The sequence below is a fragment of the Viridibacillus sp. NPDC093762 genome, from assembly GCF_050279675.1.
Taxonomy (GTDB): Bacteria; Bacillota; Bacilli; order Bacillales_A; family Planococcaceae; genus Viridibacillus.
The window spans coordinates 115,343-159,407 of the sequence record NZ_JBNNUK010000009.1 but is presented as its reverse complement, the minus strand read 5'-3'; the positions used below and the strand labels follow the sequence as shown (position 1 = coordinate 159,407).

Genomic DNA, 44,065 nt, shown 5'->3' with positions numbered 1-44,065 from the left:
GAAAAATTAAAAGACCTAAGCCCGGTGGAATACCGAACTCAGGTCTTAGAAGCTGCTTAAATAAATATGTCTAACTTTCTTGGGTCAGTTCAATAGATTGCAGCCCTGCTTCTTTATTAGATAATATTTGTTTACTTTTAGGCAGATGTTTTCTAGTATACTAATCTTCATTATTAAATATCTTTCGCTTAAGCAATTCATCTAAAACTCTACTTTATATTTCGCTATTTGGCTACTTAATTCATCGAACCACTTTTTGTCATTAGTATCTAACGCTAATTCTTGAAGCGCTAGTAAATCATGAAGTTGCAATTTGTCTTCGTCATTTAGTATTAAATTTTCGAATTGAACAATGCGATCTTTTTGCTGAACACCATCAAAAAATTTAACAACTGCTGCTTTTCCCTCTACATCAATAGATAAAATATAACCATCAAGATTTTGAGAAATCACCCATTTACCAATATCCTTTTTCATTAATTCCATCTGGATCATTCCTTTCACTAGCTCGAATTTGTATAGATTCATTCGCTGGCTTCAAGAAAATAAAAAAATTCCGCTTGCTTGTACATGACTTCATATTCAGAATTTTTACCTTCTAAAATGATTTCAATAAGGCTAGCGGATAATTTTAGTTTTTAATGTTACTATATTTTATCACTTATTTTCTGAATAGTAAATCAATTGTAGGCAAATATAATTAATTTATATTTATGATGAAAAAGACGTAAATATACCATCATATCCCCTAAGCAATAGTAGCTTTGAAACAAAATTTAATCAAATTAATACAAGAACTCCTTATTATTTAAATTAGATTATTACACCTTGACCATTTTTGCGTTTCCTAATCAAATAAAGCACCATTTGTGGAGCTCAAATCTTAAAAATAATCAGCTATAAATATCATATGTTGTTCAACCAAGGAAGGAGTTCTTCATGTTTATAGTGATTCTCAGTTTCTGAAATAATTTGAGAAAGGAGAATATCAAGGGACTCCGTTAATGAGTTTAGAGTTTGTTGAACAGATCCATCCTCAAATTGATCTAGCGGCTCAGGTAACTCATCTTCATCTAAAATAAAGTAGTCTCCATTCGGAAGTACCAAAATATCAATAATCAAGTCCTCAAACGATACCAAATTATCAATCATATATGTATTTTTTACGATATTAAAATAGGAACCTATATAATTCCCTTTATTATCTCTCCAGAGATATAAATTATATGGACGATCTTTCCAGTAATACGCAATTGTATAACTACCTTTAGAAATGGTTTACTTTGTTTGACTTGCTACCATCGTAAAGGAATCCATTATTTCATGAAAAAGTACGACTTTTTGGTTTTGTGCTTTTAACACGATACAACTATATTCTATAACTGTGGAGTCATACCGTATTTTTCTTTCTATTATTTTATCCCCATGTTGAATATGTGATGTTCTTAAATTGACCATCATTTTAGTTTCCCCTCTCAATAAATATCTATTCCGCACCTACAGTCGTCGAAATTCGCTTAGTATGAACTTCTGATGCTTCGATTTGATCTCTCCCTTTTTGCTTTGCGATATACAAGTTTTGATCTGCTCGTTTCACCGCTTCTTGTAAAGTTATATCTTTCTTCAATTCGGCAATACCAATGGAGACTGTTACATAAGTTGTTAAATTCTCATCAATATAAAATGGGGTAGTTCGTATTTCTTGTTGAATTGCATCAATGTACCGAACAGCTTGCTCAAAATTAGTATGTCCTTGGTATATGATAAATTCCTCGCCACCATATCTCCCAACCTTTACATAATCATTTTCATAATTTTTAAATATGCTTCCAATTTCACTTAAAATTTGATCACCTGCTACATGGCCATATGTATCATTTAAATTCTTAAAATAATCAAGATCAACCATCGCTAAATAGTGATTTTCATTTGTTGCTTTTCTATTTTCCTCTACTATTTCAAAGAACTTATTTCGATTCAACAACTTCGTTAATGAGTCATGCCAAGCTATAAATTCTAGTTGATTATTCAAATTACATTGTTTTCGTTCCATCAAAACAAAATAATACAAAACAGATGCTGCTCCTATTAATGAGGTATATCGTAAAATAAATATACTTTTAAATATCGTTAGGCCGTTTGGGACAATAAAAACAATAGGAATATCTGAGATGAACCAACATGCCGTAAGAAGGACAATTTTATCTAAATAACTATTAGAAAATTTGTTGTTTTTATAGACAGCTAATGTTAATAAGGTAGGACAAATCATACCAAATAAGATACCAGGTGTAGTTCCCACTCCCCCTAACAAACCACGCCAAACGGATACAATCAATAAGACGGGAAGTGTCAATCTCCAATTACCAAAATAAGCTAAAAAAATTAACGGAATCATTCTTAAATCTACTCGATATCCTTCAAATTCGATTGGTAAATAAAACATTGAGATAACTGACGTTGAAAATGTTATCACGAGTAATAAAATATATAGCTTATTTGGTAAGCGTTTTTTGTAATTTTTTAGTGATTGGATGATTAAATGCGTTAATAAAATAATCGATAGATTCGATAAAATCGATTGAAGCATAATTCCTACCCCTTTTATAATAACTTCTAAAAAACGAATGAATCAGCATTGTATTTTAGCTAATTTAGATGTTTATTCGGTGAAAATATTCTGCATATTAAATATTAGTTCTTCTAGGACTAAGCAATATTATATATTCATTACGGTACGCTTTTTGAATGGCTTTACTACATTTTCATTTGGCTTTTTTAACTTTTTAATCAACGTTATTATGATACCATAAAACACCCCCTTGGCACACCATAAAAATAGTACTATTGAACTATATATAATCCAAGAAAAATTATCACCTGTTTAACCATAAATAAACTATAAACTTGTCTTCAATCTTTAATCGTAATAAAATTGAATATATAAGCACATTAGCTATCCAAGCTACAAAAATATTCTTTCGTATAGGAGATATAATTATGATTAACGTTTTATTTGTCTGCCTCGGGAACATTTGTCGCTCACCGATGGCCGAAGCATTATTCCGAGACTTATTAAAGAAAGAAAAGTTAGATGACAAAGTGACAGTTGATTCTGCGGCGACTGGATCATGGCATATTGGAGAACCTCCCCATGAAGGTACGCTTGCTATTTTAGAGATAAATAATATTTCTTCTGCTGGTATGTGTGGTCGTCAACTGAAAAAAGAAGATTTCGAGCAATTTGAATATATAGTAGGTATGGATAATAGTAATATCATGAATATTTACGAAATGACGGGTCAACCTAATCATCCGAAAATCATACGTCTACTCGATTTAACGGAACATAAAAAAGATGTCCCTGATCCATATTTTACTGGAGACTTCCAGGATACGTATGACCTTGTTACTGACGGTTGCCACGCATTACTTAAAAAAATTCGTAGTGAACACAAGTTAACTAATTCATAAGAATTTCCCGCCATTATATCATTTGGCGGGATTTCATTTTCATAGCAATTGAGAGAGAAAGATCAACCCATTTTTTTCTGTACTATTGCTGTTTTTTCAAAATCAATTGTTATAATAGATTTATATTTTTTCAACTTAGGAGGACCACAGATGGATTTTGTAGCCATTGATATTGAAACAGCCAACCAATGGCGAGATAGTATTTGTTCGATCGGATTAGTAAAAGTGGTGAATGGAGAAATCCAAGACACCCTATATACATATATCAATCCAGAACAACCATTTGATGAATATCATACACATCAACATGGCTTAACAGCAAAAATGGTACAACATGCGCCGACCTTTAAAGAATTCTATCCAACATTATGTCTTTGGCTAAACAATCAATTTGTTATTGCGCATTATGTCAAATATGATGAAAATGTCATTCAAGAATCATGCGAGAGTATTCAACAACTTCCCCCTTATTGCCGATACGGATGCTCATTCGAATTAGTTCAAAAAGCATTCCCAAAACTATTAAATTATAAATTAACCTCTGTTGCATCTAATTTATCAATCCCATTTTCTATGGAGAATGCTGACTTAATCGCTAGCATTGTACTTACAATTAGTAAGATGAAAAATATTCAACAGATAAATAGATTATTTGATGTTACTTTCGAGAATAGTCAAAATGTAACTTCTACTATGAATGCGCCTTTTTTCAAAGGAAAAACGGTTGTCTTCACTGGTGGCTTACAAGGTATGACTCGTTCCTCTGCTGCGCAAAAATTACGGCAAGCAGGAGGTATATTTAGCAATGTAGTATCTAAACAGACCGATTATTTAGTCATTAGTCGCAATAGTATAGAGCGCTCTGAGTCCGGCCATAAAAGTAGTAAATTTCTGAAAGCTGAACAACTAATTGCTACAGGACACTCGATTCAACTTATACACGAAGAACTCTTTATTGAAAAATTGAAATAGAGTTTGGAATAAGTACTACTGAGCAAATCTAATCTGATGAACGTGATATAAGTTATTTTCCAGATATAAAATAGCCAACATTAATATGCTGGCTATTAGCATTTTGATGTTGCAATATATTTCAAAAAAATCTCCAGAAGTAGAGGTCTTCCGTTTCCTTATAGATTTCTGCTCCTGATTTTTCTAACACCCTGTGCGATGCAATATTGGTTTTATCAGTATCTGCTATAACAAACCTAACCTCAGGCTGATTTAACAACCAACTTTTAAAATTATTTACGGCTTCAGTCATATAGCCTTTTCCCTGAAATTGAGAAAGAGTGTAATAACCAATTATTACTTCACCTTCTTCATTTGGGCGACCTTTTAACATGATGCCACCAACTGTACAGTTTTTATCTCTCGATACAAGTAGCCAATTGGTAGACCATAAATAATTTTGCTGATCTTCCATTACTTTTGATAGCCTAAATTTCATAGCTTTTTTAAGTTCTTCAGAAAGCAATTCCTCTGATTCATTTAAAGACAAACTTCTTTCCATTTCTTGTTGATTATTAATTAGTAATTTCAAGTTTTCTGAATTTAATGGGATTAGTTTTAGTTTTTCAGTATTTAATTCTACCATTCTTCCACTCCTATCATAATTTTCACGTCACTTATATGGACTCAAAAGCAAAATTACAAATAGGTATTTATTATTGGCAACAGCCCCCAGTATATTTAATTATTCATTCTATCATCGCAATAAGTATCTTACAATATTTTCAAACCCAAACCGTTTGACACATTGAACAGATGCCAGATACATATTGAATAAATATCATTTTTATAAGGACAACAGGGTCTATACTCGTGCGACCTAAGAACGAATATAAAGTTTTTTTCTCGTCATCATTTTCCATCATCACAAAAGATTTGTTTTTATTACTTGTGTAGTTGATTGGAGCGGAGGTGGCTACTCCTGCGGGAAAAGTTGGACAGTCCAAGACCCTGCAGGAGAGTAGCGCCGAAGCGACTTGGCGTCCATCATAGTGGAAATCAACTGTCTTGTCTATTTATATATTTAAAATTAAAAAAGCTGTAGATAAACCCAAATTTCTTCGAGTTTGTCTACAGTCTGAAGATCATGCGAACAAATTGTTTAAAGTTTTTTTTTTGATAGTCTACTCTACTTCAACAGCGATGTGCTTGAAATTCACAACATCAAATAATCCGGTATCTGTTAGTTTAATATCGGGGATAACAGGCAAGCTAGTGAACGATAGTGTCAGAAATAGATGGAAGTCTAAATTTGGGTTGAGCTGTAATAATGCTTCATGCAATTCAGATAGTTGTTGTTTTGCAATTGGAGCTGGTTGATTTGTCATTAGCCCTGCAACTGGCAAAGGGAGAGCGCTTAATATTTGTCCGTCTGCTACAACCACATAGCCCCCTTGCATATTCTGCAATGCTTCAGCAGCAAGTAACATGTCCTCATCGTTTGTTCCTAACACAAGTGCATTGTGGGAATCGTGAGCAACAGTTGTCGCAACAGCTCCCTTTTGAAGTCCAAAACCATGTGTGATACCAAGACCGATATTCCCAAGATGATGATGTCGTTCAATAACTGCCAATTTCAACAGATCATTTTCTACTGAGGGTATGAAAACGCCATCTTCAACAGTAACCTCTGCTACCCCCCTCGTTGTCATAATTTGATTCGGTTGAATCTCAATAACATTCGCTTTTGATCCTTTTGTAAAAGAAATCGCCAAATCTGATGCTGTTAGCGAAGGAATATTTACAGATTGCAGAATTGCAGTTGGAACATAACATTCTTTTTGCTTATTCTGTAGTATTTGACCATGTTCGGCAACCTTTACACCATTTTTCCATACAGTTTTTGGCTTACAATGATTGAGATCTTCCAGTAGTACGAAGTCTGCAATAAATCCTTCTGCTAGCGCACCCTTATGTAGTAATTGATAACAATTGGCTGCATTAAGTGTGGCTAATTGTATTGCTTGTAACGGCTCCATTCCCTCTTCAATTGCAAGTGCTATGTGATAATTTATACTACCTTCTTGCATGAGTTCGTCTAGATGTTTATCATCTGTACAAAATAGAAAGCGATGTGCATTTGTCGATGTTACTGCCGGTAGTAGCGCACGAAGGTTTTTAGCTGCCGAACCTTCACGAATGAGTACATACATACCTTGCTTTACACGACTTCTAGCTTCATCTGCCGTTACACATTCATGATCTGTTTGAATCCCTGCAGCACGATACCCTCGTATTTGCTGAGGGGATAGTCCTGCACCATGGCCATCAATAATTCTCCTAGTAGATTCAGTTTGTTCAATTTTCGCAAGCATTTTTTCATTACCTTCTAGTACAGCTGGAAAATCCATTACTTCAGCTAACCCAAGTACATCTGGATGAGTCAAGAATCGCGCTAAATCCTTAGCTTCTAACACCGCTCCAGCATTTTCGAATGACGTTGATGGGACACTCGATGGTAGCATTACATGAATATCCATCGCAGTATTTTCAGAATTATCTAGCATAAATTGAATTCCATTTATCCCAGAGACGTTTGCAATTTCATGTGGATCTGTAATCACCGTTGTAATACCATGTGGTAGTAAAATACGGCTAAATTCAGATGGCGTTAACATCGATGATTCAATATGGATATGACCGTCAATAAGGCCGGGAATAACAAATCTCCCTTGCGCATCTTCTTCATGCTCCGCTTCAAATTGACCATCTGGATCAATAGCCACAATATATCCTTCTGAGACAACAATATCAGCCATTCTCCATTGCAAGTTGAATACATCGGCTACCTGAGCATTGCGTAATATAAAATCAGCTTTTACTTTCTTCTGTGAACATAAAACTCTGCGTTGCCTACTTGTTATTTGGGGATTCATCAAGATGCCTCCTAATTGTTCTGTAGTAACCTTTTAATATTTATACCATAAATATACTTGCAACAATAATTATTAATGTTAAAAATGGCGTATTTTAGTAATCATTATGAAACCTTCTCTTTCTTCGCTCGTAAACAAATAAAGGGGGTTATCACATGTTCAATCAACCTAAGTTAGTTATTCCCCGTTCTGCTGTGAGAACGACATTTGATATTTTAGCAATCGGGGTATTTGTAGTAGCAATTATTTATGGAATTACACAGTGGTCTAGTCTGCCTTCTGAAGTTCCAACACATTATAATGCATTGGGTGTACCAGATGACTGGGGCCCGAGATGGATGTTCTTTTTTCCACCAATTATAGGAATAGTATTATGGGTGTTCTGTCATGTACTGGAGCAAAAACCACATTTGCATAACTATAGTACATTAACAGCTGAAAATACAGAAAGGCTTTATAAGAATTCCATGTTACTATTAAATTTTGTAAAAAATGAAATTCTGTTGTTTTTCGCCTTTAATATTTGGAATGATGTGCATGTAGCTCGTGGTGGTGAAAGTTTACTTGGAGTCTATGAGATGCCACTTTTCCTTGCCATCCTATTTGGTACAATCATTTTCTTTGTTGTACGCTTTTTCAAGCTCAGATAATAGATTAAAAGCTCAAGCCATGTTTACATGGCTTGAGCTTTTTTGTACATTCTTCACTTTGTATACTTCGCCAATTGGAATTTTTTCTTACCGTTTAGTTTCCACATGACAATACCTTTCCCTGGAGCAATGTAAAAATGGGAATACGTATCATAGATATTGTGATCTATTCGAACTTTAACAACTTCATTAAAAGAGCCCGCTGCAGTTTTAACTGACAGATTTACATCTTGGATTTGCACCTCATCTTGCTCATTTCTCCATTTATTCCCCTTTGTTAATGGGTAGTTCAGTCGAAAACTTGTATGCCCTGTTGGGGATAAATAAGTGAAGTACTTGCTATTTTCCAAATACGACGTTTCCAATCCATTTTTAGACTTTGCTTTAACACCTCCTTTTACTTTTACATAAGATTCGGTACTATTTCCATAATAAACGTCTTCTTCGTAATTTTTGTAAGTATACTTTCCTATTTTAGGTAGCAAATTCCCCGTCACTTTTTGCACAGCTTTATTTGAGTTTAGATAGGTGGTAGAAACATAAGCTGTTCCTTTTTTATATTGAATTTTTGACCAACCATTTGATGTGCTAATCACATTCACTTTCTCATTTTTCTTTAATTGACCCAACTTTTTTGAATTCGTTGTAGCTTCCATACGAATGTTTAATACATCTGCTTGTACATATTGTGTCGTTAAACTCGTTTTTGCTTCTATCTTCGGCTGGTTAATGAAACTCACACTACTGATTAAGATCACAATAGCAAGTATATATCTATATCGCTTCATTTTCGGACCCTCCTCCTATTCAGATCAAAAACCTATTATTTCCATACAAACCATTATATAAAACTAAGTACCCGAAAATATCCAACTTAATCATTTTTTCAAACCTTTAATAAACAGAATTTTCAATCAACTATTAAATTCACTATTTATATTGGTATATCTACTACCTTACTCTCCATATATTAAGTTTAAAGATTTACTAGTTATAGCTATTTAATTGAAAGGAGGAGAAAGGGTGAAAAAGAGTTTACTAGTATTGCTATTGTTGATGAGTATGATTTTAACAGCATGTGGTGGAGGTGACAGTGATAAGGCTGGTAATGCAGGTGAATCAACAATTGATCGTGTAAAGAAGGCTGGCAAATTGGTTGTTGGTACAGCTACAGGGTATGCACCTTTTGAAATGGTCAATTTGAAAGAGGAGTTTGTCGGCTACGATATTGATACCGCGAAAGCAATAGGAAAGGCCTTAGATGTAAAGGTAGAATTTAAAGAATATTCATTTGATGGATTAATAGCGGCCTTGCAAGTTGGTGAAATTGATATGATCGTTTCAGGTATGACAATTACTGGTCCCCGAGCATTGTCTGTTAGTTTCCCTAATCCGTATTATCAAACAAAACAAGTAATGTTATTACCTGATACAGATAAGACGACAAAATCTTGGAAAGAACTGGATCAAAAAGGAAAGAAAATTGCAACTATTATTGGAACAACTGGTCAAATTTTTGCAAAAGCAAACTTTAAAAATGCAGAATTCAAAGATTACAGAGAAATGCCAGCTGCGGCTTTAGCTATGTTATCAGGTCAGTTAGATGCAGTGATCTATGACGAGTCTTCAGTTCGAATTTGGCAAAAGCAAAATGGAAAATCTCATATTTTAGATGAGAATATTTCTGCAGAAAATTTAGGGATTGCAGTAGCTCACAATGATTTAGTAACAGTCCAATGGTTAAATTCATTCCTTTATAGTTATTTAGGTGGACCACAGGAGTTAGCTTCACGTTCTTACTGGTTTGAAAGTGATGATTGGTACGGTGATATTAATACAAAAGTAGAAGCAGAATGACCGGTTAAGTCTAATACTGTGAAGATCTTATTTTATGGTTTATATGTATAAGATCTTCAATCATTTTAATGCCCTTATATAAATCATATTAATGGAGGAGTTCCTGCACTATGAGATATCAACCTGATTGGAGTGTTATCACAAATAATCTCGATATCTTTTTTAAAGGGATGTATTTGACGCTCGAGATTTCAGCATTATCATTGCTATTTGCTATACCGATTGGAATTCTTTTTGGGGTTGGTCGAATATCGAAAAACCCTATCATTCGATTTATCGCTTCGGTGTATGTTGAAGTTATGCGTGGTGTTCCCCTGCTCGTTATATTGATTTGGATTCATCTCGTTCTAGGTCAGTTTTTAAAGCTTGGTGCTTTTTGGGGATCAATTGTTTCTCTCGCAATATTCTCTGGTTCATTTATAGCTGAAATAGTTCGTGGGGGAATCCAATCTGTTCCTAAAGGGCAAATGGAAGCTGCGCGTTCATCCGGTATGTCCAATTTTCAAGCTATGCGTTTAATCATATTGCCTCAAGCTTTTAGAAAAACATTACCTCCTATGGCATCGCAATTCATCATTCTAATTAAAGACTCATCACTTGTTTCAACCATTTCAGCTGTAGACTTAACCTTAAAGGCGACAAATCTAGCTGCTATCTCTTATCGTTATATTGAAATATGGACATTCGTTGCACTATTATATTTTGCAATGACATTTACATTATCACTAATCATACGACAGTTTGAAAAACATTGGTTAAAAAGCGAGTATTAAGAAAGGGCTGATTGCATGATTTCCATTAACAGTGTCAATAAAAGCTTTGGCAACAATGAAGTTTTAGTAGATATAAATCTAGAGGTAGAAAAATCAAATGTTATAGCATTAATAGGACCAAGTGGGGCAGGTAAATCCACGCTCATCCGAGTGATCAATGCTCTTGAAGAAATTGATAGTGGGGCAATAATAGTAGATGGGACGTCGATTCATGATAAAAAAACGGATATCAATAAAGCACGTACAAATATCGGTTTCGTATTTCAAAGCTTTAATTTATACCCCTTTCTAACTGCGCTTGAAAATGTCACAATAGCCCCTATTAAAGTAAAAGGAATGACGAAGGCTGAAGCAGAAAAAATGGGTATTGAGTTACTTAGTTCCCTTGGCTTAGCTGACAAGATACACGTCCATCCCTCTCATCTTTCAGGTGGACAGCAACAACGTGTGGCCATTGCACGAGCTTTGGCGATGGACCCACAAATCATGCTCTTCGATGAGCCTACTTCTGCACTTGACCCTGAAATGGTTAAAGAAGTATTGGATGCCATTCGGAAGCTTGCAAAGGAAGGGATGACGATGATTGTTGTGACGCATGAAATGGGATTTGCACGTGAAATATGTGACAAAATTGTTTTTATGGCTGAAGGAAAAATTGTTGAAGTCAATTCACCTGATAAGTTTTTCACTGCCCCTGAATCAGAACGTGCAAAGACATTTTTATCAAAAGTTTTAAATCATTAATATCAATAAAAGTTAAAAACTTATGTTATTGTTTTGATACACAAAGTAAAATTGTAATTTAAACTAAGAGTAATGAAAGGATAGATAAAGCAAAGAACCTTTATCCATCCTTTTTTATTAAAGCTTTCATTATTTGAATCTATAAGTACTTTCTAGACATAAGGTTTCTTACTATTTTCAACAGCCAAATCAAAAAGAAATATTATTTCCTCTCCGTAATCACCCTCCAACCTTAATTCTTGTTATTTAAATCCAGCTTTTATGTATAAATTAATTGCTGCAATATTCGTATGATGAACAGTTAAAATAATCTCATTCTTTTCAGGGAAGTGTTGCTTTATTATTTTCGGCAATAATTTTAACACCGTAAGAGCAAATCCATTTCTCTGGAAGCGTGAATCAATGGAGAACGATTTAAAAATAATACTATTCTCATTATTTGTATATATATTTCCCCTATTATTAGTATATAGGGCAAAGCAGCCCATCAAATTCCCATCATAAATTACAACGAATGGCTGATTATATTGATCTTTCTTAGAAGCAGCAATTACGTTAATAGGTAACGAAGTATAAATTGCTTGCTCTTCAGGTAAACAGTATTTACTGATAGCTGTAAAATCACTTTCTTCAAAAGGCTGTATAACTAGTTCACTCACCTATTTATCCTCCTATATTCTATTATTTATTTTCCAAGTATTACTTTTTGTATTTTAACATAGAGATTAGTTTTAATTTTCCAATTTTATATTCATTGATAGCTTTTTAGAATACAAAAAAGTACAGCACAACTACGATTGTGATGTACTTTTAAAAAAATCTACAACATGTTAAACAAGCAATCTACTGATTCAACTTCATTTACATTAACTATTCTGTTCATTTGTTCTTTTATTTTTTATCAACAAGAACTAATGCAAGAGTAGCTATCGGCCCTAAAATTAAAGATAGTAGAAACCAGTTGAATCCTGAACGATTCTTTCCCTGCGCAATACCTGCATTTATGAGCATAAGAGTACCCCAACTGACTACATATTGATTATCCATTATTTATCCCGGCTTTCAATTTTTAATTACTATTTATACGGATAAAGGGGATTGTTGGTTTCAGATTAACACCTAACTATATTAATAGAACTTCTTCTACACCATTTCGCTTTAATATTTGCTGTGCCTTGTTGCGTATTGATTCATTATAAAAACAATCTTCGTAGAATATCATACGACTAGGTTTTTTACTTGCTAAGATATTAATTTGGTCTAGTGATAGGTCCTCTTCAAGACAGATGAATACTGTACCTCCATTGACTGAAAAAACGGTACATCCCCCTAGTATGAATCGTTCAATTGGTAGTGCTATATCTATTCCTTGCTTGAGAAGTATTTCAAATAATACGTCCTCTTTACTTCTTCCCTGTTTCACAGGTTGAGCTAAATTTAAAGGCATCTGTTCTACATTTGATAGGTATTCTTCCCATATTTTTAAATTCGTCGTATCTAGTTTGAAATTTTTAAAACCTAAATCATGGTGTGTGGAATGTTGTACCTCCCTTTTCATACATACCAAACGCTCTTTTCCAAGTTCTGATAATAACGGCTTTCTACCAACACTTTTTAAATAATCAATTAGTTTCTTTGTATCTTTTTTAGCTTCATTTGATAATTTCTCTTGTATTTGCTCAAGGTTTTCATTAATTTGCACAAGTATATAACGGAGTGATAGATTACTTTCAATATTGTATCGAACAGTCGCTTCGCCAAACGTCCCTGATCCAGAGAAAAAATCCATCACTATATCATCGTCTTTTAAAGCGACCATACTTAATAATCTTTTTACTAATTTTAAAGGTTTTTTACCATTTCGATAATCCACAAATCCCTCTTTATCTAAACCGGTTGTTTTAATATCTGCCCAGAAATCACATGGATGTATGGTCAAATAATCATCAGCAAAAAGTATTTTAATACGTGGTGAATCCACAGCTGTATTATAGTGATTATTAATAAAATACAGCTTGTTATTTGGCGTGGTCATAACAAATGCTTGATTTTGATTTGTTTTTCTCTTTTCATCAGCAATAGCTTTGACACTAGCCGCTACTGAAACGGTTCTAATTATTCTCCAAGCATTAGAAAACAAGAATCCTTCAAAATCTTTTTTTTCAATGTTGTTCCTTTTTGCAAATTCAAAAACAGGGACCAATTGAATGTTTGCTAAAATGACATCACTTCTTTTAATGTCCTCTATCGTTCGATCTTCATTATCACGAATCTCTTTTAATTCTTCTATTTCTTTTTTATTAATATTTGTGAGAATTGTTTTATATTCATTATCCCATGTACTTTTAGGGATTCTTATTTTTTCAAATGTAGCATCTCTTTTTTTATAGCAAAGTACATATTCCTTTAATTTAGGAATTTTTCTTCTAACATGCGTCATTTTTACACCTGTTGGTTCAGACATTTTGACTACGATGTTCGTGACAAAATTCTCTTCCCCAAATATCTCATTGCAAATACGTTTTAAATTATCCACTTCATTATCGTCGATGGAGATAAAGATTACCCCTTCATCTGACAATAAGTTACGGGCGATTTTCAATCTAGGATACATCATATTTAACCATTCTGTATGAACTCTTCCGCTAGTCACTGCATTCAATTCTAAACTTTCATTCGTATGTTCTTTATAGTTTTTCATCTTGTCACGGTAGTTGTCTTTATAAACAAAATTATTTCCAGTATTGTAAGGTGGATCAATATAGATAAGCTTTACTCGATTATGATAACTATTTTGAAGTACTCGCAATACCTCTAAGTTATCACCCTCAATATAAAGGTTTTTCGTTGTTTCCCAATCTAAACTCCCTGCTATATCAGGTCTTAAGGTTCCTGTCGTTTGCTTTTGGGCTGATTGTATCGCCGCTGTTTTACCATTCCATGTAAAATCAAACCGTTCTTTTTCAGTTTCTAACTGTTCACCTAGTATCAATTGAAGCTTTGCAAAATCTATTTTGTTTTCTGTACAAATTTCCGGAAAAAGCTCCTTCATTTTTTCAATATTGTGCTGTACCGTATGAAAAGATTGACCAGCTAGTTTATCCATATAAACGCACTCCTTTATATATGTAAAACTATATCAATTGTAAAAACTTCCTATTTGACAGTATATTCCCATTAACATGATAACTATTCAATCATTACTCACTTATCAACTTTTCCTATTTGTTACAATTTTTTCGGTATTAGCTGACATTTCGTAAACATCTAGGTTAAAATAGTTCTTAAGTACTTTCCCCCCTGGCCCTTGTTCTATTTTTATAATGAATTAATATAAAGGTGGCTGTGTAAATGCTGTTAACAATTGATGAATTAAAAAATACAACGCACGCTACTTATTTATCAGGAAACCTCCAAGAGACTATTATATTTGGGCATGAGCTAGTTGAAAAAGCTATGTTACAACAAGATAGGATTAGTATTCGTTATGGCTATATGTACCTTGCAATTTCATACCATGCATTAGCTGATTTAAAAAACGCATTCCACTATACCTTTTTATACGATGAGTACTGTCAACAAAATAAAGAGGATCTAAGTGATCAAGAAAAAGAGAACCTTTATCTTTTTCTATTTTTTCTTTATGAATATAATGAAAACTGGGAAAAAGCAAGAGAAACAATAATTTTAAATATGGACCTCGCTAAAAAACTTTATGCTACTGATATGATGAGCAATTGTTTTTGTAATTTAAGCAAGGTAGCGATTGCGGAGCAAAAATTTGACGAAGCACATGAATATGCTTTGCAAGGGTTGGATTTAGCATTATCAAAACATGCCGATATTCCTCAGCTTACGTTCCAGGCATTATGTAACCTTGTTGAGGCTTCGTTAAAACTTAATCTACTAAATGATGCTACCAAGTATTTAAGTACATTATCTGCTTGTTTGGATGATTCAAACTCTATCAAGTGGCAAATCCTTTATTATCAATATGTCGGAGAGTTGTATTATTTGAAAGGTCAATTCGAAGTAAGTTACAAAGCAGCAAATACTTGCAAAAAACTAACGTCAAAAGCAGGGAATTTAGCCGAAAAAATTAGAATTATCTCGCTGTTAATAGCGCTTTGTGAACGGTTAAATCACTTTAAAGACGGTTATTATTATTACAAAGAATACGTTGATATTTTACAAGAACTTAAACAAGCTGCTATTTATAAAACAACCCTTAAGCTAGAAATTCAACATCGTGTGGCAGCTATTCAAGAACGGTCAAACTTAGATGGCTTAACGAATATTTATAATCGTTATCATTTAGAAAATGTAGCAAAAAAGTGGTTACTAGAAGCAGCAAATGAAAAATCGAATGTTACTTGTATAGTATTTGATATCGATAAATTTAAATCAATTAACGATCAATATGGCCATTTAATTGGCGATGATGTCATCAAGTTAGTCGCAAATACTTGCAAAGAATTGTCCAATCTAGAAACAACCTTCGCAGCTCGTTTTGGTGGTGATGAATTTGTTATTTTAATCCGTCACCTAACATCAACTGAGGTAATGGAATTTGCAAATACTCTTAATCATTCATTGGCTGCAATGAAGATTCCTATAGAAGATACTCTACTAACAATTACAGTCAGCATGGGCATGGCAACAAACAGCAAAGGCGAAATAAATTCTTTCCACGAGATCTTCAAAAATGCTGATATCGCTTTATATAATGCAAAAGAAAATGGACGAAATCAGATTAGGCAGTACGAGTGATCTATTATTAAAGGAACCACTACTTTATACCACTTTTCAAAGTAAGGTATACTTAAACTTCTAATTCAGTAATGAATAAGTAGTTTATTTTTTTATAGAATGTATTATCTTTTTTAAAGGAGTAAAAAGAATTATGGCAGAACTACGAAAAGATGTTTATAATAAAGCGTTTTTTGAACAATTTTGTAAGAAGGTAACAAGCGTCTATCCAGCATTTAACGAACAGCAGTTCATGACTCTATTATTTGATGAAGAATGGGAACAACGTGAGTTAAAACAACGAACTCGACATATTACTTATACACTAAGAGCTACCTTACCTACTTCTTATCCGGATGCCATCGTTGTATTAAGTAAACTTGTTCCTGATTGCAAAGGTTTTGAGTACTTATTTTTCCCTGATTTTATAGAGGCTTATGGTTTATCAGATTGGGAGACTTCTATTGAAGCTTTAAAACTCTTTACACTTACGTCCAGCTCCGAATTTGCTGTACGCCCATTTATTGAAAAAGATCCGAAGAAAATGATGTCCATTATAGAAGAATGGGCAAGAGATGAAAATGAGCATGTGCGTAGATTGGCGAGTGAAGGGTGTCGACCGCGCCTTCCATGGGGTACTGCTTTGACGGTGTTTAAAAAAGACCCTACACCAATTATTCCTATTTTAGAGTTATTAAAGGCAGATGAAAGTGAATATGTCCGTAAAAGTGTGGCAAATAATTTAAATGATATAACAAAGGATCATCCTGAACTAGTGAAGTCTTTAGGTAAGAATTGGATGGGTCATAACCCTAAAACAGATTGGATTATCAAACATGCTTGTAGAACCCTGCTTAGACAAGCAGATCCGACTACACTTGCATTATTCGGCTTCCATAACAATCCTATTGTTGAATTAGAAGAATTGAAACTTTCAACAGATCAACTAGCTATTGGTGAATCGTTCACATTTAAGTTCACTTTTAAAAACCCCACTACAGATGCAGCAAAACTTCGGATCGAGTATGGCATTGATTTTATGAAAGCAAATGGTATAACACGTAGAAAGCTCTTTAAGATAACAGAAAATACGTATCTACCTGGAGAATATACTTATGCTAGAAGTCATTCTTTTAAACAGTTGTCTACTAGAAAACACTATCCAGGAGAACATCGAATAGCCATTGTTATTAATGGGGTAGAAATGGCTGGAATCAAGTTTGTATTGACGGAAGAAAAAAAGTAGAATAAATACAAATTACTCCAAATGTTTTATGTTTTTTCCAATACTTCATATACTCATACTTGATGATTTATACGCCCAGTCAACTATACTTTAGGCTCTTAATACTTCTTTCTAATAAATCAAAAACAGACTCTCGCGCCTGAGAATCTGTTTTTGCAGCTTTATATATTTAAAAAAGCCTTTAATTCATCCATTTGTTTTGCGGCTATCTTATAGCCCATATCATAATTTGCTCGCATTTGGGTTAAATCTTTTTCAAAGCTATTTAACGGTTCATCTGGCCTAAAAATAAAGGCTCTTCCCTCTTTTTCCAAGCGTTCGCAATAATCGAGCGAGGTATTGTAATGCTCCACACGTTGTTCCATGCTTTTCACTAAATTGGGATATCGTCTACGAAGGAGCTTCATAACTAATTTACTTTGGCGATCTATTACTTTTCGATAGCCTTTTGGTCGGGTTAACACTAGTACATGCTTTTCAAAACCTTCGTCTACTAAATACTGAATAGGAATTGGATCTGCTAATCCCCCATCATAGTATGGAGTACCATTTATCTTAATCTCTGGGAACAATACTGGAATTGCACACGTAGCGCGCAATAACGTACATTCCTTATCCATATCAAGTGCGTCCATATACTCTATTGCCCCTGTATACGCATTTGTAACACCAAATTTTACTGTTCCCTCGAATTGTTGGAATCTATCCCAGTCAAATTTATCTAGCTCATTTGGAATTATATTGTAAGCAAAGTCTAATCCAAATAAACTTCTTTCTCGCCAAAAATTCCGAATGCCTATATAGCGTTTGTCATGACGATAATTAACAAGAACGCGAAGTGAACGCTCTTTTTGCTCCGACACATATGAACAGGCATTAATAGCCCCTGCTGAAATACCGACAACATGTGGCATCATTATCTCTTCATCTAAAAAAGCATCGAGTACGCCTGACGTAAATAATGTACGGAATGTCCCGCCTTCAAGCACTAAACTTGTATCCTTCACATTGACCTGCATTGAATCACTCTTTCACTATATTTCTATTATTATTTTATCATATCACTTACACTTAGAATTAAGCGTAAACAGTATATTACACTTGTATTCAACCTCTGATTTATGTAATTGCCTAATATAATATATTACAATACAGCATATTTATGTTCCCAGAAGGAGAAGCATATAAATAGCTGCGTAAACAGGTAGTGCAATTGAAGTAATAAGATACATTGTCATCTCGCCTTTAGAAAGTTTTCTTTTCCACTTAGTTAATTTAAGCTGCTTACAATAAATAGCGCTCGAAATGAATAGTAATAAAAAAGCTAAATCTTTTATGTTTTCTAAAATAGTAATTAAATAATCAACTCCTTGAAGGTTTTGCACTACGTGAATTATCTGTAAATATCTCCAAAACCCTTCCAATTTAGGTGATTTAAGTTTTGTTTATCATTTGATCAAAACAATAATCAAATTAGACAGATCCAAATAAAAAGAAAAAGAGTAGCCCTCAAAGGCCGGTTTTTACCGACTTTTTGGACTGCCCTTTTTCATATGACCATTACTTCACTTTCACGCTAAGTTTGCTACTTTTATTTCCTGCTGGATCCTTCGCGTAAATTGATAGCTTAGAATTTGCTTTTTGTTTTTTGATTTTCACACTAAAATTACCTTTGCTGGATGCTTTAGCTGAGCCAATTTTTTTGTGTTTACTATTGTATATTGTAATTGTTGCTTTTGCTTCAGTTTTACCTTTTACTTTTGTAGTTTTCGAAGTGATTTTAGATACTGTTGGTTTTTTCGGTGCAATTTTATCTTTTACAATAATTGTTTTTGATACGCCTTTATTACCTACTGTATCTTTCGTTTTTACAACTAATTTTACGTTCTCTTTTTGTTTTGTAATCTTCAGCTTATAGTTACCTTTGCTACTCGCTTTTGTTGATGTAAGTAGTTTTGAGCCTTTATAAATAGAAACTGTTGCTTTAGCTTCTGTAGTTCCTTTTACAGTAGTTGTTTTGTTTGAAATTGTTCCTATTGTAAGTTTTGTTGGGCCGATTTTATCTAATACAGTAATTGTTTTTGTTACACCAGCATTGCCGGTTACATCTGTCGTCTTTACTACTAATTTCACATTCGCTTTTTGTGCAGGAATCTTTAACGTGTAAGTTCCTTTACTACTAGCTTTTGTTGATGTTAGAAGTTTAGTTCCATTGTATATTGAGACTGTTGCATTTGCTTCTGTTGTTCCTGTTACAGAAGTAGTTTTGTTTGAAATTGTACCCACTGTAAGTTCTGTTGGGCCTTCAGTATCTGGATTTTCCACTGGTGGATTAGTATTTGGTATTTCCCCATCTGCTAATCTTGCAAATGTTGATTTTCCATTCAATGCGTCTGCTAACGCAATGATTACTTGTTCAGTCGCCATTAAGTTAGTTTTAGTATCTTTGATCATCCATTTAAATGATCCGTCTTCTAATTGGTAATCATCAATCATTTTTTCAAGAATGTTAACTTTTTTACCGTCTTTTTCATAGCTCCATTTGTCCGTTGTTAAATCCTCTCCAGCTGAAGCTAGTCCCATAATAATACTTGCCATTGAGTTCGTATTATTAACAAAACCATCTTTTTGATATTTTGCATGAATACCGTCTACTGCTTTTTTAATAGATTCGTTAATTATTTCATTGGACTTATCAGCATTATTTAATAGCGTTAATGCCGTTAAATTCCAGCCTGTTACATCTAAGTCATCAGATGAACCAAATCCAGAGAATAATCCTGAATTATTTTGTTTCTTTAAAATTACTTCTAAATGTTTGGCTTTATCATAGTCTGCATTTGCTAATCCTAGCGCAATTGATGCCCAAGATTCACCATATGGTGTAAAAAAGCTACCATCAGCTTTTTGTTTATTTTGTAAATCTTCAACAATATTGCGTTGTCCAAGGCTGGTAGGATCTAACCCAAGAATATAAGCACCTATAATAGTACCTGCGTCTTCATTTGAAGTGCTTGAAGCAGCCGTTTTAGGTTTTACCCAATAAGATTGTTCACTTGTAACTTCTGAGCCCTCTGCCCACTTGTAGTTTTTAATATCCATACCTAGTGCATACATTGCTGATAATGACCAGTAGCCACTGTGGGAACTAATTACCCTAGAACTAATAGTTTGGTTGTTAGTAATATAATATTGTTTTGCCTTTTCTAGTGAGTTCACTAGTTTTTCTTTGATTACTTGTGGTGATGTTGTTTGAGATGCATTGTTTACTACCGTATTATTTTCAGCTTGAGCTGTAAACGGCGATAGTAGTGATAGTAGCATAACAAAAGCAAACATCATGCTAATTGAACGTTTTAACATTTGAATTCCTCCGATTTTATTTAGGTTTGTTGGATTCGGAATTCGGCTTTTTCATGCTAATAGATTAAATAACTTTCACTTATGTTTTAAATGAAGGAATTTAAAAGTTCTTAACAATGAAAAAAGCTATTTCCCCATAGAGAAATAGCATAAATACAAAGAAATATAGGACAACAGTTTTGTCTAATATAGATTGTTTTGCCGTAATCTCACTTTATTCCGAAGAGTAGATATACGCTCTGAATTAGATAGGTCTCCTGGCTTAGCATCAATTTACTCAAAGGACCTTCCCGTATAAAACAGTGGTATTTCCTTATTTCATCAGCATTTACAGTTGCGGATACAGCCTCGGCATTTCACCGAATTCCCTTTTATGTATGTACTACACCTAATTCTGGCATTCAATATTCACTTGTTATAAACTTATCATAATATTGAAAATTAATCTATTGGATAATGATTTATTTTTGATATTTTATCCATTTCATATCAAATTCTTATATTAATCAAAGAAGAATTGTATTTATCTCAATTCCAAAATTGTATTTATCAATGAATTTATCAATATTTGAACCGCATGAATCCTAAAAACATGTTAAAATTGAATATAATACTATTTTAATAGCGGAAATGAATAAAGGAGGCAAAAGGTGGCTAATTTTGGAGATATACTTATACTTTTTATTGTTATTGCTTTAATTATATTAGGTACGATTTCTTTTATGCTATTTATTAGAAGAATCATTATTAATACCACACCAAAGAATGAATCTACTGAACTAAATGAAAAATTAGATAGGATTATCACGTTATTGGAAAAACAATCCAAATAATTGTTATTCATTATAAAAAAACTAGCTGTCGAATCTTATATAAAATTCAACAACTAGTTTTTAAATTCTTTTAATTCTGCTTTGATAATAATGGACGATTATTTTGCCAAATAACTTCTACTGGAATATCGAAAAATGAAGAAAGTGTTGCACTTCCCAATGCTCTCCTTTTTCTACTTGCCAATTAATATTTTCTAGAATCCATTGCCCTTCTCTTTTCAAACTTACCTCTTTCATATGTAATACCATATAGAAAACCCCTATATATATATCCACTCTATTATAACTGAATATTCAAAACGATGGGATGTAAAAGAGAATAAGGTTAAGAAGTTATCAAAATAGTAAACTCCCTCATGTTCTTGGACAATAGGGGGTTTTCTACCTATTTGGCAAAAATTTGTGTTCCATATGTTGGATATTGAGCACCTTTACCCGAGACAACTATACCTATTCCAACTTTTTGATAATTGGGTGATAGAATATTTGCTTTATGGCCAGGGGAATTCATCCATCCTTTCATGAAACTCGTTGCTGTTGGATAACCTGCTGCAATATTCTCTCCTGATGCATATGTGTTATAATCAGATCCTTTTAGGAGGTTAGACCAGCTTCCATAAGTTGGGCTTGTATGGCTGAAATAGCGATTTTTCTCCATATCTAATGATCGAATTATCGCAAGCTTTGTTAGTTTTGGATCTTGCTTTAAAGGCTTCAAATTCTTTTTTGCACGTTCTTTATTTAAAATAGTAACTATTTGGTCTTGCATTTTTTTATTTCCTAAATCACTGTAACTATCGACAAATTCCCCAGATTTAATCCAGTATGTCTTGCTACCTTTTTTAACTTTAATCCAACCATTTGTATTGGCAGCACTCACTTTATATATTCCAGCTGGAAGTTTCGTTGCTGATTTAGATCCTTTTTCTTTTTTATAAGTCGTTGTTTTTTTTGAAAGATAGACATAATCACCAGTAAAACCGTCTTTTATCCACTTTTTATCTTTTGTTTGCATCCATTTATCTTTAGTTGTTTTTATAATCGTTACTTTCTTTTTTGCAGCTACTGTAGATTTTCTTCCATATCCACCTTGCTTAGTAAACAACCTACTCTTTTCAGTAAGCGTTACTTGTTTTGTTTTTGAAGCACTTGCTTTAGCATATTGAGGGCTTGCTAAACCTCCTAAAAAGATCATAGCCATGAAAATGACGCTTAGTTTTTTCAGCATGTTATTCACCTTAATTCCTCCGAATCAAATTTTTAATACGATATTTTCAATGTAATTAACACTCTCAATAGTCTTTTAGGAGAGTTCGACATTAAATATAGCTGTTTTATTAATATCAATAAAAAAAGAATCGTATAGACCACAATTTGTATTCACTATATCATATTATCAAATTTTTATGGTCTTGATGGCCAAATATAGTTTTATGTTATTATCACTTCAAATTTATATAGGCATTTAGAACCACTCTTAGAAGACTATTTATTTATCTCCTATCTGTTGTATACTAGTTTCATATAGCAAGAGAGTGAGAGAATGTATGATTTCATTTATTTTAACTACAAAACGCCTTTTAAAGGCTTTAATCCGTGCTTTTAAACAACCGTTATTTATTTCATTGTCTACTACATTATTTTTTATCCTTTTGTCAGGCACGATGTTTTATACAAAGGTAGAAGGATGGTCTATAATTGATGCCATATACTTTTGTGTTGTTAGTCTGATTCCGAGTGGTGTAGATACTTCACTCACGCCAACTACAAATCTGGGTAAAGTGTTTGCGATGTTTTATTTAGCGGTTGGAGTAGGAGTTATGTTTTTAACATTGCTGACTATTGGTAAGACAATGATTAATTATACAGATGATTCGACTACGGATATTAAAAAAAGCAAAAAATTATTATAAGTTTAAAGGTTGTCTTAAAAGACGACCTTTTATTTTTTTAATAGTTCACTACTCAATCAGTTTCAACATTATTCGAAGTTTTATAGTTACACGAATTGAATTTGAGCTATTTTTGAAGTAGTTTCTTTTCTCCCTTCAAATTTCGTCGATACAAAGTAGGTTTATCTAAATTTTCCCCTTTCGAATAATCAAAATATTTACTCTATATGTAATATAAGATATGATAAACATAGTTATTTTTATCTATAAACGAAATATTTGTAGATACAAATTACTTATATCGGATAACTAGTATATAGAAGAGAGGTTTTTTATTTGAGTTTATTAGAAGTATTAAAACAGGCTACACCATACATACAAATGGCATTCAATAATGAAATCTTTGTAAGTATAGTTGAGCGAGATCAAAACAAGGTTTACTTTGCATCTCCAGGAACTAAAGTTGATCTGGGAGTAAAAACTGGTGACACTATGGAGAATACTGAAGAATTGCGAAGAGCCTTCTCCGGGAAAAACGTTACGAAAGATATACCTGCAGAATTTTACGGGGTTTTACTTCACACGAATATATATCCAATTAAAGAAAATGGACATGTAATTGGAGCTTTTAGTTTAGTATTTTCTATGGAAAAACAAGAAAAGTTACAATCTTATATGGACCATCTACAAAATGCTGTCATAGGTTTACAGGATAAAGTACATCTTGTTGCCTCTCATTCAGAGGAGCTAGCAGCAACAAGTACTGAAATTACTGCTCAATCTCGCCAAGCCCTTGCAGACTCAGAAGCTTCTCATAGCGTTACAGACTTTATCAAATCAATTTCCCAACAAACGAATTTGCTAGGGTTAAACGCTTCTATTGAAGCCGCACGAGCAGGTCAGCATGGTGCTGGATTTAATATTGTTGCTCAAGAAGTACGAAAACTATCTCTAGAAACAAAGTCGGCTACCGAAAAGATTGAAGATTCACTGAAAAACATCACACAAAATTTACAAGGTTTAATGGGCAGCATGAGTCAGATCAATTCTGCTTCAAATGAACAAGCTGAGCTAGTACAAGACTTCAGTACAATTATAGAAGAGCTAGGGTTACTAAGTAACCAAATGAATCAATTAATGAAAGAAACAATACGATGAATTTTTTCAGACCATAAGTTTATAGAAAGCAATATGATTTAGCTCATTGAATATTATTTAAGCAATGGGCTATTTATATACCCTCTATTAATATGTATACCTTGCTTCAATTTCACTTTCACTTTCACTTTCACTTTCACTTCCATTGTAAACATAAAAGAATTTACCACATTTGTCCGATTTTATTGTCATTTCCCCTTGAATAAAGGAACGAATGTTCTTATAATGAATATAAGAGGTGAATAGCATGGAACGACATATGAATCCACAAAAATTGACTACTATTGAAAACTATCAATTACAACGTATAGCGACAGAACTACTAAGTACTACTTCTAAGGAAACCGTACTTTCTACCTTGTCTATCTACGCCTGTTCACAAAAGCAACATTGCCCATCATTAAAAACAAATGTTAAAATAACTTGATTGAAAGCTCAGAATTAAGTTATTTTTTCATCCATTCCCACTTCTCTTTATACTTAATAAAATAAGCCCTGCACACTTTTAAAAGGTGTGTAGGGCTTATTATTTTCTTACATTAAGTTAAATCTATAAATCAAGATTCTAATAATAGGTCTTCAGGGTTTTCAAGTAATTCTTTTACAGTTTTTAAGAATCCTACAGAATCTTTACCATCAATAATGCGGTGGTCATAAGATAGTGCAACGTACATCATTGGACGAATTTGTACTTCATCACCAACAGCGATTGGACGTTTTTGGATTGTATGCATACCTAAGATAGCTGCTTGAGTACCATTCATGATTGGCGTAGACATTAATGATCCGAATACACCACCATTAGTGATTGTGAATGAACCACCTTGTAGGTCAGCAATTTGTAATTTTTTGTCGCGTGCTTTTTTAGCAAGACCACCGATTGCATCTTCGATTTCAGCAAAGTTTTTACGGTCGCAATCGCGAACAACTGGTACTACTAAACCATCGTCAGTAGATACAGCAACACCAACATCATAGAAGTTATTTAGGTGGATTTCGTTACCTACGATTTGAGCATTAACGTATGGATATTTTTTAAGTGCAGCTACTACTGCTTTTGTAAAGAATGACATGAAACCTAGACGAGTACCATCATGTTTTTCTTGGAATTGATCTTTTTTACGGCTACGAAGTGCCATAACGTTTGTCATGTCAATTTCGTTGAACGTAGTAAGCATTGCTGTACTTTGTTTTACTTCAAGTAAACGAGTTGCGATTGTTTGACGACGACGAGACATTTTTTCAACTGTCACGCGAGATTCGTCAACTGCAGGAGTAGCAGCTTTTGGTGCCTCAGCTGGTTTTGCAGCAGGAGCAGCTGGCGCTGTACCATGTGCAGCTACATCTTGTACGCGAACTCGACCTTGAGGATCTACTGGAGATACAGATGCTAAGTCGATTCCTTTTTCACGAGCTAATTTGCGAGCAGCTGGACTAGCAATTACACGTTCAGTTGAAGAAGATTCTTCTACAACTACAGGTGCTACTGGTGCAGCTTTCGGTGCTTCTACAGCTGGTGCCGGTGCAGCCTCTACAGTTGCTGGTGTTGGTGCTGGAGTTGCAGCAGCATCACCTGCTTCAACGATTGCGATTACAGCACCTACTAGTACAGTATCGCCTTCTTCAGCAAGGATTTCTTTCAAAATACCAGCTTCTTCAGAGATAATTTCAGCGTTTACTTTATCAGTTTCAAGTTCTACGATGAACTCGCCTTTTTCTACTTTATCACCAGGTTTTTTCACCCATTGTGCGATCGTACCTTCTGTGATAGATTCTGCTAATTCCGGGACAATAATTTCAGCCACTATAATTTCCTCCTTCAAAATATTCGCTTTTTAGCGAGTTACAGCTTCTTCAATAATACGTGCTTGTTCAGCTTTGTATGAATCTGCATCACCTTCAGCAGGAGATGAACGTACGATACGACCGATGTAACGAACGTCTTTGTCTTCTGCTACTTCACGCATATAAGGATCTGCAAATGTCCATGAACCCATGTTTTGAGGTTCTTCTTGTACCCAAGCAAGTTCTTTTGCGTTAGGGAATCGTTTAATGATTGCAGCAATTTTCTCAGATGGGAATGGGTACAATTGTTCAACACGTACTAAGTGTACGTGATCGAAATCTTTTCCATCTCCAACTTTTTCTGCGATATCAATAGCTACTTTACCTGAAGCAAATAGAATACGCTCTACTTTTTTCGCAGCTGAACCAGTTGTTGGGTGTTCAATAACTGTCTCGAAGTGACCAGTTGTTAATTCTTCAACATCTGCAGCAACGATTTGATTACGTAATAGTGATTTTGGTGATACAAGAACTAATGGACGAATTGCTTCTGTACCTAACATCTTAGCTTGTCGGCGTAATAAATGGAAGTAGTTTGCAGCGCTTGATAGGTTTGCAACTGTCCAGTTGTTTTCACCAGCTAATTGTAAGAAACGTTCTAAACGAGCACTTGTATGTTCTGAACCTTGACCTTCAGCAGCATGCGGTAATAACATAACAAGACCCGATTTTTGACCCCATTTAGAGCGAGATGCTGAAATGAAGTTATCAAACATTACTTGAGCCATGTTTGCGAAGTCACCGTATTGCGCTTCCCAGATAGTTAAGTTTTTATCGTTTTCTAAATTATAGCCATATTCATAGCCTACGATAGCAGCTTCAGATAATGGGCTGTTATATACAACAAATGAAGAATCTGCACCAGAAATATGGTGTAAAGGTGTTAATTCTGCACCTGTTTTTTCGTCATGTAATACTAGGTGACGGTGTGCGAATGTACCACGTTGTGCATCTTGACCTGTTAAACGGATTGAATTACCTTCTTGTGTAATTGCTCCGAATGCTAATGTTTCAGCATGACCCCAGTCGATTTTACCTTTACCTACGAATGCATCTTCACGACGGCTTAGGATTTTACCTAGTTTTTTGAAGACATTAAAGTCTTGTGGCCATGTTAATAATTCTTTATTCATTTTTTCTAGACGTTCGCGTTCAACACCAGTTTCTACGATATCATAACCGTTCTTCACAGCTTCTGGCATTTCGTTTTCAACATGCTGCCCTTCGCCAACTTCTTTCACATGATCATAAGCTGCTTGCATTTCTTTTTGTGTATCGGCATCTAAAGTTGTGACTTCTTCTGTTGTTACAATGCCTTGATCTGCAAGTGCTTTACCGTACAATGCACGTACTGTATCGTGTCCATGAACACCAGTGTACATTGTTGGGTTTGTGATCATTGGTTCGTCCATTTCATTATGACCATATCGGCGGTAACCGACTAGGTCTACTAAAATATCCTTACCAAATTGTTCACGATATTCTACTGCAAAACGAGCCACTTGTACAACTGCTTCTGGATCATCCGCATTAACGTGTAATATTGGAATTTCATAACCTTTTGCAGGGTCTGAAGAGTATACAGTCGAACGTGAATCATAATGCTCAGTAGTAAATCCAATCATATTATTAGCAATAATATGAACTGAACCACCTGTGTTAAATCCTTTTGTGCGAGAGTAGTTCATCGTTTCAGTTACGACACCTTGACCAGCAAACGCTGCGTCACCATGAACTAAAATCGCTAGAGCAGATTTAGCATCTTGAGTTGGAGCACCTGCTTTAGAAGTGTTATCTTGAGCTGCACGAGCTTGACCTGTAACAACTGGACTAACTACTTCTAAGTGAGATGGGTTATACGCTAATTTGATTGTTGTACCTTTAGTGCTGTTATATGTAGCACCCATATGATATTTAACATCGCCAAACCATCCTTTAGTTACTTCTAAAGAACCATCTTTTGGGATAAATAACTCATTTGGAACGTGCGCAAAATCAGCAAACATCATATCATATGGTTTGTGTAATACATGTGTTAACACATTTAAGCGACCACGGTGAGCCATACCGATCATAACATTTTTTACACCTTTGTCTTCTGAACGGTGAACAATTTCATCCATAAGAACAACTAATGCATCTAATCCTTCGATTGAAAAACGTTTTTGTCCTACAAATGTTTTATGGATGAATTTCTCAAATCCTTCAACCTTTGTTAATTGGTTTAAAACTGTTTTTCTCTCATCATTTGAAAGACCTGCGTTTAATACGCCACTTTCAATTTTAGATTGAAGCCACACTCTCTCTTCACTGTTAACAACGTGTGCAATTTCTACAGCAATTTTATTTGTGTAAATCGCTTTTAGGTAATTAATAGCATCTAATCCATTGTTAACGCTTGCAGGTATGTCTTTTAATAATAACGAAGCAGGGATTTCGATTAGATCTTGATCAGATAAACCGTAAGTTTTTGCTTCGATTCGAGTAGTGTCACGTGGATGGTCTTTTAAAGGATAAATGTCTGCTCCTAAGTGACCATATACACGAATGGCATCCGCATATTGAACGGCAGCTAAAACTTTTGCAAAGTTACCTGGTTCAACGTTTAAAACGTTTGATACTTCACTAGTTTGAACTGGTGCTCCGTATTGTTCGAATAATGTTACAAGTTCTGGTTCAACTTCTTCTGGTGATGTTAAATACAAATCGTACATTTCCATCACATAGCCAAGGTTGGGACCTGAAAAAGCAGCCCATGGTGAGCTTACAGGTGAAACATTGTTTGACATGTAGAATTACCTCCAACTTTTTTGCCAAGTGGCAGTTCCATTAATTATATTAATTAATTATTTGAAAATCCACTAACTATCTTACCATTCTTCCTGCTTAAGTGAAACAACTGTATTAATAAATCAAGAAGAACATTTTTCCCCTTCAATCTTACTACTCTTCACAAAAAATACAATCGTTTTCAACAAATTTAGCAATTTTTTTCTTGAACGAACTAATAATAGAATAAAGTTTGATAAAAACGTCATTTTTCAGCTGGCAATTCTATAGTGAAAGTACTGCCAAAATGGAGTTTACTATTCACCTTTATCGTTCCACGATATTTATTTACCAGCATATTTACAATACTCAATCCTAATCCTGTGCCCCCACCATCACGTGAACGAGATGAGTCGACTCTGTAAAAACGATCAAATATACGTGCTTGATCTTCCTCTGCAATACCAATTCCACGATCTGACACTTCAATTTGCACACTTTCATATTGTTTTGAAAGCTTGATTTTAATCCTTGGACTATTTTCTGAATAGCGTATAGCGTTTTGCAGAAGATTACGTAAAATCTGACCATAGGCATTGTCAGAAATAATTGCCCTATAACTAATTTCTGAATCAACTTCTAATTCAATCGTTGCGTCTGGAGATAATACTTTTATTTCCTCCATAATATCGGTAGTTATCATAAGAATATCAGCATTGTTTTGTAAATCATTCTGTTCTCTTCTTGCAAGTTCTAACATCTCTTCTATAAGCTTTTTCATACGTGTAATTTCAAGTAAGGAAGTGTTTAATGATTCTTCTAAAACAGCTGGATCATCTTTTCCCCATCTTTTGATTAACGATAAATGTCCTTCTACTACTTGAATAGGGGTTCTCAGCTCATGAGAGGCATCAGAAATGAATTGTTGCTGGCTAAGGAATGATTGCTCTAGCTCCCCCATCATCGATCGATATACGGTCAATAAGTCACCAATTTCATCCTTTGCGTCGTATTGGAGTTTAATAGGAGCCGTAAAACCCTGTTCTGCCACTTCTGTCATTTCTAGTCTCAAGTCGTCTAGTGGTTTCAATAAAGTAGTCGCTAAAATATATCCTATTCCTGCAGATACTATGAGGGCCCCTAACCCTAAAATAAACATAGCCGTTAAAATATATCGCATAAGGGATACAAACGAAGTCAAAGGATGCGTCAATTGAATATAGCCTGAAAAAGGTCCAATCCTGATTGTCGATGCCGCCAAAAACATATCTACATTCTGTACCTTTTCTTTCGAAATAGCATATCCGTGATTTGGTAAATTTTCTGGTACTGAAGGCATGATTTTCGTCGAATCATTAATACGTAATATTTCAACTTTATCTTGATTCAATATACGGACTGTTTGATTCTTATCTATTATAGAATTCATAAGCCCCTTATTTGACTGAATATCATGTATGGTTAAGAAATTACCTTGAGATTCAAAAAACACTGTTAAGTCATCCATCGTACGCTTTACGGACTGCTCCTGCTCATTTAAAAGCCATGAGTGGATAGCAATATAAAGTACTGAACAAATAACAGTAAAGCTAACGAAAATGACGACAGAAGATGTAAGCGCCCATTTCCCCTTTAACGACTGGTTCGATAAATAATGATTGATTCTATTCATTCTCGCATCACATACCCTACTCCACGAACTGTTTCAATGTAACCACTTTCTATTTTAGGTAGTTTTGAGCGCAGGTGACGGATATAAACGTCGACAACATTTGTTTCCACATCCGATTGATAACCCCATACCTGCTCTAAAATTTGATCACGGGTACAAACACGATTCTTATTTTCAATTAATAAGCTGAGTAGATCAAATTCTGTTTTCGTCAAACTAAGTATTTCCTCATTGACATAGGCAGTGTATGCATCAGATTCAATAGTAATATTTTTAAATATTAATTGTTGACCTGCTGACTCGATCGAAGTGTATCGTCTTAAAATAGAGCGAATTCTTGCTAGTAATTCTTCAATAGCAAAAGGTTTGACAATGTAATCATCTGCTCCCGCATCTAGACCCGCTACACGGTCAATTACAGCATCTCGTGCGGTTATTAAGATTATAGGCACATCCGATATGGCTCTAATGCGTCTACATACTTCAATTCCATTTAATTCAGGAAGCATAACATCGAGTAAAATGACATCGAATTCTTGCTCTAGAGCCGTATCTAGACCAACACGGCCGTTAGAACAAACTGTCACTTCAAATTGTTCATGCTTCAGTTCTAATTCAATAAATCGCGCAATGTTTTTTTCATCTTCTACTAATAGAATATGCTTTTTCATTGAAAACACCTTCCATCTTTAACTTGAAAAATGATATGAATTTTTCCCTTTTGTTTTTTTCGCTATATATAGTGCCTCATCTGCTTTATCTAGCAAGTCTTCTATTGAATGGCCATTCTCAGGGAAAGAAGCAATTCCAATAGACGAAGTAGGTGAAAAGTGTTGTTCGTTAATTGTCCAGCCATCTTTTAATGTTTGTTGAATACGTTTAATCGTATTTTTCACTTGTTGTTTTCGAATGTATTGGTCTTTAGACATATTAGTTAAGACAACAATAAATTCGTCTCCACCTATTCGACTAACTATATCTAAATCGCGAACACTGGAAACAAGCGCAAGTCCAAAATTACGGATAAAGTCATCCCCAACATCATGACCGAAATCATCATTCACCTTTTTAAAATCATCTCCGTCAATATAGAGTAAAGTAATAGCATAATTGAGAGCCATCGCTTCTTTGACTAACTTAGTAAATTCCATCAATAAGTAACGTCGATTTGGTAGCAACGTTAAACTGTCATGATAGGCCATAAAGCGCAACTGATCTTCCCTTTTCTTACGATGAGTAATTTCCCTAGCGACACTTACATATTGGAACACTTCGTCACGTTCAGCATCCTTTACTGCTGTAAGATAGGTTTCAGTCCAAAAAGTTTCTCCATTTTTCGTTTTAATTTGTAAATCAATCTGTACGTCCCCTTCTTCCAATAAAGTCGATGAAAATTCATTCTTTAACAATTCCTTACTATCATCAGACATCATATCAAAATAGAAACGCCCAAGTAGCTCGTCCTTTTCAAAGCCAAGTCGGTTTATATGGTTCGGGGAAACATAAATGATTATTCCATCATCGTTCGTAATGACAATCAAATCATTCGTATTTTCGGTGATCAGCCGGAATGTTTTTTCAATATTTCGAAGGTTAGTCATCATAATTTTTTTATCAGATACATCAAAGCAGACAGAAAGAAAACTATCAATTTCTCCATTGTTGCTGAAGATTGGAACGATTGTTGTATCCATCCAGTATCTGTTACCATATTTAGAATGGTTGCAAATTTCCCCGCGCCAAATTTGACCATTTAGTAACGTTTTCCACATTTCTACATAAAATGAAGAAGGCTGAGTCCGTGAATTTAGTATCTTATTAGAATTTCCGATTAGCTCATCTGCACTGTATTGACTTGATTGCGCATAACGCTCATTTACAAATTTAATGACTCCATTTTTATCTGTAATACAAATATTTGCGGCTGAATTCAGTGCCCCTTTATAACTATCAAGCATGTGACTTACTTGACGTAAATCTTCTTTTAATTGAATATTTTTCGTTAATTCTAGCCATTGAATATAAATAGCTACAACTTGGTCATTAGTAGTGATTGGCGAAAAACTGACTAGGAATTGACTCTCAATGCCATCCGCTTTTTTATGTGTATATAAAACGGACGGATGCCCTCTTCCATTTAATGCGTTTCGAAGATGCTCTGCGAATGATTCATGATCTTCTGGTGAAACAAGATGAAAATTAAAAAACAGCTTCCCTTTCCAGTCTTCAATCTTGCAGTTAAAGTACTGCTCAAATTTAGGATTACCATCAAAAAAGGTTAAATCATTAGCTAATACAATTGTTGGATCCATTTTCATGTCAAAAAGTGATTGTAGAAATAAGTTTTTTTCCTCCATCACTTTTTGCTGTGAAATTTCTTTCGTAACAGCAAGTATATATTGCCTTTCGCCATAAAAAATTGGCGTAACGGTTGTTTCATTCGTACGTTTAGTATCAGAGAATAAATAGAAATCTCGGTATTGGAGCAGTTGCTGTTTCTCGATGGATTCATTGTAAATTTTAACAATCATCTCAACGACTTCTGTTTCTAAACAAGCAGATAAACTTTTGTCTATTGGCGACTCATCAAAAACATCTTCAGCTGCACGATTTATGTATACGTATTGATATTCATCACTGACTTTTTCCATTAAAAAAACAAAATCTAAACAATTTTGATAAAACGCATCAAACTGCTCTTTAGTAATCAGATTGCCATTCAATATTGCCACCTCTTCAAGGAGTTAAATAAATAGATGCTGTTTTAGTCTCTGCATAATTAATTAGAGATTCATAAGCTTTTTGTTCATCTGTTTCCTTAACAGATTGCCACAACCATTCGTTTTCGGTGTTCAACTCTAATTCAGCTACAAATGTTGCATTACCAATCAGTTTTAAAACGTAATCCCCTTCATTATGTAACACATGACATTGAACAAAGCCACCAGGGTTATATACTGTTACTTTACTAGCTGAAACTACTCTCTCTATTGAAGAAACTAATGCAGATGCTGTCATCGCCGTGCCGCATGCGTTAGTAAAGCCTACTCCACGCTCATATGTACGGACGTAAATTGAGTCCTCATCCATCGGATACACATAGCTCACATTTACGCCGTCTGGACAATATTCATTATCTCCATTTAATTTACTAGATAATCTTTCTTGATGATGTGTATTGGATATTTTATCTGACTGTACAATACCAATTAAATGTGGGTTTGGAACTGAAACAGCTGTAAATGGAATATCATCAGCAAATTCCTCAATTATATCATTGCGAATTTGTTGTTTGTTTTTGTAAAGCATTGGTAAAGAATCTAGGTCAAAAGATACTGGTGCAATTTCAACAGAATATGTTGGAATGCCACCGAAAATTGATGCTTCTTTTTGTACCTTTAAGACAGCTTTCATTGTTTCAATTAACGCCTCTGAAACGTTATATTTTTCACAAATATAACGAGCGACGCAACGTAAACCATTGCCACACATAGATGCCTCTGATCCGTCTGCATTAATGACACGCATTTTAGCAAGTCCTATTTTAGATGGAGCGACAAGCAGTAGGCCATCTGCTCCCCCAAGATTGTCTTTTTGACATAGCCAAATGCCAAGTTTAGTCCAATCCATACTTTTTTCATCATTTGTTTCAAATATGTAAAATGTATTGCCTGAACCGTGAACTTTATGTAACTGCATTAACATATACAACCCCCCGTATCCTCTATATATCATAATTCTATTTTGTCAAGCATACAACTGTATATGTTCCATTTAATGCTAGTAAATATTACAAATTTATTTTTCCATGTTTTTTTCTTTGCAAATCAGGTAAAACTTAGTATAGTTAAATTGCAAAATAATTTCATAAAATGATTCCTATTTTTTATAGAGTCAATAGGGAAGGCAAATGGTGCGCCACCAGTAGTCATGCTGGTTCTAGTGGGTTCGATTCCCACCCCGAAATTTTTTATGCAACATTATATGAAAAATTTCGAGGGGGCTAGGACCTGCCATTCATTTGGAAGTTCACCCCCGTAAAGGAGGCGTTTCGCTTGATTAAGCGACGTGAATTACACGAATGTAACGATCTTTATGAGTTACTAAAACACCCATCTGTCTTCCCTTTTGTGCGTCAGAAAGCTAATAGTGCCGATGAGTACTGGTTTTTGACTAACCAACTAATGGAAGACGAGGAGAACGGTAAAGCCGTTTCTCGTACGATAACCGATGACTGGGGACAACCCATCGGCACAATTACCGTCTATGATGTGCAAGACGGCGCTGGCTTTTTAGGCACTTGGATCGGTACCCCACACCAAGGCAAGGGATACAACCAGAAAGCAAAAGAACTCTTCTTGCACGAACTGTTCTTTGAACTAGAGTTCCATACCGTTTTCTTGCGCATTCGCACTGAAAACACTAAATCCCTTCGTGCTGCCGAAAAAATTGGCTATATAATGGACGCTAAAGAAAGCCACCCATCCCTATACGAGCAAATCAACCAAGGTGACAAGCACTTCGAACTAATGAAAATCCAAAAAGACTTCTTTTATTTATATACAGCTAGTCAGAACAAAGAAGAAGAAGAACAAGCGATGTAAACTTAAATGCTGAAGCGGCCCGTTTAGCCTCGACAAGCACTGGAAGGCTCGAATCAAAAGCATCACTTCAGCTTTTGACCGAGAGACTGAAATGACCTCGAGAGGCTGGCCGCTGAAGCTGGATATCTAACTAAATGCTGAAGCGGCCCATTTAGCCTCGACAAGCACTGGAAGGCTCGAATCAAAAGCATCACTTCAGCTTTTGACCGAGAGACTGAAGTGACCTCGAGAGGCTGGCCGCTGAAGCTGGATATCTTAAGCGCTGATGGCGCTCGTTAAGCTGTGAGGTCGTTGGAAGATGGAAGCCAAATTCTATCTTTGACTTTGAGCGCCCGACTGAAACGACCCGAACAACTAGCGCCTGAAGCTGGATATCCCACTTAAGGAAGCAACCTAAATTCACAACATCCTATAGGCCCATCGCACTTCCAATCACAAAATGGTACTCTCAATATAAGAAGCCTTCACAAAAGTGAAGGCTTCTTTTTTTCACTTAAATAGACCAATTAATATGGAATCTACAATTCTCCTATTAAAACTACAAAAAAGACATTAACTTAATTTATAAGTTAATGTCCCTCATATAAAGCTACCTCAGTTGAGGATACTTTTGTTATTTTGTATAATTTAATATCAACTCTACCATTTCATCCGGTGTTTTGGGAGACTCCGTTTCTCGCATTTGCTTGATTAAACCTTCTTTATGTTGCTTTAGGCTAAGTATTGCATCCATAAATGTTTTATTCGTTAAATCATCTTCTTGTAAAACTTCAGCTAAACCTTGTTCAAAAAATAGCTTAGCGTTCAGAATTTGATCGCCACGTGATTTTTGTAAAGATAACGGAATAAGTAACATTGGTTTTTCTAAAGCTAAAAACTCAAAAATAGAGTTTGAACCCGCTCTTGATACGATTAGATCTGAGGCGTGTAATAGGTCTGGCAATTCTGTCGTTACATATTCAAACTGCTTATAGCCAGGCATATTCACTAAAGCTTCATCTATATGCCCTTTACCGCAAAGGTGAATAACATTGTGATTTTCTAATAGTTGCACAATATTAGCGCGTACTGCATCGTTTATAAATTTAGACCCTTGGCTACCACCCATAATTAGGATTACTTCTTTTCTTTCTTTAAATCCACATAATGCTAAGCCGGTTGCTTTTCGTCCTTCAAATAAAGCCGGGCGAATAATTGACCCAGTGCAAGAGGCTTTTTCAGCTGGTAAATGCTTAAGTGTTTGTTTAAATACAGTGAAAATATGTGAAGCAAATGGTAATGATAGTTTATTGGCAAGACCTGGTGTAACATCAGATTCATGCGCAATAACTGGAACACCAGCCATTTTTGCTGCCATAACAACAGGTACCGATACAAAGCCGCCTTTAGAAAAAATCGCTACAGGTTTTAATTTACGAATAATCGTTAAGGCTTGTGCAACACCTGCTAAGACTCTGAACGGGTCTGTAAAATTTTTCATTGAGAAATAACGTCTTAATTTACCGCTTGAAATTGCATGATATTGGAGGTCAGGGAATGCCTGGCCGATAATTTCTTTTTCAATGCCCTCTTTTGAGCCAATATAGTGTACCTCATAGCCCTTTTTAAGGAAAGATGGTATTATAGCCTGATTGAGTGAAACGTGGCCAGCTGTACCCCCACCAGTTAATATTATTGTTTGGTTCGTCATTATTATTCTCCTATTCTGCTAGAACAATGTATGAACTGCTTTGGATTTACTAGAACAGCTACTTATTTTACTATACGAAATCACAATAGAAAAGATGTCAATTTATACTTGGAGGCGAACTACATGCATGAAACAACTACGATAAGCGCGAAATGGACAGTCATGCTGAAAATTGTGTTTCCGATTTTAATCACCCAAATTGCTTTATACTTAATGTCGTTTTTCGATGTCTTAATGTCAAGTAAATATAGCACTGCTGACTTAGCAGGTGTTTCCATTGGTTCTTCGATTTGGTTGCCTGTTTATACAGGTTTATCTGGAATTCTTTTATCCATAACACCTATTGTAGCACAATTTGTCGGTGCAAAAAGGCAGAAAGAAGCGACATTTTCAGTTCAACAAGGTTTTTATGTTGCAATTGTATTAGCAATAATTATTTTTGGACTATTAATGGCGTGCATAAATCCCCTATTAAATGCGATGACTTTAGAACCTGAAGTACAACGCGTTGCACATGATTATTTGATTGCTATGAGTTTTGGCTTAATTCCACTATTCGTTTATAGCGTACTACGCTGTTTCATCGATGCACTTGGAAAAACTAGAATATCGATGTTCATCACTTTACTAGCTACACCTGTCAACATTTTCTTTAACTACTTATTAATATTTGGTAAATTTGGCTTCCCTGAGCTTGGCGGAGTAGGCTCTGGGGTGGCTTCAGCCGTAACTTATTGGATTATTTGTGTAGTGGCTATTGTCATTACAATGAAGGGTCAACCATTTAAAAACTTTAAATTGTATGTCAGTTGGCCAAAAATCCACTTTACAAAATGGCTCGAGATTTGCAAAATCGGGGTACCTATTGGCTTATCTATTTTTGCTGAAACAAGTATTTTCTCAGTTGTTGCAATAATGATGAGTAACTATAGCACTGCTGTTATTGGTGCCCATCAAATTGCGATGAACTTTGCAAGTCTTACCTATATGATGCCTTTGAGTATAGCAATGGGTGCAACTATTTTAGTAGGCTTTGAAGTTGGTGCTAAACGATTCAAAGATGCACGTATTTATAGCTATATATCAGTAGTAACTGCCGTTATTTTCAGTTTTATTTCTGCAACTATTTTAATCATTTTCAGAGAACAAATAGCTGGTGTATATTCAACGGATCCACAAGTACTCGCTCTAGCAACACAGTTTTTAATCTATGCGGCTTTCTTTCAATTGTCTGATGCCATACAAGCACCGGTTCAAGGCGCATTACGTGGATATAAGGACGTAACGATTACTTTCATAATGGCAATGATATCCTATTGGGTAATTGGATTACCTCTTGGCTATGTTATTGCTAATTATACAGATTTAGGGCCTTTCGGATACTGGATTGGTCTTATTAGTGGTCTTACAGCTGGTGCCATTACCTTGAGCTTCCGTCTTATTATTGTTCAACGGAAAGCGAAAAAAGAGTCACTAGAAAACGCCTCTATTGCTTAATAGAGGCGTTTTTTATTCGTGTAAAATTATTACTACTCTAATATCTCTGCTCTTGTAATTGAAACAGGTGACTTCTTATCTCCATTCTTCCACAAATAAGATATCTTTGCATTAGTCGCCTTACCTTTAGTTAATAATACTAGTAGTAATGATTCTTTTACATCAAGTGTTGTCCCTGTAAATACTTAATCTTTAAAAAGTACAAGACCTTCAGCTACAGGAATACCATTTTCTTTATCTCTCTTTATATAAGCTAACACTAAGCCTTTTCCCTTGTCGGAATGCAAGGAAGCTGTTCTTTTAAGCGTAACTTTCGGCAAGATTGTATTTCTTTCAAAACTTTCGATGAAGCGTTGATAATACTCACCTGCATCACTAGGTAAATGTTGTTTGATATCTATATATTGCTTAACAGAGCCATCCGTTAACGCAATCTTTAATGTTATTGGATTTTGAGAGTTTCGATAATAGATGTCAAGAAAGTCATATATAGGTGTTTTAGCAGACTCTGCATTTAAAACAAAAATACCAGCACTCAATATGAGAGCTGGTATTTATTATATGATTATTTTGCTTTAATAAATTGTTGTGTCCAGTAGTTACCATTAGCAGCATAACCTACACCAATATGAGTAAATGATGTGCTCATAATATTAGCACGATGACCTGGTGAGTTCATCCAACCTTTTACAACTTCTTCTGGTGTTTTTTGACCCATTGCAATATTTTCTCCAGCAGCACTGTATTGAATACCAAGTGCTTTCATACGGTCAAATGGTGAACCAAATGTAGGACTTGTATGTGAGAAATATTTATTTTTTTGCATATCAAGTGATTTCTCGCGTGCTGCACCCATCAAAGCTTTATCTGATTTAAGAGCAGCTAGTCCAGCTTTTTGACGCTCAACATTAGTTAACTCAATAACTTTTTGTTCGAATTGATCTACAGTTGATGTTGTAGAGTTACCTGTATTTCCATTTGACGAACTGTTGCCCGAATTACCTGTGTTGCCATTTGACGAACTGTTGCCCGAATTATTTGAGTTACCATTTGATGGTTTGTTCTCTGGTTTCGAAGCATTGCCACCTGATGGTTTACTTGTATTGCAATTATACTTATAAGTGTATCTATTTGCATTGCTATTAAACTTATAAGTTACCTTACAAGGCTTAGCCCCTTTGTATGTTGTTTGCGTTTGCTTCACTGTGTCGGATGAGTTTGTAGAAGCTGAAGCTTCCGCCGTTCCCGCCTGTACGCCCATAAGCATAACGAGACTCATTGGTAATAACCATTTTTTCATGTTTTATTCCTCCTTGTCTGCAAATATCGTAACGCGGGATTTTTGTAACAAAGCGTCCAATTATTGCTACTTTGTCCAATTAAGAATAAAGACGCCTTAATTTCAATCACGAATTGGCTATGAAATTGTGCAAATTTAGCAATCTATCTTTTAATTACTAGGAGGATTGGGTTGACACCCAAAAAAATGGCTAGTTATGTTACAAAGTACCAACAACCTCGAGTTCATTCACATTTTCACCAATGATAACGATATTAGGAGGCATCTGCATATATTCAGGCATCCATTGAGTTAAACCATATGCATATTGAAAGAGCATTGGATTTTTCATTCCTTTAATAGGAACATAACCCTTCATACGATAAATAGTTGAAGGAATTGTTCGAAGCCACTCTTCAAAAACTTCTTGTTCTAGTGGTTCAGTGAATGTCACTAAGCGAGAACTTAAATGCATATGACTTATTGGCGCTGATTCAATGTTAGTTGGGCGAGCTGTTGCATGTAGGCTTTGTAGATACTTTAAAGGTACTCGACCATTAGTTGTTTGTAATAATTGCGCATGAGGATTTAAAGATTGAATCTCAAACGTTACTTTTGCTCGTTCTTCTTCAGTTAGTAAATCCGATTTATTGGCTAGTATAAGATGCGCATGTCGGATTTGTTCTAAAAACAGCGATCGTACCTGAGGGGATAATTGATCACGTTCTAGCCAGCGTTTACTATCTGCTACTGTAACGATCCCTTTAATATTCAATTGATCGGCAAAAAGAGGAGAATATACAGCATCTAATGCCTCCACCGGATGTGCTGCCCCTGTTGTTTCAATAATGAGTACATCAAACTCTGATTCAGCTAATAATGTTTGTATTTGAGCTTCTGTTTTTTCTGATCCTGAGCAACATATACAGCCATTTAGCATTTCTTTTAATGGAACATCCTCTTCCACTGCTTGTGAATCGAAATTTAATTTGCCTAGTTCATTCATAATAATTGCTGGTTTAATATTTTGTTCTTTCAATTGACGGATTACATCTGTCATCATAGATGTTTTACCGCTTCCTAAAAATCCACTAAATAGATATACATCAACCATGTAAATCATCCTTTCTTCTATATAAACGCATGAAAAAGCTGACCTCCTAAGACGGTCAGCTCTTCATACATTTTCTTTTTATCACTAAATGTAATTTTTATTATTTTGAACTGCTCTCTTTTTTCATTAATTGCTTAGCTTTTAATAACTGTGGGTCGTCTTTTTTAATTTTTAGACGAAGCTCTTCCATTAATGCGTATGTTGATTGGCCTTTTAAAACGCCAGTTTCTTTTAGTTTTTGGTCTTTTTGGAATGCCATTACAGCAGCTTTTGTTGAAGCATCAAATAGCCCATCAACTTTACCTGGTGAGTAACCTACTGCTTTCAACATTTTCTCAGCAGCCTTCACCTGATCTGATAAAGAACCCTCTTTCATAACTTTTTCAGGATCTAGATACGGTAATGAGGCATAAGAAGGATAATCTACTTTAACAGTTGGTTTAATACCTTTTTCATGAATCCAGTTACCTTCAGGTGTTAACCACTTAGCTGTTGTAAATTTCAAGTTTGAACCATCTTTTAAGCTACTAGCAGTTTGAACTGTTCCTTTACCAAATGACTTCTCACCAATTAATGGGATATTAGCTGATTCACTAAGAGCACCAGCTAAAATTTCAGAAGCAGATGCACTACCACCATCGATTAATAATGACACTGGTACTTTTACTTTACGTCCACCTTGTGCTTCAATTACTTCTTTTTTACCAGTTTTGTCCTCTATTTGCATAACAGGTTCCCCTGTTTTAACAAATAAACTAGCGATATTAACAGCCGAATCAAGTAAACCACCTGGATTTTGACGCACATCAACTATAAGAGATTTCATTCCTTTAGCTTCCATGTCATCAAGTGCTGTTAATAGTTCTTTATATGTGTTATTAGAGAAGGTTGTAATTTGTATATGTGCAACTTTCCCGCTTAACATTTCACTATAAACTGTTTCAATTGGAATATCGTCACGAACAATTTTCATCTTAACTTTTTTCTCACTATCACCACGAACAATTTCAAGTGTTACAGATGATCCTTTTTCACCACGAATTAATAATACAGCTTCAGATGATGTCATCCCTGAAATACTTTTACCATCAACTGTAGCTATGATATCGTTTGGTAAAATCCCTGCTTTTTCAGCCGGAGAGTTTTTAATTGGTGAAACAACTACGATATTGCCACTTTGCTCTTGAATTTCAGCCCCAATACCTTGGAAGCTTGAAGAGATACTTTCATTGAAATTGGAAGCTTCCTCAACGTTCATATAATCTGAATAAGGATCTCCAAGTGCCTCAATCATACCGTTGATTGCACCGTTTACTGCTTCTTCTGTATCAATGTCTTTGTAATAGTTTGCTTTTAATTCATCAAATGCGTTAAATAGTTTTTGGAATTCTGTATGAGTCGGCGTACGAACTTCAACAACTTTTTTCTCTCCAAATGTTAGCGCAAAGATTGTTAAACCAGAAGTAGATAATATTAAAACAATTACCATCATGATTAACGCAAAAGGTTTAATACGTATGTATTTGCCTGCGGGCTTTACAACTTCTAATTTTTCTTGTCCATCATTTGGTTGTTCGTTTTTTTCTGGTTCCACTTTGTTCTCGTCCATTCATTTCACCACTTTCAATCTTCAAGTGTTTTAAACACTAATACCATAATATAGTACGGCTCTATCAACGTCAATCAAGCCCCTTCATAGAGGTTGAAATATCACTATTTGTATTATCTCATTTAACGTATTTGAATTATACATTGAATTTAAAAGGTACATTTGGATTTAAAGATCCTGTTCAAAATTGGTTAAGTACTTGCAATATACTTCTTACAGGACAATAAATGAAAAGACCACCTTCAAAAGGTGGTCTTTTCACATGCTAATTAAATCTATTAATAGATTTGATTGCAATATTACCCGAAAGTAATAAGCCTGATAGTACTAATACAGTTGCAATAATATCATAAGATGTAATAGTTTCATTTAGAAAGATGGCAGCCAGTACATAGCCAAAAATCGGTGTCATAAATAACCAATTATTTGCCCTAACTGCATCCTGCTTCAACAAGTAAAACCATAGCAACATTGTAGCAATTGATACTACTAACACTAACCATATTAACGATCCGACTAAATAATAATCCAATTCCAAAAAGTATGTATCTTTTTCTAGCATAAAAGTTATAGGAATTAATACTACTCCCCCTATAAGCACTTGCCAAGTATTAATAACAATATTCGGTAGGTTTAAATTAGCTTTTTTAAAATAAACACTCCCAATTGCCATTGATATCATACCCACCCCTAAAATAAGAAAGCCGCTTCCTTTTACTTCACTGTGTGAGATTGATGGCCAAATGGCTATTAATAAACCAACAGCAGCAACAATCATCCCTATCCATTCTTGTAAAGAAACTGTTCTTTTTAGCCAAATGTAAGACAGAAAAGCCACGATAAAAGGATTAGTAGTAACAAACAAATTAAACAAACCTGCAGATACATAATTTAACGCCCAGAAGGATGCACCTAAATAAATTGTAGTATTCAATAGCCCTAAAACAACTAAGGGTTTCCATTCCTGTTTCTTTGGCCAAGGATACTTATTGCTAATTAAATAAACAAAAAGAAGTAGTAATATACCTGCGATTAAAAATCGACTGGTTGCCAGTAACATTGGGGTTGTAGAATATAAACCAAATTTTGTAGCTATCGCTGCAGACGACCATAAAAGTGTGAAAAATAAACCCACTGCTGTTTTCATCTTCTCGCTCCTTTAAACAAATAATCTTTGAAATGAGCTTAAATCAAGACCATAACTAAGTTTTACATACATTTGATGAGCGATTTTTTCTAAATGTCAGATTTTTTTAACTAGATGTCGTATATTGAACGTTCACTATCTTTTTGTCTCTGATTTTTTCGATACTGACTCGGTGTTATCCCCTCATTTTTTTGGAATAATCGCGTAAAGGAG

General features: G+C 34.7%; 40 protein-coding genes, 2 pseudogenes and 1 riboswitch (1 of these 43 only partly in view). Of the genes and pseudogenes, 14 read left to right on the top strand and 28 right to left on the bottom strand.

Features of this window, described 5'->3' with window-relative positions:
* Positions 1-201 precede the first annotated feature (201 nt).
* The 3 genes and pseudogenes from ACQKM9_RS13125 to ACQKM9_RS13115 form a co-directional block, all read right to left on the bottom strand.
* Positions 202-486 carry a hypothetical protein gene (locus tag ACQKM9_RS13125; protein WP_427734797.1) on the bottom strand — a complete coding sequence of 95 codons (285 nt, stop codon included), beginning with the start codon at positions 484-486 and terminating at the stop codon, positions 202-204.
* 420 nt (positions 487-906) lie between these two features.
* Positions 907-1,458: pseudogene (locus ACQKM9_RS13120) on the bottom strand (DUF402 domain-containing protein).
* 28 nt (positions 1,459-1,486) lie between these two features.
* Positions 1,487-2,590: a diguanylate cyclase gene (locus ACQKM9_RS13115; protein ID WP_427734796.1), complete on the bottom strand. Its 1,104-nt coding sequence runs from the start codon at positions 2,588-2,590 to the stop codon at positions 1,487-1,489.
* A gap of 410 nt (positions 2,591-3,000) precedes the next feature.
* On the opposite strand from ACQKM9_RS13115, the gene ACQKM9_RS13110 reads away from it, so the two are divergent.
* Complete coding sequence (locus tag ACQKM9_RS13110) at positions 3,001-3,474, top strand: low molecular weight protein-tyrosine-phosphatase (RefSeq protein WP_427734794.1); 474 nt, start codon at positions 3,001-3,003, stop codon at positions 3,472-3,474.
* 150 nt (positions 3,475-3,624) lie between these two features.
* The gene (locus tag ACQKM9_RS13105) at positions 3,625-4,446 is read left to right on the top strand and encodes an exonuclease domain-containing protein (protein ID WP_427734793.1); all 822 of its coding nucleotides are present in this window, start codon (positions 3,625-3,627) and stop codon (positions 4,444-4,446) included.
* Between the two features lie 121 nt (positions 4,447-4,567).
* Here the strand turns inward: ACQKM9_RS13105 and ACQKM9_RS13100 are convergent, their stop codons facing one another.
* The 3 genes and pseudogenes from ACQKM9_RS13100 to ade form a co-directional block, all read right to left on the bottom strand.
* The gene (locus tag ACQKM9_RS13100) at positions 4,568-5,071 is read right to left on the bottom strand and encodes a GNAT family N-acetyltransferase (RefSeq protein WP_427734792.1); all 504 of its coding nucleotides are present in this window, start codon (positions 5,069-5,071) and stop codon (positions 4,568-4,570) included.
* A 148-nt stretch (positions 5,072-5,219) separates the two neighbouring features.
* A pseudogene (locus ACQKM9_RS13095) lies at positions 5,220-5,306 on the bottom strand (transposase); the annotation flags it as partial.
* 303 nt (positions 5,307-5,609) lie between these two features.
* Positions 5,610-7,361: an adenine deaminase gene (gene ade / locus ACQKM9_RS13090; RefSeq protein ID WP_427734791.1), complete on the bottom strand. Its 1,752-nt coding sequence runs from the start codon at positions 7,359-7,361 to the stop codon at positions 5,610-5,612.
* Positions 7,362-7,516: 155 nt separating this feature from the next.
* Between ade and ACQKM9_RS13085 the strand changes: the two genes are divergently transcribed.
* On the top strand, positions 7,517-8,011 hold the full coding sequence (locus tag ACQKM9_RS13085) for a DUF1648 domain-containing protein (RefSeq protein ID WP_427734790.1): 495 nt from the start codon (positions 7,517-7,519) through the stop codon (positions 8,009-8,011).
* 53 nt (positions 8,012-8,064) lie between these two features.
* On the opposite strand, the gene ACQKM9_RS13080 is transcribed toward ACQKM9_RS13085, so the two are convergent.
* On the bottom strand, positions 8,065-8,799 hold the full coding sequence (locus ACQKM9_RS13080) for an SH3 domain-containing protein (RefSeq protein ID WP_427734789.1): 735 nt from the start codon (positions 8,797-8,799) through the stop codon (positions 8,065-8,067).
* A 235-nt stretch (positions 8,800-9,034) separates the two neighbouring features.
* Between ACQKM9_RS13080 and ACQKM9_RS13075 the strand changes: the two genes are divergently transcribed.
* The 3 genes from ACQKM9_RS13075 (at position 9,035) to ACQKM9_RS13065 (ending at position 11,385) form a co-directional block, all read left to right on the top strand.
* Complete coding sequence (locus ACQKM9_RS13075; protein ID WP_427734788.1) at positions 9,035-9,868, top strand: transporter substrate-binding domain-containing protein; 834 nt, start codon at positions 9,035-9,037, stop codon at positions 9,866-9,868.
* Between the two features lie 110 nt (positions 9,869-9,978).
* Positions 9,979-10,641 (top strand): amino acid ABC transporter permease, encoded by a 663-nt coding sequence (locus tag ACQKM9_RS13070; protein ID WP_427734786.1) that lies wholly within the window; start codon positions 9,979-9,981, stop codon positions 10,639-10,641.
* Between the two features lie 15 nt (positions 10,642-10,656).
* Positions 10,657-11,385, top strand: coding sequence for an amino acid ABC transporter ATP-binding protein (locus ACQKM9_RS13065; RefSeq protein ID WP_427734785.1), 729 nt, complete (start codon positions 10,657-10,659; stop codon positions 11,383-11,385).
* Between the two features lie 242 nt (positions 11,386-11,627).
* Here ACQKM9_RS13065 and ACQKM9_RS13060 read toward each other — a convergent pair whose 3' ends face one another.
* From ACQKM9_RS13060 to ACQKM9_RS13050, 3 genes are all read right to left on the bottom strand, one after another.
* Complete coding sequence (locus ACQKM9_RS13060; RefSeq protein WP_427734784.1) at positions 11,628-12,044, bottom strand: GNAT family N-acetyltransferase; 417 nt, start codon at positions 12,042-12,044, stop codon at positions 11,628-11,630.
* A gap of 232 nt (positions 12,045-12,276) precedes the next feature.
* Positions 12,277-12,432: a hypothetical protein gene (locus ACQKM9_RS13055; RefSeq protein WP_427734783.1), complete on the bottom strand. Its 156-nt coding sequence runs from the start codon at positions 12,430-12,432 to the stop codon at positions 12,277-12,279.
* A gap of 76 nt (positions 12,433-12,508) precedes the next feature.
* Positions 12,509-14,491, bottom strand: a complete 1,983-nt coding sequence (locus ACQKM9_RS13050) for a site-specific DNA-methyltransferase (RefSeq protein WP_427734782.1) — start codon at positions 14,489-14,491, stop codon at positions 12,509-12,511.
* Positions 14,492-14,736: 245 nt separating this feature from the next.
* Between ACQKM9_RS13050 and ACQKM9_RS13045 the strand changes: the two genes are divergently transcribed.
* Positions 14,737-16,155, top strand: a complete 1,419-nt coding sequence (locus ACQKM9_RS13045; protein WP_427734781.1) for a GGDEF domain-containing protein — start codon at positions 14,737-14,739, stop codon at positions 16,153-16,155.
* Positions 16,156-16,288: 133 nt separating this feature from the next.
* Positions 16,289-17,380: a DNA alkylation repair protein gene (locus ACQKM9_RS13040; RefSeq protein ID WP_427734779.1), complete on the top strand. Its 1,092-nt coding sequence runs from the start codon at positions 16,289-16,291 to the stop codon at positions 17,378-17,380.
* Between the two features lie 161 nt (positions 17,381-17,541).
* Here ACQKM9_RS13040 and ACQKM9_RS13035 read toward each other — a convergent pair whose 3' ends face one another.
* The 3 genes from ACQKM9_RS13035 to ACQKM9_RS13025 form a co-directional block, all read right to left on the bottom strand.
* Positions 17,542-18,399 carry a patatin-like phospholipase family protein gene (locus tag ACQKM9_RS13035; protein ID WP_427734778.1) on the bottom strand — a complete coding sequence of 286 codons (858 nt, stop codon included), beginning with the start codon at positions 18,397-18,399 and terminating at the stop codon, positions 17,542-17,544.
* A 141-nt stretch (positions 18,400-18,540) separates the two neighbouring features.
* The gene (locus tag ACQKM9_RS13030; protein ID WP_427734777.1) at positions 18,541-18,765 is read right to left on the bottom strand and encodes a hypothetical protein; all 225 of its coding nucleotides are present in this window, start codon (positions 18,763-18,765) and stop codon (positions 18,541-18,543) included.
* Positions 18,766-18,940: 175 nt separating this feature from the next.
* Positions 18,941-20,743: an Ig-like domain-containing protein gene (locus tag ACQKM9_RS13025; protein ID WP_427734776.1), complete on the bottom strand. Its 1,803-nt coding sequence runs from the start codon at positions 20,741-20,743 to the stop codon at positions 18,941-18,943.
* Between the two features lie 230 nt (positions 20,744-20,973).
* A riboswitch (cobalamin riboswitch) is annotated at positions 20,974-21,150 on the bottom strand.
* A gap of 243 nt (positions 21,151-21,393) precedes the next feature.
* Here ACQKM9_RS13025 and ACQKM9_RS13020 point away from each other — a divergent pair.
* Positions 21,394-21,576, top strand: a complete 183-nt coding sequence (locus tag ACQKM9_RS13020; protein WP_427734775.1) for a DUF4083 family protein — start codon at positions 21,394-21,396, stop codon at positions 21,574-21,576.
* A 117-nt stretch (positions 21,577-21,693) separates the two neighbouring features.
* Here ACQKM9_RS13020 and ACQKM9_RS13015 read toward each other — a convergent pair whose 3' ends face one another.
* Both ACQKM9_RS13015 and ACQKM9_RS13010 read right to left on the bottom strand, forming a co-directional pair.
* Entirely contained in the window at positions 21,694-21,825 is a 132-nt protein-coding gene (locus tag ACQKM9_RS13015) for a hypothetical protein (RefSeq protein WP_427734774.1), read from the bottom strand.
* Positions 21,826-21,961: 136 nt separating this feature from the next.
* Positions 21,962-22,804 carry a CAP domain-containing protein gene (locus tag ACQKM9_RS13010; RefSeq protein ID WP_427734804.1) on the bottom strand — a complete coding sequence of 281 codons (843 nt, stop codon included), beginning with the start codon at positions 22,802-22,804 and terminating at the stop codon, positions 21,962-21,964.
* A 319-nt stretch (positions 22,805-23,123) separates the two neighbouring features.
* On the opposite strand from ACQKM9_RS13010, the gene ACQKM9_RS13005 reads away from it, so the two are divergent.
* The 3 genes from ACQKM9_RS13005 (at position 23,124) to ACQKM9_RS12995 (ending at position 25,053) form a co-directional block, all read left to right on the top strand.
* Positions 23,124-23,489 (top strand): ion channel, encoded by a 366-nt coding sequence (locus tag ACQKM9_RS13005; RefSeq protein WP_427734773.1) that lies wholly within the window; start codon positions 23,124-23,126, stop codon positions 23,487-23,489.
* Between the two features lie 315 nt (positions 23,490-23,804).
* The gene (locus ACQKM9_RS13000; RefSeq protein ID WP_427734772.1) at positions 23,805-24,626 is read left to right on the top strand and encodes a methyl-accepting chemotaxis protein; all 822 of its coding nucleotides are present in this window, start codon (positions 23,805-23,807) and stop codon (positions 24,624-24,626) included.
* Positions 24,627-24,873: 247 nt separating this feature from the next.
* Entirely contained in the window at positions 24,874-25,053 is a 180-nt protein-coding gene (locus tag ACQKM9_RS12995) for a hypothetical protein (protein WP_427734771.1), read from the top strand.
* A gap of 130 nt (positions 25,054-25,183) precedes the next feature.
* Here ACQKM9_RS12995 and odhB read toward each other — a convergent pair whose 3' ends face one another.
* From odhB to dapF, 6 genes are all read right to left on the bottom strand, one after another.
* A complete protein-coding gene (gene odhB, locus ACQKM9_RS12990) occupies positions 25,184-26,431 on the bottom strand; it encodes a 2-oxoglutarate dehydrogenase complex dihydrolipoyllysine-residue succinyltransferase (protein WP_427734770.1) in 1,248 nt (415 codons plus the stop codon).
* Between the two features lie 30 nt (positions 26,432-26,461).
* Complete coding sequence (locus tag ACQKM9_RS12985; RefSeq protein WP_427734769.1) at positions 26,462-29,260, bottom strand: 2-oxoglutarate dehydrogenase E1 component; 2,799 nt, start codon at positions 29,258-29,260, stop codon at positions 26,462-26,464.
* Positions 29,261-29,505: 245 nt separating this feature from the next.
* On the bottom strand, positions 29,506-30,912 hold the full coding sequence (locus tag ACQKM9_RS12980) for a HAMP domain-containing sensor histidine kinase (RefSeq protein WP_427734768.1): 1,407 nt from the start codon (positions 30,910-30,912) through the stop codon (positions 29,506-29,508).
* Positions 30,909-31,583 (bottom strand): response regulator transcription factor, encoded by a 675-nt coding sequence (locus tag ACQKM9_RS12975; protein WP_427734767.1) that lies wholly within the window; start codon positions 31,581-31,583, stop codon positions 30,909-30,911. Before ACQKM9_RS12975 ends, ACQKM9_RS12980 begins: the two co-directional genes overlap by 4 nt.
* Positions 31,584-31,601: 18 nt before the next feature.
* Positions 31,602-33,635 carry a sensor domain-containing diguanylate cyclase gene (locus ACQKM9_RS12970; protein WP_427734766.1) on the bottom strand — a complete coding sequence of 678 codons (2,034 nt, stop codon included), beginning with the start codon at positions 33,633-33,635 and terminating at the stop codon, positions 31,602-31,604.
* Positions 33,636-33,648: 13 nt separating this feature from the next.
* A complete protein-coding gene (dapF, locus tag ACQKM9_RS12965) occupies positions 33,649-34,617 on the bottom strand; it encodes a diaminopimelate epimerase (protein WP_427734765.1) in 969 nt (322 codons plus the stop codon).
* Between the two features lie 350 nt (positions 34,618-34,967).
* On the opposite strand from dapF, the gene ACQKM9_RS12960 reads away from it, so the two are divergent.
* Positions 34,968-35,516 carry a GNAT family N-acetyltransferase gene (locus ACQKM9_RS12960; RefSeq protein WP_427734764.1) on the top strand — a complete coding sequence of 183 codons (549 nt, stop codon included), beginning with the start codon at positions 34,968-34,970 and terminating at the stop codon, positions 35,514-35,516.
* Positions 35,517-36,129: 613 nt separating this feature from the next.
* On the opposite strand, the gene ACQKM9_RS12955 is transcribed toward ACQKM9_RS12960, so the two are convergent.
* Positions 36,130-37,206: an undecaprenyldiphospho-muramoylpentapeptide beta-N-acetylglucosaminyltransferase gene (locus tag ACQKM9_RS12955; protein ID WP_427734762.1), complete on the bottom strand. Its 1,077-nt coding sequence runs from the start codon at positions 37,204-37,206 to the stop codon at positions 36,130-36,132.
* Positions 37,207-37,329: 123 nt separating this feature from the next.
* Here ACQKM9_RS12955 and ACQKM9_RS12950 point away from each other — a divergent pair, with 123 nt between their 5' ends.
* On the top strand, positions 37,330-38,703 hold the full coding sequence (locus tag ACQKM9_RS12950; protein WP_427734761.1) for an MATE family efflux transporter: 1,374 nt from the start codon (positions 37,330-37,332) through the stop codon (positions 38,701-38,703).
* 185 nt (positions 38,704-38,888) lie between these two features.
* On the opposite strand, the gene ACQKM9_RS12945 is transcribed toward ACQKM9_RS12950, so the two are convergent.
* From ACQKM9_RS12945 to ACQKM9_RS12920, 6 genes are all read right to left on the bottom strand, one after another.
* The gene (locus tag ACQKM9_RS12945; protein WP_427734760.1) at positions 38,889-39,242 is read right to left on the bottom strand and encodes a hypothetical protein; all 354 of its coding nucleotides are present in this window, start codon (positions 39,240-39,242) and stop codon (positions 38,889-38,891) included.
* Between the two features lie 26 nt (positions 39,243-39,268).
* Positions 39,269-40,003, bottom strand: a complete 735-nt coding sequence (locus tag ACQKM9_RS12940; protein WP_427734759.1) for a CAP domain-containing protein — start codon at positions 40,001-40,003, stop codon at positions 39,269-39,271.
* Positions 40,004-40,202: 199 nt separating this feature from the next.
* Positions 40,203-41,096: a CobW family GTP-binding protein gene (locus ACQKM9_RS12935; RefSeq protein ID WP_427734758.1), complete on the bottom strand. Its 894-nt coding sequence runs from the start codon at positions 41,094-41,096 to the stop codon at positions 40,203-40,205.
* A gap of 100 nt (positions 41,097-41,196) precedes the next feature.
* On the bottom strand, positions 41,197-42,705 hold the full coding sequence (locus ACQKM9_RS12930) for a S41 family peptidase (protein WP_427734757.1): 1,509 nt from the start codon (positions 42,703-42,705) through the stop codon (positions 41,197-41,199).
* A 265-nt stretch (positions 42,706-42,970) separates the two neighbouring features.
* Positions 42,971-43,852 carry a DMT family transporter gene (locus tag ACQKM9_RS12925; protein ID WP_427734756.1) on the bottom strand — a complete coding sequence of 294 codons (882 nt, stop codon included), beginning with the start codon at positions 43,850-43,852 and terminating at the stop codon, positions 42,971-42,973.
* A 110-nt stretch (positions 43,853-43,962) separates the two neighbouring features.
* Positions 43,963-44,065, bottom strand: the 3' portion of a protein-coding gene (locus tag ACQKM9_RS12920) for an AraC family transcriptional regulator (RefSeq protein ID WP_427734754.1). Its footprint extends 644 nt past the window's final position; the window shows 103 of its 747 coding nt (coding positions 645-747); the start codon falls outside the window, past its right edge; its stop codon occupies positions 43,963-43,965.

What these genes read in the sequence shown, in the direction of transcription:
- ACQKM9_RS12930 (WP_427734757.1), bottom strand. Translation starts at nt 42,705, where the DNA reads ATGGACGAGAACAAAGTGGAACCAGAAAAAAACGAACAACCAAATGAT.
- ACQKM9_RS12950 (WP_427734761.1), top strand. Translation starts at nt 37,330, where the DNA reads ATGCATGAAACAACTACGATAAGCGCGAAATGGACAGTCATGCTGAAA.
- ACQKM9_RS13080 (WP_427734789.1), bottom strand. Translation starts at nt 8,799, where the DNA reads ATGAAGCGATATAGATATATACTTGCTATTGTGATCTTAATCAGTAGT.
- dapF (WP_427734765.1), bottom strand. Translation starts at nt 34,617, where the DNA reads ATGTTAATGCAGTTACATAAAGTTCACGGTTCAGGCAATACATTTTAC.
- ACQKM9_RS13115 (WP_427734796.1), bottom strand. Translation starts at nt 2,590, where the DNA reads ATGCTTCAATCGATTTTATCGAATCTATCGATTATTTTATTAACGCAT.
- ACQKM9_RS13050 (WP_427734782.1), bottom strand. Translation starts at nt 14,491, where the DNA reads ATGGATAAACTAGCTGGTCAATCTTTTCATACGGTACAGCACAATATT.
- ACQKM9_RS12995 (WP_427734771.1), top strand. Translation starts at nt 24,874, where the DNA reads ATGGAACGACATATGAATCCACAAAAATTGACTACTATTGAAAACTAT.
- ACQKM9_RS12955 (WP_427734762.1), bottom strand. Translation starts at nt 37,206, where the DNA reads ATGACGAACCAAACAATAATATTAACTGGTGGGGGTACAGCTGGCCAC.
- ACQKM9_RS13045 (WP_427734781.1), top strand. Translation starts at nt 14,737, where the DNA reads ATGCTGTTAACAATTGATGAATTAAAAAATACAACGCACGCTACTTAT.
- ACQKM9_RS12935 (WP_427734758.1), bottom strand. Translation starts at nt 41,096, where the DNA reads ATGGTTGATGTATATCTATTTAGTGGATTTTTAGGAAGCGGTAAAACA.
- ACQKM9_RS13040 (WP_427734779.1), top strand. Translation starts at nt 16,289, where the DNA reads ATGGCAGAACTACGAAAAGATGTTTATAATAAAGCGTTTTTTGAACAA.
- ACQKM9_RS13010 (WP_427734804.1), bottom strand. Translation starts at nt 22,804, where the DNA reads ATGCTGAAAAAACTAAGCGTCATTTTCATGGCTATGATCTTTTTAGGA.
- ACQKM9_RS12980 (WP_427734768.1), bottom strand. Translation starts at nt 30,912, where the DNA reads ATGAATAGAATCAATCATTATTTATCGAACCAGTCGTTAAAGGGGAAA.
- ACQKM9_RS12975 (WP_427734767.1), bottom strand. Translation starts at nt 31,583, where the DNA reads ATGAAAAAGCATATTCTATTAGTAGAAGATGAAAAAAACATTGCGCGA.
- ACQKM9_RS13025 (WP_427734776.1), bottom strand. Translation starts at nt 20,743, where the DNA reads ATGTTAAAACGTTCAATTAGCATGATGTTTGCTTTTGTTATGCTACTA.
- ACQKM9_RS13105 (WP_427734793.1), top strand. Translation starts at nt 3,625, where the DNA reads ATGGATTTTGTAGCCATTGATATTGAAACAGCCAACCAATGGCGAGAT.
- ACQKM9_RS12985 (WP_427734769.1), bottom strand. Translation starts at nt 29,260, where the DNA reads ATGTCAAACAATGTTTCACCTGTAAGCTCACCATGGGCTGCTTTTTCA.
- ACQKM9_RS13100 (WP_427734792.1), bottom strand. Translation starts at nt 5,071, where the DNA reads ATGGTAGAATTAAATACTGAAAAACTAAAACTAATCCCATTAAATTCA.
- ACQKM9_RS13055 (WP_427734783.1), bottom strand. Translation starts at nt 12,432, where the DNA reads ATGGATAATCAATATGTAGTCAGTTGGGGTACTCTTATGCTCATAAAT.
- ACQKM9_RS12925 (WP_427734756.1), bottom strand. Translation starts at nt 43,852, where the DNA reads ATGAAAACAGCAGTGGGTTTATTTTTCACACTTTTATGGTCGTCTGCA.
- ACQKM9_RS13015 (WP_427734774.1), bottom strand. Translation starts at nt 21,825, where the DNA reads ATGGTATTACATATGAAAGAGGTAAGTTTGAAAAGAGAAGGGCAATGG.
- ACQKM9_RS13005 (WP_427734773.1), top strand. Translation starts at nt 23,124, where the DNA reads ATGATTTCATTTATTTTAACTACAAAACGCCTTTTAAAGGCTTTAATC.
- ACQKM9_RS12940 (WP_427734759.1), bottom strand. Translation starts at nt 40,003, where the DNA reads ATGAAAAAATGGTTATTACCAATGAGTCTCGTTATGCTTATGGGCGTA.
- ACQKM9_RS13070 (WP_427734786.1), top strand. Translation starts at nt 9,979, where the DNA reads ATGAGATATCAACCTGATTGGAGTGTTATCACAAATAATCTCGATATC.
- ade (WP_427734791.1), bottom strand. Translation starts at nt 7,361, where the DNA reads ATGAATCCCCAAATAACAAGTAGGCAACGCAGAGTTTTATGTTCACAG.
- ACQKM9_RS13035 (WP_427734778.1), bottom strand. Translation starts at nt 18,399, where the DNA reads ATGCAGGTCAATGTGAAGGATACAAGTTTAGTGCTTGAAGGCGGGACA.
- ACQKM9_RS13125 (WP_427734797.1), bottom strand. Translation starts at nt 486, where the DNA reads ATGGAATTAATGAAAAAGGATATTGGTAAATGGGTGATTTCTCAAAAT.
- ACQKM9_RS13085 (WP_427734790.1), top strand. Translation starts at nt 7,517, where the DNA reads ATGTTCAATCAACCTAAGTTAGTTATTCCCCGTTCTGCTGTGAGAACG.
- ACQKM9_RS13110 (WP_427734794.1), top strand. Translation starts at nt 3,001, where the DNA reads ATGATTAACGTTTTATTTGTCTGCCTCGGGAACATTTGTCGCTCACCG.
- ACQKM9_RS13065 (WP_427734785.1), top strand. Translation starts at nt 10,657, where the DNA reads ATGATTTCCATTAACAGTGTCAATAAAAGCTTTGGCAACAATGAAGTT.